Source organism: Acidovorax sp. Root267 (assembly GCF_001429215.1).
Lineage (GTDB): Bacteria > Pseudomonadota > Gammaproteobacteria > Burkholderiales > Burkholderiaceae_C > Acidovorax > Acidovorax radicis.
On record NZ_LMJC01000001.1, the window covers coordinates 579,777 to 635,765 of the forward strand.

52 protein-coding genes (1 of these 52 cut by a window edge) are annotated in these 55,989 nt (G+C 65.7%); 13 read left to right on the forward strand and 39 right to left on the reverse strand.

Features of this window, described 5'->3' with window-relative positions; all coding sequences use genetic code 11:
- The 5 genes from ASE39_RS02505 to ASE39_RS02525 all read right to left on the reverse strand — a co-directional run.
- A protein-coding gene (locus ASE39_RS02505; RefSeq protein WP_057270068.1) for a hypothetical protein crosses the window boundary here: on the reverse strand, positions 1-295 show its 5' end (the start). The gene continues 404 nt to the left of window position 1, outside the view; only the first 295 of its 699 coding nucleotides appear in the window; the start codon lies at positions 293-295; its stop codon lies off the left edge, out of view.
- A 106-nt stretch (positions 296-401) separates the two neighbouring features.
- Entirely contained in the window at positions 402-734 is a 333-nt protein-coding gene (locus ASE39_RS02510) for an addiction module antidote protein (protein WP_057270069.1), read from the reverse strand.
- Positions 731-1,060, reverse strand: a complete 330-nt coding sequence (locus ASE39_RS02515) for a type II toxin-antitoxin system RelE/ParE family toxin (protein WP_057270070.1) — start codon at positions 1,058-1,060, stop codon at positions 731-733. Before ASE39_RS02515 ends, ASE39_RS02510 begins: the two co-directional genes overlap by 4 nt.
- Before the next feature lie 19 nt (positions 1,061-1,079).
- Positions 1,080-2,417, reverse strand: a complete 1,338-nt coding sequence (locus tag ASE39_RS02520) for an integrase family protein (RefSeq protein WP_057270071.1) — start codon at positions 2,415-2,417, stop codon at positions 1,080-1,082.
- Between the two features lie 363 nt (positions 2,418-2,780).
- Positions 2,781-3,986: an alpha-hydroxy acid oxidase gene (locus tag ASE39_RS02525; RefSeq protein WP_057270308.1), complete on the reverse strand. Its 1,206-nt coding sequence runs from the start codon at positions 3,984-3,986 to the stop codon at positions 2,781-2,783.
- 112 nt (positions 3,987-4,098) lie between these two features.
- Here ASE39_RS02525 and ASE39_RS02530 point away from each other — a divergent pair, with 112 nt between their 5' ends.
- Positions 4,099-5,001, forward strand: a complete 903-nt coding sequence (locus ASE39_RS02530; RefSeq protein ID WP_057270072.1) for a LysR family transcriptional regulator — start codon at positions 4,099-4,101, stop codon at positions 4,999-5,001.
- 240 nt (positions 5,002-5,241) lie between these two features.
- Here ASE39_RS02530 and serS read toward each other — a convergent pair whose 3' ends face one another.
- Positions 5,242-6,558: a serine--tRNA ligase gene (gene serS / locus ASE39_RS02535; protein ID WP_057270073.1), complete on the reverse strand. Its 1,317-nt coding sequence runs from the start codon at positions 6,556-6,558 to the stop codon at positions 5,242-5,244.
- Between the two features lie 33 nt (positions 6,559-6,591).
- Positions 6,592-7,536, reverse strand: coding sequence for a threonine/serine dehydratase (locus ASE39_RS02540; protein ID WP_057270074.1), 945 nt, complete (start codon positions 7,534-7,536; stop codon positions 6,592-6,594).
- Positions 7,537-7,706: 170 nt separating this feature from the next.
- On the opposite strand from ASE39_RS02540, the gene ASE39_RS02545 reads away from it, so the two are divergent.
- Positions 7,707-8,423 carry a CBS domain-containing protein gene (locus ASE39_RS02545; protein ID WP_057270309.1) on the forward strand — a complete coding sequence of 239 codons (717 nt, stop codon included), beginning with the start codon at positions 7,707-7,709 and terminating at the stop codon, positions 8,421-8,423.
- Between the two features lie 111 nt (positions 8,424-8,534).
- Here the strand turns inward: ASE39_RS02545 and ispH are convergent, their stop codons facing one another.
- Positions 8,535-9,530, reverse strand: coding sequence for a 4-hydroxy-3-methylbut-2-enyl diphosphate reductase (gene ispH, locus ASE39_RS02550; RefSeq protein ID WP_057270075.1), 996 nt, complete (start codon positions 9,528-9,530; stop codon positions 8,535-8,537).
- A complete protein-coding gene (locus ASE39_RS02555; RefSeq protein WP_057270310.1) occupies positions 9,530-9,994 on the reverse strand; it encodes an FKBP-type peptidyl-prolyl cis-trans isomerase in 465 nt (154 codons plus the stop codon). The genes ispH and ASE39_RS02555 overlap by 1 nt, the downstream gene beginning before the upstream one ends.
- A gap of 354 nt (positions 9,995-10,348) precedes the next feature.
- Here ASE39_RS02555 and radC point away from each other — a divergent pair, with 354 nt between their 5' ends.
- Together radC and ASE39_RS02565 are read left to right on the forward strand one after the other, a co-directional pair.
- Positions 10,349-11,062: a DNA repair protein RadC gene (gene radC, locus ASE39_RS02560; protein WP_010463323.1), complete on the forward strand. Its 714-nt coding sequence runs from the start codon at positions 10,349-10,351 to the stop codon at positions 11,060-11,062.
- A gap of 194 nt (positions 11,063-11,256) precedes the next feature.
- Entirely contained in the window at positions 11,257-12,003 is a 747-nt protein-coding gene (locus ASE39_RS02565) for a Smr/MutS family protein (RefSeq protein ID WP_081474660.1), read from the forward strand.
- Positions 12,004-12,132: 129 nt separating this feature from the next.
- Here the strand turns inward: ASE39_RS02565 and ASE39_RS02570 are convergent, their stop codons facing one another.
- From ASE39_RS02570 to ASE39_RS02605, 8 genes are all read right to left on the reverse strand, one after another.
- Positions 12,133-14,208, reverse strand: a complete 2,076-nt coding sequence (locus tag ASE39_RS02570; protein WP_057270076.1) for a bifunctional 2',3'-cyclic-nucleotide 2'-phosphodiesterase/3'-nucleotidase — start codon at positions 14,206-14,208, stop codon at positions 12,133-12,135.
- Positions 14,209-14,302: 94 nt separating this feature from the next.
- Positions 14,303-14,521, reverse strand: coding sequence for a hypothetical protein (locus ASE39_RS02575; RefSeq protein ID WP_010463317.1), 219 nt, complete (start codon positions 14,519-14,521; stop codon positions 14,303-14,305).
- A gap of 14 nt (positions 14,522-14,535) precedes the next feature.
- Entirely contained in the window at positions 14,536-14,928 is a 393-nt protein-coding gene (locus ASE39_RS02580) for a GNAT family N-acetyltransferase (RefSeq protein ID WP_057270077.1), read from the reverse strand.
- A 5-nt stretch (positions 14,929-14,933) separates the two neighbouring features.
- Complete coding sequence (locus ASE39_RS02585; protein ID WP_082615300.1) at positions 14,934-15,347, reverse strand: GFA family protein; 414 nt, start codon at positions 15,345-15,347, stop codon at positions 14,934-14,936.
- Between the two features lie 41 nt (positions 15,348-15,388).
- Positions 15,389-15,871, reverse strand: a complete 483-nt coding sequence (locus ASE39_RS02590; protein ID WP_057270079.1) for a RidA family protein — start codon at positions 15,869-15,871, stop codon at positions 15,389-15,391.
- 154 nt (positions 15,872-16,025) lie between these two features.
- Positions 16,026-17,114: a M48 family metalloprotease gene (locus tag ASE39_RS02595; protein WP_057270080.1), complete on the reverse strand. Its 1,089-nt coding sequence runs from the start codon at positions 17,112-17,114 to the stop codon at positions 16,026-16,028.
- A 292-nt stretch (positions 17,115-17,406) separates the two neighbouring features.
- Complete coding sequence (locus ASE39_RS02600; RefSeq protein ID WP_057270081.1) at positions 17,407-18,018, reverse strand: LemA family protein; 612 nt, start codon at positions 18,016-18,018, stop codon at positions 17,407-17,409.
- Positions 18,019-18,241: 223 nt separating this feature from the next.
- The gene (locus ASE39_RS02605; protein WP_057270082.1) at positions 18,242-18,655 is read right to left on the reverse strand and encodes a group II truncated hemoglobin; all 414 of its coding nucleotides are present in this window, start codon (positions 18,653-18,655) and stop codon (positions 18,242-18,244) included.
- A gap of 166 nt (positions 18,656-18,821) precedes the next feature.
- Between ASE39_RS02605 and ASE39_RS02610 the strand changes: the two genes are divergently transcribed.
- The 4 genes from ASE39_RS02610 (at position 18,822) to ASE39_RS02625 (ending at position 21,970) form a co-directional block, all read left to right on the forward strand.
- The gene (locus ASE39_RS02610) at positions 18,822-19,649 is read left to right on the forward strand and encodes an ABC transporter substrate-binding protein (protein ID WP_057226502.1); all 828 of its coding nucleotides are present in this window, start codon (positions 18,822-18,824) and stop codon (positions 19,647-19,649) included.
- A 162-nt stretch (positions 19,650-19,811) separates the two neighbouring features.
- Positions 19,812-20,510, forward strand: a complete 699-nt coding sequence (locus ASE39_RS02615) for an amino acid ABC transporter permease (RefSeq protein WP_057270311.1) — start codon at positions 19,812-19,814, stop codon at positions 20,508-20,510.
- A complete protein-coding gene (locus tag ASE39_RS02620; RefSeq protein WP_057270083.1) occupies positions 20,511-21,230 on the forward strand; it encodes an amino acid ABC transporter permease in 720 nt (239 codons plus the stop codon).
- Positions 21,227-21,970 (forward strand): amino acid ABC transporter ATP-binding protein, encoded by a 744-nt coding sequence (locus ASE39_RS02625; RefSeq protein WP_057270084.1) that lies wholly within the window; start codon positions 21,227-21,229, stop codon positions 21,968-21,970. The genes ASE39_RS02620 and ASE39_RS02625 overlap by 4 nt, the downstream gene beginning before the upstream one ends.
- A gap of 103 nt (positions 21,971-22,073) precedes the next feature.
- On the opposite strand, the gene ASE39_RS02630 is transcribed toward ASE39_RS02625, so the two are convergent.
- The 17 genes from ASE39_RS02630 to ASE39_RS02710 form a co-directional block, all read right to left on the reverse strand.
- A complete protein-coding gene (locus ASE39_RS02630) occupies positions 22,074-24,593 on the reverse strand; it encodes an FtsX-like permease family protein (protein WP_057270085.1) in 2,520 nt (839 codons plus the stop codon).
- Between the two features lie 53 nt (positions 24,594-24,646).
- Positions 24,647-26,284, reverse strand: a complete 1,638-nt coding sequence (locus tag ASE39_RS02635; RefSeq protein ID WP_057270086.1) for a C13 family peptidase — start codon at positions 26,282-26,284, stop codon at positions 24,647-24,649.
- A gap of 99 nt (positions 26,285-26,383) precedes the next feature.
- Positions 26,384-26,698, reverse strand: a complete 315-nt coding sequence (locus ASE39_RS02640) for a hypothetical protein (RefSeq protein ID WP_140426661.1) — start codon at positions 26,696-26,698, stop codon at positions 26,384-26,386.
- Between the two features lie 331 nt (positions 26,699-27,029).
- On the reverse strand, positions 27,030-28,013 hold the full coding sequence (locus ASE39_RS02645) for a formate dehydrogenase accessory sulfurtransferase FdhD (protein WP_057270088.1): 984 nt from the start codon (positions 28,011-28,013) through the stop codon (positions 27,030-27,032).
- A gap of 229 nt (positions 28,014-28,242) precedes the next feature.
- Complete coding sequence (locus ASE39_RS02650) at positions 28,243-28,629, reverse strand: hypothetical protein (RefSeq protein WP_057270089.1); 387 nt, start codon at positions 28,627-28,629, stop codon at positions 28,243-28,245.
- A gap of 11 nt (positions 28,630-28,640) precedes the next feature.
- Positions 28,641-29,864: a formate dehydrogenase subunit gamma gene (locus ASE39_RS02655; RefSeq protein ID WP_057270090.1), complete on the reverse strand. Its 1,224-nt coding sequence runs from the start codon at positions 29,862-29,864 to the stop codon at positions 28,641-28,643.
- A gap of 8 nt (positions 29,865-29,872) precedes the next feature.
- Positions 29,873-30,115 (reverse strand): hypothetical protein, encoded by a 243-nt coding sequence (locus tag ASE39_RS02660; RefSeq protein ID WP_010463289.1) that lies wholly within the window; start codon positions 30,113-30,115, stop codon positions 29,873-29,875.
- Entirely contained in the window at positions 30,112-30,729 is a 618-nt protein-coding gene (fdh3B, locus tag ASE39_RS02665) for a formate dehydrogenase FDH3 subunit beta (protein ID WP_010463288.1), read from the reverse strand. Before fdh3B ends, ASE39_RS02660 begins: the two co-directional genes overlap by 4 nt.
- 25 nt (positions 30,730-30,754) lie before the next feature.
- Positions 30,755-33,724 (reverse strand): formate dehydrogenase subunit alpha, encoded by a 2,970-nt coding sequence (locus tag ASE39_RS02670; protein ID WP_057270091.1) that lies wholly within the window; start codon positions 33,722-33,724, stop codon positions 30,755-30,757.
- Between the two features lie 14 nt (positions 33,725-33,738).
- Positions 33,739-33,948: a formate dehydrogenase gene (locus tag ASE39_RS02675; protein WP_010463284.1), complete on the reverse strand. Its 210-nt coding sequence runs from the start codon at positions 33,946-33,948 to the stop codon at positions 33,739-33,741.
- A gap of 147 nt (positions 33,949-34,095) precedes the next feature.
- On the reverse strand, positions 34,096-34,731 hold the full coding sequence (locus ASE39_RS02680; protein ID WP_010463282.1) for a molecular chaperone TorD family protein: 636 nt from the start codon (positions 34,729-34,731) through the stop codon (positions 34,096-34,098).
- Positions 34,728-36,797, reverse strand: coding sequence for a 4Fe-4S binding protein (locus ASE39_RS02685; RefSeq protein ID WP_057270092.1), 2,070 nt, complete (start codon positions 36,795-36,797; stop codon positions 34,728-34,730). Before ASE39_RS02685 ends, ASE39_RS02680 begins: the two co-directional genes overlap by 4 nt.
- Complete coding sequence (locus ASE39_RS02690; RefSeq protein WP_057270093.1) at positions 36,757-37,530, reverse strand: DUF3306 domain-containing protein; 774 nt, start codon at positions 37,528-37,530, stop codon at positions 36,757-36,759. The genes ASE39_RS02685 and ASE39_RS02690 overlap by 41 nt, the downstream gene beginning before the upstream one ends.
- Positions 37,523-38,101 carry a DUF3305 domain-containing protein gene (locus ASE39_RS02695; protein ID WP_055402839.1) on the reverse strand — a complete coding sequence of 193 codons (579 nt, stop codon included), beginning with the start codon at positions 38,099-38,101 and terminating at the stop codon, positions 37,523-37,525. Before ASE39_RS02695 ends, ASE39_RS02690 begins: the two co-directional genes overlap by 8 nt.
- 82 nt (positions 38,102-38,183) lie before the next feature.
- Complete coding sequence (fdhF, locus tag ASE39_RS02700) at positions 38,184-41,090, reverse strand: formate dehydrogenase subunit alpha (RefSeq protein WP_057270094.1); 2,907 nt, start codon at positions 41,088-41,090, stop codon at positions 38,184-38,186.
- The gene (locus tag ASE39_RS02705; RefSeq protein WP_057270095.1) at positions 41,087-42,994 is read right to left on the reverse strand and encodes an NAD(P)H-dependent oxidoreductase subunit E; all 1,908 of its coding nucleotides are present in this window, start codon (positions 42,992-42,994) and stop codon (positions 41,087-41,089) included. The genes fdhF and ASE39_RS02705 overlap by 4 nt, the downstream gene beginning before the upstream one ends.
- A 181-nt stretch (positions 42,995-43,175) precedes the next feature.
- Positions 43,176-43,784 carry a TetR/AcrR family transcriptional regulator gene (locus ASE39_RS02710; RefSeq protein WP_035197911.1) on the reverse strand — a complete coding sequence of 203 codons (609 nt, stop codon included), beginning with the start codon at positions 43,782-43,784 and terminating at the stop codon, positions 43,176-43,178.
- 68 nt (positions 43,785-43,852) lie between these two features.
- Between ASE39_RS02710 and ASE39_RS02715 the strand changes: the two genes are divergently transcribed.
- Complete coding sequence (locus ASE39_RS02715; protein WP_057270097.1) at positions 43,853-44,251, forward strand: DUF4345 domain-containing protein; 399 nt, start codon at positions 43,853-43,855, stop codon at positions 44,249-44,251.
- 17 nt (positions 44,252-44,268) lie between these two features.
- Positions 44,269-44,667, forward strand: a complete 399-nt coding sequence (locus ASE39_RS02720) for a hypothetical protein (RefSeq protein WP_010463265.1) — start codon at positions 44,269-44,271, stop codon at positions 44,665-44,667.
- A gap of 66 nt (positions 44,668-44,733) precedes the next feature.
- On the opposite strand, the gene ASE39_RS02725 is transcribed toward ASE39_RS02720, so the two are convergent.
- Both ASE39_RS02725 and apbC read right to left on the reverse strand, forming a co-directional pair.
- Complete coding sequence (locus tag ASE39_RS02725; RefSeq protein ID WP_057270098.1) at positions 44,734-45,687, reverse strand: LysR substrate-binding domain-containing protein; 954 nt, start codon at positions 45,685-45,687, stop codon at positions 44,734-44,736.
- A gap of 25 nt (positions 45,688-45,712) precedes the next feature.
- Positions 45,713-46,804 (reverse strand): iron-sulfur cluster carrier protein ApbC, encoded by a 1,092-nt coding sequence (gene apbC / locus ASE39_RS02730; RefSeq protein ID WP_010463262.1) that lies wholly within the window; start codon positions 46,802-46,804, stop codon positions 45,713-45,715.
- A gap of 142 nt (positions 46,805-46,946) precedes the next feature.
- On the opposite strand from apbC, the gene ASE39_RS02735 reads away from it, so the two are divergent.
- Positions 46,947-47,516 (forward strand): restriction endonuclease, encoded by a 570-nt coding sequence (locus tag ASE39_RS02735; protein ID WP_057270099.1) that lies wholly within the window; start codon positions 46,947-46,949, stop codon positions 47,514-47,516.
- A gap of 86 nt (positions 47,517-47,602) precedes the next feature.
- Here the strand turns inward: ASE39_RS02735 and pyrF are convergent, their stop codons facing one another.
- The gene (gene pyrF / locus ASE39_RS02740) at positions 47,603-48,322 is read right to left on the reverse strand and encodes an orotidine-5'-phosphate decarboxylase (protein WP_057270100.1); all 720 of its coding nucleotides are present in this window, start codon (positions 48,320-48,322) and stop codon (positions 47,603-47,605) included.
- Between the two features lie 209 nt (positions 48,323-48,531).
- On the opposite strand from pyrF, the gene ASE39_RS02745 reads away from it, so the two are divergent.
- On the forward strand, positions 48,532-49,788 hold the full coding sequence (locus ASE39_RS02745; protein ID WP_010463256.1) for a patatin-like phospholipase family protein: 1,257 nt from the start codon (positions 48,532-48,534) through the stop codon (positions 49,786-49,788).
- 69 nt (positions 49,789-49,857) lie between these two features.
- Here the strand turns inward: ASE39_RS02745 and ASE39_RS02750 are convergent, their stop codons facing one another.
- Positions 49,858-51,024 (reverse strand): SMP-30/gluconolactonase/LRE family protein, encoded by a 1,167-nt coding sequence (locus ASE39_RS02750; protein WP_057226462.1) that lies wholly within the window; start codon positions 51,022-51,024, stop codon positions 49,858-49,860.
- A 175-nt stretch (positions 51,025-51,199) separates the two neighbouring features.
- Between ASE39_RS02750 and metG the strand changes: the two genes are divergently transcribed.
- Entirely contained in the window at positions 51,200-53,323 is a 2,124-nt protein-coding gene (gene metG / locus ASE39_RS02755; protein ID WP_057270101.1) for a methionine--tRNA ligase, read from the forward strand.
- 122 nt (positions 53,324-53,445) lie between these two features.
- Here the strand turns inward: metG and ASE39_RS02760 are convergent, their stop codons facing one another.
- Positions 53,446-55,776 carry a hypothetical protein gene (locus ASE39_RS02760; protein ID WP_082615301.1) on the reverse strand — a complete coding sequence of 777 codons (2,331 nt, stop codon included), beginning with the start codon at positions 55,774-55,776 and terminating at the stop codon, positions 53,446-53,448.
- Between the last annotated feature and the right edge of the window lie 213 nt (positions 55,777-55,989).

The window sequence follows — 55,989 nt, forward strand, 5'->3', positions numbered from 1 at the left end:
CATGCATGATGGATTGGCCTGGGCCGTCAATCATGGCGGCTGCAAGCTGCGCTGCATTGAACGGGACGGGCAGGAATGGTGCTGTATCTGGATTGGGGCTGCCTGGCCATCCCATTTCGTCGGCAAACGTCCAGTTAAATAGAGTTCCAGGCTGGCACACGTCCCGGAATGCCTCGGTTGCGTACACCCCGTTTTCTTTGATTACGTAGGGCTTGAGGTCGTACTCCCCGTACTCTGGGTAAGCGAACTTCATCAAGGCTTCGGCGGTGGCCGAGTCATACAGGCGTTGGCTCACTGCATCCTCCCGAATGCTGCTCCCTCGATAAGAGCCCCAGCAGGCCAGCGGGAGGCACCGGCTTTTCGGCTCGGTTTCGAAGCGGGCCTAGCTGGGGCAAAACCGATTAGGCGTGCGCGCTGTCCTGTCGCGTCACAGCCAAATGCAATCCGGCCGCATTCAGCACGGCCAGCAGAGTTTTAACGGTGGGGTTTCCCTTGGGCCCCAGCGCTCGGTAAAGGCTTTCACGCGGTATGCCCGCACGCTCTGCCACTGCGGCCATACCTTGTGCTTCGGCCACTTGGCGCAGGGCGGCCAGCAACGCAGCTTGTCCGCCGGGTTGGTCGGCTTCTTCCAAGGCGACGGCCAGATACTCATTGGCAAAGTCGGGGTCTGCCTTCAGCAGTTCCACCACGGCGGCATCGTGCGGGCGACTTGCTGGCTGTTTCTTCGCTGTCATGGTGTTTTCCTTCGCTGTTGCCAATCGCGCCAGTGCGTCAGGGCTGCGGCAATGTCAGACTGCTGGGCGCGCTTGTCGCCACCGGCCAGCAGCAACACAAGGCGCTTTCCGGCTTGGGCGTAATACACGCGGTAGCCCGGCCCCCAATCAATGCGTAGTTCCCAAACCCCTTCAGCAATGGGTTTGCAGTCCCCAAAGTTGCCAGCGGCCATGCGGCCCACTCGCACCAGCACGCGGGCCCTTGCTTGTCTGTCCGCCAGCGCGGCAAGCCATTGCGCGTAGGGGTCTTGTCCGCTTGGGCTCAGGTAAGTCTGAACTTCAAACATGGGTTCTGTGAATTATACGTTACACAACCGCACGCAGTGTACTGGGCGCGGCCTTGGCATCAAATACAACCCCCGCCTGCTCCAGCACCCACGCCTCGATGCGCTCATGGTGAACGCGCAGGAGGTCCAGCGGGCGCACGGTGTAATGCTTTTCAGCGGTTGCGCTGGGCTTGTGGCCCATGATTTGAGCCACCACACCGGTGGGTATTTCCAGCCACTCTGTGAGGCTCTTGAAACTGCGGCGCAGGCCATGCACGGTCAAGGCGTCGATACCGGCCACTGCGCAGGCGTCATGGTGCGGATTGCGCGGAATGACGATGCAGCCACCAGCGGCGGTCGTGCTGGAAAAAACAAAGTCAGTGCGGCGGGGCAGGGCTGCCAGCAGGTGCCACACATACGGCGTCAAAGGGATAACTCGGGTGCCCTCCACTTTGTCCCGAATGGTCAGTCCACGCCACTTGGTGTTTATGTCCTCCCAGCGCAAGCCCAGCACCTCGCCAGCCCTCGCGCCAGTCAGCAGCAGGGTTTGCAGGTAGGCGGCAATCACGGGGTTTTGCAGGGTGCGCACGGCGTCAAACCATGCGGGCAATTGTTCCTTCAATAGTGCATCCTGCTTCACCCCTGCCTTGCCCAAACTCTCGCGCGCCTTGTTTGTCTTGGCAGGGTTCACGCTGGGAACCACAAGCGCATATTCCGGCTGTTCTGCGCACCAGCCTAAAAAGGCTTTCAGACAGCGCCACGCAAGGCGGGCAGCAGCGGGGCGGGCTTGTGTCTCGCGTTCGGCCCACGCCTCGATAGTGGGTGCGGTCAGGTCACGCAGCGCAAGCAAAGTAAGGGGATGCAGGATGCCCGGTGCAGTCACGCCACCGGCGGCGCGTTTGGACGCAACGCCGCCGGGCTTCACCAGCAATAGATGCTCGCTGTAATGACGCGCTCCCCAGCGTGGGCGGCGGGCCTCCAGATACGCGGTCCAGGCCTCGCCCACGGTCACGGCCTTGGCAGCGGCGGCGGCTTTCTCTGCGGCTTTGTCCGCCTGGTGCTGGCGCTCTATCTCTCGGGGGTCTTGCCCGTTGTCCAGCACCACGGCGAGGCGGCGGGCTTCGGTGCGGGCCTGCTCAATGCTCCACAGCTTCACGTCCCCAATGGTGCGGCGGATGGTCTGGCGGTTCAGCTTCGCCTCATACACAAAAGATTTGGCACCAGCAGCAGTGACACGCACGCGCAGGCCGGGGGCTTCGGTATCGCGCATAAATGCCTGTTGCTTGCCAGCGGGGCAGGTCAGGCGCTCGATTGCGCCAGCGGTCAGGTTGATGCGCTGGGCAATGTCTGGCGCGTCTGTCTTTTTGGGGCGGGCCATGCTGATTGCTCCGGTCTGTTTTGGCTACATGAGAAATCATGTAGCCACCATGTAGCCACCATGTAGCCAGAATGCCCCAATTTTGGGGAATTTCAATCAACACCCAGGCTGTTTGCCCATCCAGTGCAATGCATGTAACGTGTTGATTTGTATTGATTCTATCAGCGTCAATCAACACCTTGAAATGCTATGCTCGCCTGACTCGAAATCAGGCGTAGTGGCAACACTACCGTGGGTTCGAATCCCACCCTCTCCGCCACTGACAAAGCCCTGATGCTATCTAATCAATAGCGCAGGGCTTTTTCTTTGGACGCCTTGGACGGATAAGGGTGCACTTCCGTGCCGTCCATTGAAATCTGCCTCTCAACCCCGCTGGCGCACGATGTGCTGGGGCCCCAGTTCGCTGCAACCCGTGGCACCGAGCATGGCAAGGTTGCGATCGACCTCGTCGCGCAGCAACGTGATTGCGTGGTGCACCCCCGCCTCCCCGGCGACGGCGGCTGCATAGTTGAACGGACGTCCCACCAGAACCAAACGCGCGCCCAGCGCAACGGCCTTGAGCACGTCGGAGCCGCGCCGAAAGCCTCCATCCACAAGCACCGGGTAGCCAGCGCCTACAGCGGCAACCACCTCTTCCAACACGCGCATCGGCGATACGGCCCCGTCGAGCTGGCGCCCTCCGTGGTTGGACAACACCACGCCATCCGCCCCGGCACGCTGTGCCTGCAACACGTCCTCCACGCTGAGCAGACCCTTCACGACCAAGGGCCCCTTCCAGCGGCGGCGAATGGCCTCGATGTGGCGCCAGTTCAGATGGTCACGCGCCGAAAAGTCGCGCAGCACGGTGGAAGAGACAATGGGGGCGCCGCGCGCAGCAAAAGAGTTCTCGAAATGCGGCATGCCGTGGCGCAGCAATGCGCGCACAAAGGTGCTCGCCACCCAGCGTGGCCGCACCAGGCCGTCCCATGCCAGGCGCAGGCTGGGGCGCAAGGGTGTGGAAAAGCCCGTGCGGATGTTGTTCTCCCGGTTCGCCGAGATCGGGATGTCCACCGTGACAACGAGGGTGCGGAAACCTGCACGCCCCACACGGTCAATGAGTGCGTCGATGCGCGCCTGGTCGCCAGGCAGGTAGGCCTGGAACCAGGTGCCCGGGCTGTCACGTGCCACGTCTTCCATCGGTATCAGCGAGGTGCCACTCATCACCGAAACAATGCCCGCGCGACGGGCCGCACGCGCCAGCACAAGATCGCCCCGGTAGGTGGACAGCGCGTTGATGCCCATGGGGGCGATGCCGAAGGGACTGCTGTAGTGCTCGCCAAACAGCTCCACGGTTTGGGAACGCTGCGATACGTCGCGCAGCACCCGCGTTACGAAGGCGAAGTCCTCAAACACGGCCCGGTTGTCACGCAGCGAGGCGCTGTCCTCGGCCGCACCAGCGATGTAGCCGAAGATCGGCCGGGGCAGGCGCTGCCGTGCGGCCTCTTCGAAGTCGTGCAGCGACAACATGCGTCGCAAGACGGCAGGCGGGCGCGGTGTGGCGGCGGGTGCGGAAACAGGGTGGATGGCCATGGTGCGGGTTTCATTGCGTTCAGGAAGCAGCGCCACTGTAGATTTTCAGTTCGGTGAATGAAAGCGGAATATTTAGAATGATTTCATTCGCTTTTCACCACTAATTTCGCCCATGCCCCATCCATCATTCAAACAGCTTGAAGCCTTCTGGTGGGCGGCCAACTGCGCCAATTTCGTGACGGCGGCCGAGCGCGTGCACCTGTCGGTGTCGTCCCTGTCCAAACGCATCACCGAGCTGGAATCCACCCTGGGCCAGCCGCTGTTTGACCGCAGCGGGCACCGCGCCGTGCTCACCGAGGCGGGTGAACGCCTGCTGCCGGCCGCACTGGGGGTGCTCAACGCCATGGCGGCGCTAGGCCACGCACTGGAGGCTGGCAGGGAACTCACGGGCCGCTGCCGTTTTGGCACGGGAGACCTTTCCGCACTCACCTGGCTTCCTGCCTTTGTGGCCATGGCGCGGCGCACCCACCCGGGTCTGGCGCTGGAGCCCTGTGTGGATGTGGGCGAAGTTCTGGGGCGTCGCCTGGACGACGGTGAACTGGACTTTGCCGTGATCGCAGGACGCGCGTCGCGCAGCACGCTGCTGTCGCAGCCCGTGGGTGCCGCACATTTCGCCTGGGCCGTGTCACCCAGCCTGCCGGGGGCTGGCCGCCTGGGCGCCAAAGCGCTGCTGCAGCAGCATCCACTGGTCACGCTGCCGCCAGGCGCGGGCACCACGCGGCTGCTGGACGACTGGTTGCTTGCACAAGGGGTCACCGTCCGCGAGCACATCCTGTGCAACAGCTTGGGGGCCGTGGCGGGCATGCTGCGCGCAGGGGTGGGCGTGGGGTTTCTGCCCTCGGGATGGGTGCGCCCGCTGGGCTTGCGTGCCGTGGGCGGGCGCAACCCGCTTGCGCCGCTGCAGTACACGTTCCAGTGGCGGCGTGGCGACGCACGGGCGCTGATCCCCGCCATGCAGCGCCTGGCGCAGGCACAGGTGGACTTTTCGGCACCACGCGGGCTGGCCACCCACTAGCCTGGACACACTCCAAAAGAAAACGGGCCACAAGGGCCCGTCGTGGCTGGCATCTCGCCAGCGGGGAGCGTGCAGAACTCAGAGGCTGAGAGTTTTTTAGCCAAGCCCGAAAGGCGCGCGAAAACGCCTCGGATCTAGGCGTAAAGCACAGCCATAGCCCGGGCTATGGCGAGCATTTGCAACGACGAGCCGGGGCTTTTTGGCGTGCAAGGCGGGCGTGGATAAAAGACTCTCAGCCTCTCAGGGCTGGAGCACTGCCACACCGCCCATGTAGGGGCGCAGCACCTCAGGCACCTCTACAGAGCCGTCGGCGCGCTGGTAGTTTTCCAGCACCGCCACCAGCGTGCGGCCCACGGCCAGGCCCGAGCCGTTGAGGGTGTGCACCAACTCGTTCTTGCCTTGCGCGTTCTTGAAGCGGGCCTGCAGGCGGCGGGCCTGGAAGGCCTCGCAGTTGCTCACCGAGCTGATCTCGCGGTAGGTGTTCTGCGCGGGCAGCCACACTTCCAGGTCATAGGTCTTAGCCGCGCCAAAACCCATGTCGCCCGTGCACAGGCTCATCACGCGGTAGGGCAAGCCCAGCTTTTGCAGCACCGCCTCGGCGTGGCGGGTCATTTCTTCCAGCGCTTCGTAGCTCTTTTCGGGGTGCACGATCTGCACCATCTCGACCTTGTCGAACTGGTGCTGGCGGATCATGCCGCGCGTGTCGCGGCCATAGCTGCCGGCCTCAGACCGGAAACACGGCGTGTGGGCCGTGAGCTTGATGGGCAATTCAGCCTCGGCCACCACCACATCGCGCACAAAGTTGGTCAACGGCACTTCGCTGGTGGGGATGAGGTACAGCGCCGCGTTGTCGGGCACGGGCTCGCCGTCCTGGCCGCCCTTCTTGGCCGCGAACAAATCGCCTTCGAACTTGGGCAGCTGGCCCGTGCCCTTGAGCGAGTCGGCGTTCACGGCGTAGGGCACGTAGCACTCGGTGTAACCATGCTCCTGGGTCTGCACGTCCAGCATGAACTGGGCGAGCGCACGGTGCAGGCGGGCGATGGTGCCCTTCATCACGGTGAAGCGCGAGCCTGAAAGCTTGACGCCCATGTCGAAGTCCAGGCCGAGCGGTGTGCCCACGTCCACATGGTCTTTCACTTCGAAATCGAAGGTGCCGGGCGTGCCCCAGCGGCGTACTTCCACGTTGCCGGCTTCGTCGCTGCCCACCGGCACGGATTCGTGCGGCAGGTTGGGCACCGCGACCAGCATGGCCAGCAGTTCGGCCTGCACTTGTTCCAGGCGGGCGGCGGATTGCTCCAGCTCCACCTTGCCTGCGGCCACCTGGGCCTTGACGGCTTCGGCACCATCCTTGTCGCCGCGGCTCATCAGCATGCCGACTTGCTTGGACAGCTGGGTGCGCTGGGCCTGCAGCTCTTCAGTGCGGGTCTGGAGTGTCTTGCGCTCGGACTCCAGGGACTGGAACGCCGAGACGTCCAGGAAGGCCTGGGGCTTTTTGCGGGTTTCCAGCCGCGCGATGGCGGTGTCGAGGTCTTTGCGGAGGAGAAGGATGTCAAGCATAGTGTCGATTTTAAAGGGGCGGTCGGTCTCGGCTCAGGCGAGGCTGACAGGGTCAAAGTTGGCGCCGCAAAGAATGAGCGCCACCGTTTCCTGCGGTTGGGGCTTGTATGCGCCGGTTTGCAATGCGGCCAGGCCCAGGGCGGCAGCGGGCTCCACGGCCAGTTTCAGCTCCTTCCACAGCCACAACTGGGCGGCACGGATGGCGTCGTCGGGCAGCAGCAGCGCATCGTGCACGTGGCGCTGGCTCACCTCCCAGCCGATGGCGCCGATGCGACGGGCGCCCAGGGAATCGGCGGCCACGCCACCCACTTCCACATCCACTGGCTGACCCGCAGCGCGCGCCGCATGCAAGGTAGGCGCGCGTTCGGGTTCCAGCGCGACCACATGGGCGCGGCTCTCCACCCACGCGGCCACGCCACCAATGAGGCCGCCGCCGCCCACGCTGACCAGCACCGTGTCGGGCAGGTGGCCGCCCTGCTCTTCCATCTCCAGCGCCAGGGTGCCCGCGCCCGCCACCACTTCGGGCTGGTCGTAGGCGTGGGCCTGCAGCGCGCCTGTGGCCTTCTGGCGGGCAACGCAGGCTACAAAGGCTTCGGAATAGGCTGCGCCTGTGACGACCACCTCTGCCCCCAGGGCACGCAAGCGCGCCCGTTTGGCTTCGGGCGAGACTTCAGGCACAAACACCTCGCAGCGCACACCCAGGGCCTTGGCAGCGGCGGCCACGGCAATGCCGGCGTTGCCGCCGGAGGCGATGATCACGCCGCTCTCGGGCACCGGGTTGGCCAGCAGGCGGTACAACATGCCGCGCGCCTTGAAGCTGCCGCCCACCTGCAGGTGCTCCAGCTTGAGCCAGACCTCGCCGCAGTCCACGCCCAGGGATCGGCCCGGCACGCGCATCAGCGGCGTGGTGCGCAGAAAGTCGGGCTGGGCGGCGGAAATGTGGCGGCGGGCGGCGGCAATAGCGGCGCGGTCGATCATGCAAGGGGCTCCGATGGGGCAAAGGGAGGCAGTGTAGGGGTTGCCCGCAACATGCGGACACAACCTCCATTGCATGCGCGCCGCACAACTGCCGATAACATGGGTAGGGCAGTACCGCACGCGAACACCCTTCGCGGGCCTGCAAGGCGTACCCGTTGGAGGAGGAAAACATGTTCTTTGTGTTCGGACCATCGGGGCAGATGTACCGGGGAGGCCCGGAAAACCTGTCGCAGATCTCGCCGGTGCGGCGCGTGCAGCGGCCCCAGGCGCTGCACACCCGGGCGCTGGATGTGCCCGGTGAACCCGTGCCAGCCTTCCCCACACCGCCTCACCCTGCAACGTCGGACGCCGCCACAGCCCCCGCGGTCGTCAACCTGCGCATGCAGGACGCCGTGAGCGCCTACGCCCAGACCGGACAAGGCCCCCAGGTGGCCCGCCAGCCGCTCACCAAGGTCAGCGACGTGATGACCACCGGTGCCCTCAGTGTGCAGCCGGAGGCCCGCGTGAACGACGCCTGGCAGACCCTGGCCGAGCACAAGGTGGCGCAGGCCCCCGTGGTGGATACGCTGGGCCGCGTGATCGGGCTGCTGCTGCGGGCCGACATGGCGCCGCTGGACCTGCTGCCCCAGCCAGGCGCCGTCAAGCAGGCCATCGACCTGGCGCGCCGTCCCGTGTCCGAAGTGATGGTGAGCCCCGTGCCCACCGTGGCGCCCGACACCGAACTGCGCCGCGTGGCCGCTGTGTTGCTGGACACCGGCCTGCCCGGCCTGCCGGTGACCGACGAAGCGGGGGTGCTGTCGGGCTTTATCTCGCGCACCGACATCCTGCGTGCGGTGGCCGCCGACCCGCCGCTGGATCTGTGGAGCGGGCCGGCGGTGTCGCTGTAGCGATCGGCCGGTGTCCGTGCGGTGAGAATTCGATAAAAATTGAGCACCAGCGCTTATCCATCAAGCGCCAATAGCTATCAATTTAGAAGCACCCTCCCTGCACCACGCTGCTCAATGCCCCGCAGGCCCCGTCTCCGGCGTGCGTTCGGTGATGCTCAGGCCCGTGGCTGCGTCGATCTTGAGCCCCTTGGGCAGTGGGAACTTGATGGTTTCCTCGATGCCGGCCATGGTGCGCACCGATACCGCGCCCAGCGCCTTGATGCGATCGATGACCTGCTGCACCAAGATTTCCGGGGCCGAGGCACCGGCGGTGAGGCCCACGCGGGCCGTGCCGTCAAACCACTCGCCGCGCAGCTCGTCAGCACTGTCCACCATGTAGGCGGTGGTACCCAGCTTGGCGGCCAGCTCGCGCAGGCGGTTGCTGTTGGAACTGGTGGGGCTGCCCACCACGATCACCACGTCCACCTGCGGGCTCAGCACCTTCACGGCGTCCTGCCGGTTCTGGGTGGCGTAGCAGATGTCCTGCTGCTTGGGCTCGCGCACGCTGGGGAATCGTGCACGCACGGCGGCAGAAATCTCGGCGGCGTCGTCCACACTCAATGTGGTCTGCGTGACCACCGCGAGTTTTACCGTCTGCGCGGGCTGCACACGGGCCACATCGGCCACGTCTTCCACCAAGTGGATGCCATGGTCCAGCTGGCCCATGGTGCCTTCCACCTCGGGGTGGCCCTTGTGCCCGATCATGATGAATTCGTAGCCCTCCTTGGCGAGCTTGGCCACTTCGACGTGCACCTTGGTCACCAGCGGGCAGGTGGCGTCAAAAATGCTGAAGCCGCGCGCCACGGCCTCTTGCTGTACGGCCTTGCTCACGCCATGGGCGCTGAAGACCAGAGTGGCTCCAGGTGGCACGTCCGACAGCTCTTCGATAAAAATCGCGCCCTTGGCCTTGAGGTCGTTCACCACGTAGGTGTTGTGCACGATCTCGTGGCGCACATAGATGGGGGCGCCAAACTTCTGGATGGCACGCTCCACGATCTCGATGGCGCGGTCCACACCCGCGCAAAACCCGCGCGGCTCGGCCAGCAGGATTTCTTGTGGGGCCTGCATCACAGGATCCCGATCAGTTCGACTTCGAACGTCACCGGCTGGCCCGCCAGTGGGTGGTTGAAGTCAAACAGCACCGCGCCGTCGTCGCGCACCTGCATCACGGCACCGGCATAGCTGCCCTGGCCATCGGGCGTAGGGAACTGCACCACATCGCCCACGTTGTACTTTTCGTCGGGGTCGCCCAGCTCGTTCATCAGCTTGCGCGCCACCCACTGCTGCATGTCGGCATTGCGCTCGCCAAAAGCCTCGCCCGCAGGCAGCTCGAACGTGGTGCGTGTGCCTTCGGCCATACCCAACAGGCGCTGCTCCATGGCGGGCGACAGCTCGCCCGTGCCCAGCGACAGGGTGGCGGGTTTGTCGGTAAAAGTGTTGATCACATCCCCCGCCGGGCCAGCCAGGCGGTAGTGCAGCGTGAGGAAGGAGCCGGGTCGCACCGTGGGAAGGGAAGCGTCGATAGAGGTCATGAAAGTCCAAAAGAGCGTGTTTTGCACTTTTACGTGCCCACGAAAGCCGGGAAAAGGCCCGGCCACTAGGCGCAAAACGCGCCGCGGTATCCATACCGCAAGCGGTTTGCAACAACGTGGCCGGGCCTTTTCCCGGCTTTCCCAGAGGGTTGGGCCCAAAGGCCAGCACTCGCGGCGTTGCAGCCCTTGCCAAGGCCCCGGCCTTGGCGGCAGTCCGCGCCTTGCGATCACTGACCTTTGGACCCAACGTGGGTACGTAAAAGTGCAAAACACGCTCTAAACTGCCCCAATTGTAGAAAACCGGGCAAAGCCCTACGCCCGTCGGCCCCTGACGGGTGTCAAAGACCCTGCGCCATGCCCCTCAAAGACCTGCCCGCCGACGCCCAGCCCCGCGAAAAACTGCTGGCACGCGGCCCCGCCGCCCTGGCCGATGCCGAGCTGCTGGCCATCCTGCTGCGCACCGGCATTGTGGGCAAGGGCGTGCTGCAGATGGCGCAGGAGCTGCTGGACCCGCCCGGCATCGACGCCACCACCGGCTGCATCACAGGTGGCTTTGGCGGCATTGCCGGCCTGCTGCACACCAGCGCCGCCGACCTGGAACGCATCAAGGGCCTGGGCCCCGCCAAACGCGCCGAGCTGGTGGCCGTGCTCGAACTCGCGCGCCGCGCCCTGGCCCAGCAGCTGCGCGAACGCGAGGTGTTCGACTCGCCCGATGCCGTCAAGCACTACCTGCAGCTGCACCTGGCCGCCAAGGGGCACGAGGTGTTTGCGGTGCTGTTCCTCGATGCGCAAAACCGCCTGCTGGCCATGGAGGAGCTGTTTCGCGGCACGCTCACGCAGACCAGCGTGTACCCGCGCGAGGTGGTGCTGCGCGCCCTGCACCACCAGGCGGCCGCCGTGGTGCTGGCCCACAACCACCCCAGCGGCAGCGTGGAACCGAGCCGTGCCGATGAAGCCCTGACGCAAACCCTGAAGACCACGCTGGCCCTGGTGGACGTGCGCGTGCTCGACCATGTGATCGTGGCGCCGGGCCAGGCGCTGTCGATGGCCGAAAAGGGACTGGTGTGACTGCCCCTGCGCCTGCGCCAGCCCACTCGCCCACGGCATTGCACGCCGCGCTGGCACGCGCTACCCGCACGGCTGGGGTAAACAGCACGGCGGCAACAGAGCCAACACCCGCTCCCGCTGCGCCCTCCCCCGCAATCTCCCGGACAGCCCGGCGCGCTGGTTTGGCCGAGAAAAAAGCCGCAGCCAAAGCTGCCATGCGCCCCCTGCGCCACGCCCCCCCAGCACCCGCCGCCGGTGAAATCGCGACACCACCCCGGCGCCGCGCACCACCCACCCCGCGCCGGGCGGGTGAACGCATCACCCAGCTGCAGGACCTGGCCACCGTGGCCCGCCGCCTGCGCGAGGACCAGGAACGCCGCCAGGCCGAGGAAAAAGCCCGACGCGAGGCCGCCGCCCGGGCCGAGGCCGAGCGCCACCTCTTCAGCCGCAGCGTGGGCACTGTCACCCCGCTGCGCAACCCCAACGTGGCGCGGCTGCGCAAGCACCTGCCGCCGCCGCTGCCCGTGCAGCACTGGCTGGACGAAGAGCGGGTGCTGCTCGAATCGATCAGTGACGACTTCGACGTGAGCACCCTGCTCGACACCGACGACCAGCTCAGCTTTCGCCGCCCCGGTATCGGCGTGGAGGTGACACGCCGCCTGCGCTCGGGCCACTGGAGCATCCAGCGCCAGCTCGACCTGCACGGCCTGCGCGTGGACGAGGCGCGCGAGGCGCTGGGCGACTTCATCCGCCAAGCCCACAAGATCGGCCTGCGCTGCGTGCGCGTGGTGCACGGCAAGGGGCTGGGCTCGCCCGGCAAGAGCCCCGTGCTCAAAGGCCGCGTGCAGCGCTGGCTGGTGCAAAAGAACGAGGTACTGGCGTTTGTGCAGGCGCGTCCCATGGACGGAGGCGCCGGGGCGCTGGTCGTGCTGCTGCAGCCCGTGCTGTACAGAAATACATAAGAAAAGAGCTTCTAGCGCTTTATGGAAATGCGCTAGAAGCTATCAAAAACATAGCAATCTATCGGGGTATGCAGCGACGGTGCCGTGAAGGCACGCGCCGCCACACTCCCCGTGGCGGGATGCTGATACCTATTTCGACAGGTCCACGCCGTACTTCGACGTGCCCTTGCCCGATCCGTCATCGGCTGCCAGCAGTGACACATTGGCCAGCCCGGCCGCCTGCGCCACGCTGAGCGCATTGCCCCCCGAACTGAACACCACCGGGCCCGCCACCGTGGCCTTGGCAAAACGCCAGCTCCTGGCCGCACCGTTGGCACTGCGGGTCACCGCCGGGTTCTTGCGGATGTAGTCGATCACCACGTCCCGGTTGGCGTCGGGTGAGGCCCAGATGGTGCCGGAGCCATCGAGCTTGTCGATGAAGCTCTTGCCGCTGGTGGCGCGGTAGTTGTTGGTGGCGATCACGAACTCCTGCGCCACGTCGATGGGCTTGCCCAGGTAGGCCAGGTTCTTGATGCGACTGCCCACGGGCTGGGTCACGTCGATCTGGTACTGCACATCGGGCGTTGTGAACATGTCGAAGTTGTAGCCCGGGAAGGTGCTGATGAGCTGCTGCTCGGTGGTCTTGGCCGGGTCGATCTGGTTGAAGCGCTTGGCAGCGGCCTCCAGCCATTTCTTGATGTCGCCACCGTTCACCTTCACCGCGTACACCGTGTTGGGGTACAGGTACAGGTCGGCCGCGTTGTTGATAGCCAGCGGGCCCACGGCCACGTCGGTGTAGTCGGCGCCGCCCTGGAAGCCGCTCTTGAACGGCGCGCTCACCGACAGCACGGGCAGCTGCGCATACTGCGGCAGGCTGGCCTTGACGTACGCCGCCACGTAGGCCTGCTGCGCCTGGTTCACGATCTGGATCGCGCCGGGGTCGCCCACGTCGGCGAACAGCGTGCTCATGCGGAAGTCGGTCTGGCCGATGGGCGTCTTCACGTACTGGATGGCGGCCTGGTGCTGCGTCTCGATCAGCGGGGCAATGGCGGGGTCGGCATCCACGGTCACCGTCGTGCCCGCAGGGTTCTTGCTCTGTGTGTTGCGCAGCTCGGACTTGCTGGCCGACTTGTTGACCGCCCACTTGGCACCGTCCCACTGCAGTGCCAGCTGCACCACGCCCAGCGACTTGCCCCAGGAGCTGGCCATGACTGCGGGCACGCCATTCACGGTGCCAGCCTTGTGGTCCACGCCCGGCAGGTTGAAGCCCGGCGTGGCCGCCGTGTCAGGGAACACGCCGTGCTGGTGCCCCATCACCATCGCGTCAATGCCCGCCACCTTCGACAGGTGCAGGCCCGGGTTCTCCATGGTGGCCGAGTAGGCCGCGCCATCGAGCCCGCCGTGCAGCAGCGCCACCACGATGTCCGCGCCCTTGGCACGCAGCTCGGGCACGTATTTGGTGGCGGCCTCTACCGTGCCTTCGGTGGTCACCTTGCCTTCCAGATAGCGCTTGTCCCAGTTCATGATGCCGGGCGTGGTGAAGCCGATCACGCCGATCTTGATGGGCAGCTTCACCTCTTTGCCGTCCGCGCCCTTCGCCGTCAGCGTGCGCTCCAGCAGCGTGTAGGGCTGCACCAGCGGCTTCTTCGTCTTGTTGCTGGTCACATTGGCCAGCACCATGGGGAACCCCGCACCCGCGCACTTCTTGCTCGCGTCCACGCCGTCGACATCCAGCCCGCCGCCCAGCACCTGGTTCAGGAACGGCAGGCCGTAGTTGAACTCGTGGTTGCCCAGCGTGCCGGCGTCAAAGCCCAGCGCGCCCATGGCCTTGTACATGGACAGCTGCTGCGTGCAAGGGATGGGGTTGATGGTGGCTTCGTAGTCGGCCAGCGCCGTGCCCTGGATGGTGTCGCCGTTGTCCACCAGCAGGGTGTTGGCAAACTCCTTGCGCGCCGCACGCACCAGCGTGGCAGTGCGCTCGAAGCCGTAGCTCTTGTCCTCGGCCAGCTTGAAGTAGTCGTAGCTGCGCACGTTGAAGTGCAGGTCGGTGGTCTCCAGCACGGCCAGCGTGGCGGTGGCGCCAGCGTTGTTGTTGACGCTGCCGCCATCACCGCCGCCGCACGCGGACAGCGAAGCGGCCAGGGCCAGCACGCTCAGCGTGGCGGTGCGGCGCCCGCCATGGAAGGACGAAAGGGAAAGAAGTCGGCTGCGAGTGCGTTCAGACATGAACAAGGCCCTTGTTGGAACAAGGGTCCGAGTGTCTGGCCGGGGTTTGACAGCGGTGTGACGTGGTGCAAAAGCCCACGCCCTGACCGCCCCGTCAGACGATGCGGTGCACGTCGCCGTTGTGCGGGGAAGCGCTTTCGTGGAACAGGTCTTCCAGAAACTGCGCCAGTTCGTGCTCTTCCACGAAGTCGGGAATCACGAAACCCGAAGGAGTCCGCTTGCCATCGGACCCCACGCGGTAGGCCTGCCACAGCGCGCCCTCACGCCGCACCTCGACGATGCGGCCGAAGACGTTGAAACGGGGGTGGTTCATGGCGTACAAGCGTGTCAGGTGGAGCGTGTGCGCTCCATGGCAATGGCCGACGGAGCAAAACCCATTCTCGCAAAGAAATCGGACGCACCTGGACGGCCAGCGCGCAACACCCAGGTAGCTGCGGGCGCTTTGGCCAACGTTTGTTGCACCAGCGCGCGTCCCAGCCCCTGGCCCCGAAACGCAGTGGCCACGACCAGCATGGACAGGTAGCCATTGCTGAGCCCGTCGGTAATGGCGCGCGCATAGCCCACCACCTCGTCCCCGTTCAGCGCCACCAGGTTGCACTGCGACGCAGCCACCAGCGCCTCGAACTGCGACAGGGTGCCTAGCCGGTGCGACCAGCCGTGCGCAACCAGCAAGGCGTGCACCTGCGGGATGTCCCGATCGAGAAGGTCTCGGACTGGCATGGCCCCTAGCCCTGCGGCTCTTGCGGGAAACCATCGCAGATCACCACCCAGGGTGCTTTGGAGTCCACGTAGATGTGTTTTTGGGGCGGCGCATCGAAGGCGGTATCCAGCGTACCCAGCGGCACGGCCACCCAATCGGCGTGGGAGCCCTCGCTGTGCCATAGCAGCGGCGACCCACACACCGCGCAGAACGTGCGCGTGACCTGGGCCGAAGACTGGTAGGTACGGACCAATGCCTGGCCCTGCACAAACCGGTGGTGTTCGCGCCGCACGCTGGCATAGCTGCCAAAGGCCGCGCCATGCGCCTTGCGGCACATCGAGCAATGGCAGTGCGAGGCCGCCTGCAAAGGTGCTGTGGTCTCGTAGCGGACGCCACCGCACAGGCAACTTCCCTGGTGAACGGGTTCCGTCATGGTCATTGGGACTCTCCTGCGGTTTCTGCGGCGACCCCGCGCGGCAATCAGGCGGCCTTGGATGCCACGGTGGCAATCAGATCCACCTCGACCGTCGCGTTCTTGGGCAATTGCAGCACGCCCACCGAGGTGCGCGTGTGCGCGCCAGCTTCTCCCAGCACGGCGAACAAAAGGTCCGAGGCACCGTCGGCCACTTCGCTTTGCTGCGTGAACGTGGGCGCCGACTGCACGTACACGGTGATGCGCAGGATGGCCTGCACTGCATCGAGTGATCCGAGTGCACGCTGCAGCAGTGCCAGCGATCGCATCACGCACACCTTGGCAGCCTTCTGCGCATCGGCCAGCGACGCACCGGCACCGGCCGCGCCCGTGACCACCACGGTGTCGCCCACGCGCGGGATCTGACCGCTCAGGTAGATATGGTGACCGTCGCGCACCAGTGGCACGTAGTTGCCACCGATCTTGATCTCGCCATCGAAGCTGTAGCCCAGGGCCTGGGCTTGTTCCTGAAAACGCGTGTCACGGGACATAAAAGATCTCGGCATTGAAAGGCCCACCACTATGCCACCGAGAACGCAGACACTCACCGGCGCGGCCCACTATCAGTGCACCCGTGGACTGGCTCGGCCAAGCCGCCGGGTGCGTTCCCCTGGGGGGAAGGCGCCGAAGGCGACACAGGGGGGATCAAAGATACCGTGCGAACGGATCCACCAGCGACGCCAACGTCGCGCCGGCGGGCTGCCCTGCACTCTCTGGGCGCCAGGCAGGCTCGGGGGCTGCGGCCACCGGTGTGACCTTGATCGGCTGCATTTTGCGGCCATAGAGGCGCTGCACGCGCTCATCGAGCGTGGGGTGCGAGTCAAGCCAGCGCTCCATGCGGCCGCCGCCCAGGTCCACCAGCAGCATGTGCTGCACCGAGGGGTGGTTCAGTCCCTTATGGCTGTGTTCTTCGTAGCCGCGCGGCAGGTCGCGGCGCTGGGCCATGACCTTGCGCAGCACGCCGCCCAGGCCGTCGCGGCTGCGCGTCCACTGCACGGCGCGGGCGTCGGCCAGGTACTCGCGCTGGCGCGACACCGCGGCCTTGAGCATGCGGCCGGTCAACCAGCCCGCAAAGCCGGCCAGCATGATGGCCGAGCCGAACCACCATGACAGGCCACGGCGCTCGCGCAGCGTGTCGCCGAAGTTGTAGACCAGCTCCAGCCCGAACACCATGCCCGCCAGCTGCATCTTCAGGCGCGTGTCGCCTTCGTGCAGGTGCGAGAGCTCGTGGGCGACCATGCCCTGCATTTCCTCGCGGTTCAGGTAGTCGAGCGCGCCCTGCGTCACGGCGATCACCGCATCGCTCTCGTCCCAGCCGGCGGCAAACGCGTTGATCGCGTCGGTGCGTGGCATCACCATGATCTCCGGGCGGGGCATGTGGGCGGCAATACACAGCTCGTCGACGATGTTGGACAGGCGCTGTTCGGCGTGCGAGAGCGAGGGCCGCAGCTCGCGCGCGCCGACGCGCTTGGCCAGCTTGACGCCGCCCGCGCGCAGGTTGGAGGTTTCCACCCACCAGCCGCCCAGCACGAGCATCAGCGACACGCTGACGTTGGCGGCGAGAAAGCCTTGGGGAAACGGCAGCCGCCCCGGGAGCACGGCCGCCATCAGCAGCCAGGCCAGCGCGAGCGCTGCATGCACGGCCACGATGAGCACCGCCACCGCGAGGGCGAAACCCAGCAGCAGCCGGCGCGTCTCGCTGCGGGCGTTGTTTTGGTGATCCCAGAATTTCATGTTGATTCCGTTGAGTAGCGCGCTCTATCTACCGCGTAGCCGCCAACTCCAAATCCAAAACGCAAACCACCAAAACATTCCGCTGAACAGCATGTGCCCAGCAATCGCACCAAAAAAACCGAAAGGGTCGCCACTGAGGCGGTAAACGCGCCCGCCGCCGTATTTTGAGAGCTGTTGCACCGTGCCTTCGCTGACGGCGTACACGACGCCCAGAGATGCGATTGAGGCAAAGCCCACGAGTATGGCGATGCAAATCCAATACCCAACCTTTTCGCCCGCCGTTGGCGGCGAACTAGGTGGCATCGTTGGTTCCGAACCGCACCTGCGGCGCGGCGCGCTCTTCATCGCTGCGCGTGGACTCGAGCATGGGCACGGTGGGAAAGCCCAGCAGGCGCGCCACCACCACGTCCGGAAACTGCGCCGCCGCGTCGTTGAATTCCAGCGCCTGGTCGTTGTACGCCTGGCGCGCGAAGCCCAGGCGGTTTTCGGTGCTGGTCAGCTCTTCGGACAACGACTGCATGGTGGCGTCGGCCTTGAGTTCGGGATACGCCTCGGCCACCACCATCAGGCGGCCCAGGCTGCTGCCCAGCACGCCCTCGGCCGCTGCGAGCGCGCCCATGGCGTTGGCGCTGCCCGGCTCTGCCCGCACGGCGGCGGCAGCGCCCTGGGCCTGGCCGCGGGCCTTGATGACGGCTTCGAGCGTGGCGGCCTCGTGGCTGAGGTAGCCCTTGGCGACTTCGACCAGGTTGGGCACCAGGTCATGGCGGCGTTTGAGCTGAACGTCGATCTGGCCGAACGCATTGGCGATGCGGTTGCGCAGCTGCACCAGCCGGTTGTACACAGTGACGGCCCAAACCGCCAGCACGGCGACCAGGCCCAGAACGATCCAAGCAGTAGCTGACATGTCCCACCCTCCTTGTTGTGAATTGAATGAATGGATGCTGGGCGCATCTTAGTAGCGCGCCTTTCCCAAAGGGGCCATACATTTCAGCGGGTAGGGATTTAAGCGTTAAAACAGCCTGCAGTGCTTACCTATCAAGCGCTAGCAGCTATTAAAAACAGAGCAATCGATGCTATGGACGCACACTGGGCCCATCCACAGGCTGCAAGGGAAGCGGCGCAGCCGCTCAGGGGGTGCCCTTATTCCTCATCCAGTCCGCCGTGCCCATGAAGCTTTCCTTCAAGCGCGCGCGCAAAGCATCGGGCACGCCCGTCTCGCCCATGGCCTGGTCCATGCACGCCACCCACTGGTCGCGCTCCTTGACGCCGATGGAAAAAGGCATGTGCCGCATGCGCAGGCGCGGGTGGCCGAAGCGGCTTTGGTAGTGGTCGGGCCCGCCCAGCCAGCCGCACAAGAACCAGAAGAGTTTTTGCCGCGCCTGCACCAGGTCGCTGCCGTGGGCTGCACGCAGTTCGGCGTAACCGGGCTCCAGATCCATCAGGTCGTAGAAGCGTTCGGTGAGGGCGTGCACGCGGTCTTCACCACCGATCCATTCAAAGGGTGTGGTGGCCGGGGCCGCAGTGTGGGGGGTGTCATCCATGGGTTCGAAGGGCGTCGCGAATGCAAGCTCGTTTGTTGAGTTTGATTATAAAAAAACCGATGTTCATATCTGACCGTTGGATCGGTAGCCTTCGAAGCTTGAGGGCTCAGGGCTCTGTCCGCATGGCAGCCCTGGCCCATCCTCATCACTGTCTGGAGAAAAATCGATGCGCATCCGTTTCATTGCTTCCCTGGTCGCAGCAGCATTCGCCGTTGCAGGAGCCGCCCACGCCGACCAACTGGCCGACATCAAGAAGAAGGGAGAACTGGTCGTCGGCGTGCTGGGCACCGATGAGCCCAACAGCTTCATCGACCCCAAGACGCGCGAACTGATCGGCTACGACGTGGACCTGGGCAAGGCCATCGCCAAGAAGATCGGCGTCAAGCCCGTGTTCAAGCAACTGGCGGTGGCCGCGCGCATCCCCGAGCTGCAGCAGGGCCACGTGGACATCCTGGCCGCTTCGCTCACCCACAACAAGGAGCGCGAGGCGCAGATCGACTTCTCGCTGACCACCTTTGTCACGGGCCAGAAGGTGCTGGTGAAGAAGGCCAGCGGCATCAAGGACGTGGCGGACCTGGCCGGCAAGCGCGTGGTCACGGTGAAGGGCGGCACGCAGGAACCCAATGTGCGCAAGGCGGTGCCCACGGTGGACGTGGTGACGTTCGAGACGACCCAGCAGGCCTTTTTGGCGCTGCAGCAGGGCAAGGGCGTGGGCTACGTGAACGACGAGTCTTCGCTGATCGATGACTTCGCCAAACTGGGCGAGCGCAACAAGGACTACGCCATCTTGCCCACCAACCTGAGCGTGGAGCCCCTGGCCCTGGGTATCAAGAAGGGCGAGACCGCCGTGAAGTCGGTGGTGGACGAGACGCTGCGCGAACTGGAAAAGTCGGGCGAAGCCGAAAAGATCTTCTTCAAGTGGTACGGCCCACAGACCAAGATCAAGTTCACCAACCGCCCCTTCAAGTTCGATTCGGACAAGATCGACGGTTGATGGATGAACCCACGGCGGCGCGACTGCAAGGGAGTGGGATGAAGACGTCGCACATGCCGTTGGCGCATGCCACACGCCTTTTCCCAGACATTCTCCCGGTCCCGGTGTGGCATGCCGCCGCGCACGCACCCTGCGTGCCGTTTTTCTGAATGGCTGGCATGCATGCCTTTGTTTGACTATTCCCTGCTGCTGAGCGGCAAGTACCACCTGATGCTGATGGGTGGCCTGATGCTGTCGCTGCAGTTGCTGGCCGCCTCGCTGGTGCTGGCCCTGCCCCTCGCCCTGGTGGTCGCCCTGCTGCGTCTGGCGCCCGTGGCTCCCTTGCGCTGGGCGGGCTTTGTGTTTGTCGAAGGCATTCGCAATGTTCCGCTGCTGGCGCACATGCTGTTCTGGTACTTCGGCGCGCCCGAGCTGCTGCCCGAAGCGGCCAGGCAGTGGCTCTACGACAGCGGCCATGCCGAGGCCGCGGCCGCCGTTGTTGCGCTCTCGCTCTACACCGCCGCCTTCATGGCCGAGGACATCCGCAGCGGCATCCGGTCCATCCCCACAGTGCAGATGGAGGCGGGCCGCGCCCTGGGCTTCGGCTTTCTGGCCACCATGCGCCGCGTGGTGCTGCCGCAGGCGCTGCGCATCACGGTGCCGCCACTGATCTCGCAGGCCCTCAACCTCTGGAAGAACACCTCGATCGCCACCGTGATCGGCGTGGCCGAGCTGATGTACCAGGCCGCCAAGGTGGAGAGCGCGACGTTCCGCAGCATCGAGGCCTTTGCCTTCGCCAGCGCCGCCTACCTTACGGTGTCGCTGCTCATCACGGCCTTGGCCAGCTGGTACCACCACCGCTATCCCGTGCGGACGATCTAGATGCTTGAACTCATCGACACCTACTGGCTTTACTTCCTGGTCGGCCAGTACCCCAATGGCCCGCTGGGTGGCCTGGCACTCACTCTGGTGCTGGCCGCTGGCGCCCTGCTGCTCGCACTGCCGCTGGGCGTGCTGTTGGGCCTGGCGCGCGTGAGCCCGTGGCGTGCTGTGCGCTGGCCGGTGACAGCCGTCGTGTATGTGGTGCGCGGCACACCGCTCCTGATGGTGATCTTCTGGGCCTACTTCTTTTTGCCCAGCGTGACGGGCGTGAAGACCGGCCAGTTCACCACCATGCTGCTTGCGCTCGTGATCTTCAACGCCGCCTACCTGGCCGAGATCGTTCGCGCGGGCATCCTGGGCGTGCCGCGCGGGCAGCTGGAGTGCGCGCGCGCGCTGGGCCTGAGCTACCCGCGCGCCATGCGCCGGGTGGTGCTGCCGCAGGCGCTGCGCAGCATGCTGCCCTCGCTGGTCAATCAGTTCGTCTCCACCATCAAGGAGACCTCGCTGGGCTACATCATCGGCCTGACCGAAGTGTCCTTCATCGCCACCCAGATCAACACCCAGGTCTTCACCCGGCCGGCGGAAGTGTTCGGCATCCTGGGCTTCACCTACTTCGTGCTGTGCTTCGGCCTCTCGCGCCTGGCCTATGGGCTGGAACGCCGGCTGGCGCGGCGCTCCGCATCGGCCCCCTCTTCCACTCCCAAGCCCCTTACAACATGATCGAACTGCACGAAGTCAACAAGTGGTACGGCAGCTACCACGCCCTGGTGGATGTGACCGAGACCATCGCGCAGGGCGAGGTGGTCGTGGTCTGCGGGCCGTCGGGCTCGGGCAAGTCCACGCTGATCCGCACGCTCAACCGGCTCGAGCCCATCCAGGGCGGGCGCATCCTGATCGACGGGCACAACATCTATGGGCCTGGGGTGGACGTGAACACGCTGCGCTCGCGCATCGGCTTTGTGTTCCAGCAGTTCAACCTGTTTCCGCACCTGTCGGTGCTGGACAACTGCACGCTTGCGCCCATTCAGCTGCGCGGCCTGTCGCAAGCGCAGGCCGAACAGCGGGCGCTGGCGCTGCTCGACCGCGTGGGCCTGGCGCACAAGGCCAATGCCTGGGCCAATGAGCTGTCGGGCGGCCAGCAACAGCGCGTGGCCATTGCGCGCGCCCTGGCCATGGAGCCGCCGCTGATGCTGTTCGACGAACCCACCAGTGCGCTGGACCCCGAGATGGTGGGCGAGGTGCTGGTGGTCATGCGCGACCTGGCGCGGGACGGCATGACCATGGTCTGCGTCACGCACGAAATGGGCTTTGCCCGTGAGGTGGCCGACCGCGTGCTTTTCATGGACGAAGGCCGTGTGCTGGAGCGCGCGGTACCCGCCGACTTTTTTACCCGGCCCCAGCACCCGCGCGCGCAGCAGTTTCTGTCGGACATCCGCACGCCATTTGCCAAGCCAGCGTGAGGCTACCCGGGATGGAACGGCCCGTGCGGGTCGAAAAAAATGAATCAAACAAGGCTCTGGCGCTTGATATACAAGCGTCAATAGCTATAAAAATAGCAGCAAACTACTCTGCAGCACGACGCAGCGTGTCCACCACCGGGCGCAGCAGCACCTCGCGCAGGCCCCACCAGCCGGCGGCCAGCGCCAGCACCGCCCCAGCCACGGCGCCCGCCAGGGGCACCCACGGGGCGGCCGTCCAGGTGAAGTCAAAAACGAAGCGCGCCAGCGCCCAGCCCACACCCACCGCCACGGCGCTGGCCAGGAAACCCGCCAGCAGGCCCACGCCCATCAGCTCGGCGCGCTGCACCTGCCGCAGCAGGCTGGCGCGGGCGCCCACGGCGCGCATGATGGCGTATTCGCGGGCGCGCTCTTCGCGCGTGGCCGTCACAGCGGCAAACAGCACCACCAAACCAGCGGCCAGGGTAAAGGCAAACAGGAACTCCACCGCGCGGATCACCTGCTCCAGCACGCGCTGCACCTGGGCAATGGTGGCGCCCATGTCCACGTTGGTGATGTTGGGAAACTGGCGCACCAGCCCGTTGTCAAAGCCATTGGTCTCGGGCGCGCGGTAGGCGGCCAGGTAGGTCACGGGCACGTCCTTGACGGTGGCCACGGGGTACATCACGAAGAAGTTGGCCCGCATGGAGCCCCAGTCCACCTTGCGCAGGCTGGTGATGCGCGCCTCGTTCTGGACGCCGCCCATGTCGAACAGCAGGCGGTCGCTCATTTTCAGGCCCAGGGTTTCTGCAATGCCCTCTTCGACGCTGATGGCGCCTTCTTCGCCCGGCGTCCATGCACCGGCAACCACCTGGTTGTGGGGCGGCGCCTCCACGGCATTGGAGAGGTTGAATTCGCGGTCCACCAGGCGCTTGGCGCGGTCGTCGGTGTAGTTGTCGGGGCCCACGGGCTTGCCGTTCACGGCCAGCAGGCGGCCACGGATCATGGGGTACCAGTCGTACTTCGCGACACCGCCGACCTGCAGGGCCTGCTGGAAGGCGTCTGCCTGATCGGGCATTACGTTGATCACAAAGCGGTTGGGCGCATCGGGCGGGGTCGCCTTGCGCCAGCTGTCCACCAGGTCGGTGCGCAGCAGCACCAGCAGCACCAGTGCCAGCAAGCCCACAGCCAGGCTGCTCACCTGCACCACGGCATAGGCCGGGCGCGCAGAAATCTGCCGCGTGGCCAGCACCAGCCAGCGCGGGGCGGTGGCCTCGTTCACGCTCTTGCGCAGCAGCTTCACCGCCACCCACGACAGCCCCGCAAACAGGGCCACCGCGCCGGCAAAACCGCCCACGGCGATCAGCCCCAGCGTGATGTCGCTGCTCACCGTGAGCAGCAGGGCCGCAAACCCGGCAATGCCGATGCCCAGCACCGCCAGCGATGCGGGCTTGAGCCCGCCCACGTCGCGCCGGATGACGCGCAGCGGCGGCACCTGGGCCAGCTGCAGCACGGGCGGCAGGCCAAAGGCGAACAGCAGCGTGAGCCCCATGCCCAGCCCAAACGCCACGGGCCACAGGCTGGGCGGCGGCAGGGCCGACTCGACCAGGCCCGCCAGCAGCAGCACAAAGGCGTAGTGCACCAGATAGCCCAGCGCCACCCCCAGGGAACTGGCGAACAGGCCCACCATCGCAAATTCGGCGGTGTAGGCGCCCGCGATGGTGCGCTGGCTTTGGCCCAGCACCCGCAGCATGGCCGAGGCATCCAGGTGCTCGGCCGCAAAGCCGCGCGCGGCCAGGGCCACGGCCACCGCCGACAGCAGCGCGGCCAGCAGGGCCACCAGGCTCAGGAATTTCTGCGCGCGGTCCAGCGTCTGGCGCATTTCGGGGCGGCCACTTTCGAGTGACTCCACGCGCACGCCGTGCACCTCCGGTTTCTTGGATTCGGCAACGGCCCATTCGCTGAACGCCTTGACGGCGGGGACCGATCCGATGACGGCAAAGCGGTAGGTCAGGCGGCTGGCGGGCTGGACCAGGCCCGTGGCGGGCAGGTCGGCATCGTTGACCATCACACGCGGGGCAAAGCTCATGAAACCGGCGCCCCGGTCGGGCTCGATGACGATGATGCGTGCAATGCGCAGCTGCGAATCGCCCAGCAGCAGCATGTCGCCCATGGCCAGGTTCAACGATTCAAGCAGGGGGGCATCCACCCACACTTCGCCCCGCGCCGGGATGTCACGGGTGGGCTGGTCGAGCGCACCGGGTGCGTCTGCCACCTTCAGGCTGCCGCGCAACGGGTAGCCCGGCGGCACGCTTTTGAGCGCCACCAGCTTGCTGGCGCCGCCCTGGGCGTCACTCGCACGGCCCATCGTCGGGAAGCCCACGGTGGTCACTGTCTGCAGGCCCAAGGCCTTGGCACGCTCGACAAACACGGGGGGCGTGGGGTTGTCGCTGGCCACCACGGCGTCACCACCCAGCAGCTGCAATGCATCGCGCTGCAGGCCACCCTGCAAGCGGTCGGCAAAAAAGCCGACCGAGGTGAGTGCAGCCACTGCCAGCGTCACGGCCACGATCAGCAGCCGCAACTCGCCCGCGCGCAGGTCACGGGCCAGCGTGCGCCAGCCCAAGCGTAGAAAAGACAGATTCATGGCATGGACCTTAGCGCAAAGTCAACGGGCTGGCTGCCTGTGGGGTGTTTGGCTCAGGGTTGCTTGGCACCCCGCGCGCCCGAAGCTTCCCCGTCCACCGTGGTGGCTGCCAGCCGCTGCTCCAGCGCCCGCAGCACCGGCACAATCTGTGCGCCCACATGGATCTGCGGGTTGGAGAAGCCGTCCTCCTTGCCGGCCTCTACCTCGCGCTGCGCAATCACGGGAACGGCCTTGGCGAAGGCATCGGTGAACGAATGCGTCTGGCGCAGCTGCTCGTGGAACACTGCCCGGCCAAAAAAGGTGAGTTCGGAGCGCGTGCCGCAACCGTACGAGGTGTGCGTGGCATCGGCGGCGGTCATGATGAGGCTGCTGTCGGTGGCCAGGGGCTCGATCCAGCCGCCCGAAAAACAGGCCGACACGGCAATCACACGGTGGCGGATGCCCGCCTCGTCCAGCATGGTGCGCAGCATTTCGGGCGTGACCGGAGGCACTTCCAGCGGCCAGTGCGAGGCCGCCAGCTCATGGTTGCGCGCGCCGTGGGAGGTCATGTAGATCACCAGCACATCGCTATCGCGGTCCATGCGCTGGGCCAGCGCGGCGATGGCGCGCTGCAGGTTCTGCGGCGTGGCCCAGGCGTGGGTGTCTGCGGTTTCGGCATGATTGAGCAGGTGGATCACGCGGCCCTGGGCGTCAAAACGCTCTTGCAGCAGCGTACTGACCATGGTGCTTTCGCGTCGAAACACATTTTCGCTGGCGTAAGGCGCGAACACGAGCCCATAGACATCCACCACGCCATCGCGGCCGGCGGGCAGGGCCTTCACCTGGCGCTCCCACAGCGCCTGCTGGTTTTCAAAGACCGCCTGGGACAGCACAAGGTGTGCGGGTTCCTGTGGTGCCTGCGCCCCTTCGCCCGCCTGGGCGGACGCACCGGCCAGGGCCTGGGCATCGAGCTCCCAGGGCTGGTCCTGGAACTGCCACATGCCGACCCCGATCACGGCCGCCATCGCCACCGAAAAGATGGCCGTGCGCAACCCCGAGCGAATGAAGCGTGCACTCACCACCACCAGCACAGCCAGCACCCACAGCGTGAGCAAGCCATAGGCCACCCAGAAAATATTGCCAGCCACCGCCCCATCCCACAGGGCAGGCTTGTGCGCCACGGCCCCCATCAAGGCATACAACAGCAACAGGGGCGCCAGCGGCGCCCACGCCGACAGCACATACCAAGCCGCCAACCCGCCCGAAGGCCCCGGGGTACTTGCCGAGGGCGCCTCCGTTGCCGCAGCTGCGCGCTGTGCCGGGGCCATGGCCCACCAGGCCAGCCACATCAGCACCAGGCTGCTCCACATCGGTGCCAGCCAGCCCCGCAGATTGAACTGTGCAGGCCCCGCCACCTGAAACCGCGCAGCCCCCACCAGCAATGCGCCACCCAGCAGCGACAGCACCAGCACCTGCCAAGGCGAAGGCGTGGCAGCGCCCGTGCGCAGCGGCAGAAACAATCCAGCCCGCACGCCCTCTTGCATCCAGCCCCACAGGGATAGCCGGGTAGGAGCCGGGGCCATGGGGGAAGCCGTGTCCGACGAAGGCGCTGGTGGCTGTTCGCCCAGCGGGATTTCAATCTTGGCGGGCTCGGTCCCCCACTGGCTTGGCAGGGTGTCGGCCCAGGCGCTCTTGGCGTTCAGGTCTTTCATGGGGGGATCATGCCATTGAGGGAGAGGCTTCTGTGGGCCAGGAGCTACAGGCGACGACACGAAAAAGTGGTCCCTCCATACTGGAATTAGCCCACACACTCACGAACGGTTCGTCTCCAAGTACTGCGCCAGCAACTCGTCGCAGCGGCGCTGCCGGTCATCCGGCGGCAACGAGTCCAACACTTGGGCGTTCATTGACGCAAAGCGCTGAACGTCCGGCCCACCTGCCACTGCTCGCTCCATCACGTCCTTGCCACGAGCGAGAGAAGCGGCGTTCGCCGCTCTCCAGGTGGCAAAGCGACGTGCGAACTCCGTCTCAAAGCCGGGAATGTGTGCGGAGCAAACCACTGCCTGGGCCTCAGATACGACCGCCTCGACATAGGTGTTTTGCGCTTGCGTGTCTTGGATGTCCATGTGCGGCTCAACGTTCGACGTAAGGGGTGGGACGCTTGCGGCACGTCCCATTGAAGAAGGAAAGAGGAACTAGGCCTCGGCCACGGCTTGCTTCCATGTGCGGCCTGGGTCTTAACAGCGAGACAAAGTGGGCCATTCAACTCCCCGAGCATAAATGCGTAGAAGAGGAGGCCACCTGCGGTGGATACAGCCGTTCCTGCAGAGCCTCTGGCTGGGATTTGCGACCTGAGTCAGCTTTTTGACTTCGGAGCGAGGTATGCAAGCGGTAGTTTGGAAGGCCTTCATTTCCCCAATCCGTACCGAGCTTCCCTGCCACTCGCTCCTCCCAGCCTCAAGAGGCAGCAGCCCCCTTAGCCACAGGCACCACCGGCGGCTGCGCCAATTCCGGCTGCAGCACCAACCGATCCGTACCGCTGTAGCAGACAAACCGCCGATTGGTGGCGCGCCCGATAGCGCACAGGCCCAGTTGCTGCGCCACGGCGTGCCCCATCTGGGTCATACCGCTGCGGGACACCACGATGGGGACACCCATCTGCGCAGATTTGATGACCATTTCGCTGGTGAGCCGGCCCGTGGTGTAGAACACCTTGTCTGCACCGGACATCGGCGCGTGCAGGTTCTCCAAAGAGGCATTTTCTGCAGGCGTGCCACCCGGCAGCACCGAGGAAACATCTTCAGCCACGTGGAGGCCATCTGTATTCATCCACATCCACCCGGCAATGGTGTCGATGGCGTTGTGGCGCCCCACGTCTTCCACAAAGGTCAGCAGCACCTCGCCCCGGAACAAGGCGCAACCGTGCACGGAGCCTGCGGATTTGTAGGTGGTTTCCTTGAGGCGGATGGCGTTCACGATGCCGTAAAGCTCGCCCTGTGTCAGGCGTGCCTCGGGCAGGGTAATGCGATCCACCTCGTCCATGAGCCCGCCAAACACACTGCCTTGGCCGCAGCCGGTGGTCACCACCTTGCTCGCAGTGCGCTCTTCAATGCGGGCGATGCCGTGGCGCGTGCGCACGGCAGCGGCGTGCACCTCCCAATCGACGGTGATGGATTCGATGTCGAATACAGACTCTACCAGCCGCTGGTTGCGCAGGTAGCCCAGCACCAGCAGTTCGGGTTGAGCACCCAGGGTCATGAGCGTGACGAGCTCACGCTTGTCAACATAGATGGTCAGGGGCCGCTCGGCGGGGATCTGCACCTGCTCCCGCTCGCCCAACTCGTTGACGACCTCCACACTGTGGGTAAGGGGCGCATGCGCCTGCGTCAGGCGTGGCAGCACAGGTGCAACGGGGAAGACAGAAGGTGAAGGGGGGAGCATGGAGCGAATATACGCAGTACAGGCCGCCAGGGACGAGCATGGGGGATCTGAATGGATTGCGGCACGGGTGCCACAACCCACCAGCACTGACGCAAATGAGGTTGCAACAGCCACCTCGCCTTGGGGCAAGCTGTTTGCTTGAGCCCTGTCTGGCGCAAGTCACGCCCACACAAAAAAGCCGCGCTCCACTCGGTGGGCGCGGCGTTCAGCAGCCAGGCAACGGTGGCCCTCAGGACTTGGGCGCTGACGCGGCTGCGGCAGGCGTCAGCGTGCTGGGCGGGCTGCTGGCCGTGCCCGGTGGCGAATGGGCGCCCGCCGCTTCAATGGGCTTGGCCGCGGGCGGCGTGTAGGCGAAGGGGCCGGGGTCGGTGCAGGCAGCACCTGCCGCCGCTGCGGGCTTGGCCGCTGGCGTGGTTTTGCGGTAGTGGGCCGCCACGCGGTCTTGCGACAGGCACAGCTTGTAGTTGTCGACCTTGCCAGCCCAGGCGGCTTTGGCGGCGGTCTCTGCGGCCTTCGCTGCCGCTTCTGGTGACGGTGCGGGCAACTTGGCCGAGGCCAGGGTACAGACGCTGGCCGCGCACAGCCCCAGCAAGGAAGAGCGAGAAAATTGGGTCATGGTGCGAAACCTCATACCTGCGCGGGCTGGCCCGCAGATGGTGTTGCTGCAGCATCGGCTGCCGGTGGGTTGGCACTGCGCTGGCGAGGAATCTTGCCCGCCTGGACATCGTCGTACCAAAGCTCGTGGTGCTCCTTGGCCCACCCTTCACTCACATAACCCGTCCTCATGGCCTTGTAGGCACCGCGCATGCCCACCGTGCCCATGTAGATGTGGCCACAGATCAGCGCCATCATCCATATCGCCAGGGTGGCATGGATCATGTGGGCGATCTGCATGTCGCCGCGCACGTCACCAAAGCCAGGGATGAGCTTGTCGAGCACGAGGCCCGTGGCCACCACAAAGATGCCCGGGATGGTGATGCCCCACCAGAACAGGCCCTTCTCGCCCGCATTGAAGCGATGGGAGGGAACCTGGTGGTCACCACCCAGCATGCCGCCGCCCTTGGACAGCCACACAAAGTCCGCGCGGTTGGCGATGTTGTCCTTGACGAAGGTGAGGATGATCACCAGCAGGGACACGGCAAACAGCGGACCCATGAAGTTGTGCACGTTCTTGAGCGCATAGGTAAGCCAGCCAAAGAGCGTGGCCCCCATGATGGGCAGCAGGAAGAACTTGCCAAATGCCATGACGATGCCAGAGAGGGCCAGCGCAATGAACGCAAAGGCATTGGACCAATGCGCCGCACGCTCGAACGGCGTGAAACGTTCGATGCGACGGGTGCCTGCGCCATCGGGATGTTCGTGCCCCATCGGGCCTTTGATGAAGTAGAAGATGCCCAGTGCCAGCAAGACGATGGCAAACAAGGCCGCACCATAAGGAATGATCCAGTGGTTGCGCACCTGGCGCCATGCCTCGCCTGCGTTGGTGAAGCGTGAGCCGGGGTATTGCACGAAAGGCTGGATCAGGTTGCCTGCCTCGGGGGCCTGGCTCTTGGGCAGGCTGCTGTAGCCCGTGACGCCCTGCCCCACCTGGCGCCACATGGGCGCGTTGTTGCCCGGCTGCACCTTGGCGCGCTCGCCATTGGTCTGCTCGGCGTATTTGGGGTCCGCGCTGGCGTCCGGCTTGACCTCAAAGATGTTCTGGCTCTGGATGCCACCGCCACCGGCTGCCGCTGGGGCGACTGGTGCAGCAACTGCAGGCGAGGCGGCATCCGGCGCTGCCGGAGCCTGGGCACCCGCAGGCCCCCAGGCACACCCCGCCGCCAAAGCCAGGGACCACATGATGTGTTTCATGGCGGGCCTCACTTGGACTGCGTGCGGGTGTATTCGTTCTGGCCGTACTGCTGACGCGCCTTGAGCTGCGCTTCCCAACCGGCTTTGTCCCCGGCCTTCCAGCCGGGCTGCATGAAATTGCTGCCCGTGCCCGCATAGGGAGCAGCGTCACCGCGGATGCCCGCACCGGTCTGCGGCTTTTCGCCACAGGCGGTCAGCGCCACCAGAGCCACAGCGGCGGCCAGGGCCGAATGAACAAGACGCTTTGTCATGACTTGCCTCCTGCAGGCTGGCCTGCCTGCTGCGAACCATAGGCCGTCCCCCAGCCCCACACCTCGGCGCCCTTGCCACGCTGCACCACACGGTTGCGGAAGATATCTGCCACCACATCGCCATCACCGGCCAGCAGCGCCTTGGTGGAGCACATCTCTGCGCAGGCGGGCAGCTTGCCCTCGGCCAAACGGTTGCGGCCGTATTTGTCAAACTCAGCCTGGCTGCCATGGGCTTCAGGGCCACCCGCGCAGAAGGTGCATTTGTCCATCTTGCCGCGTACACCGAAGGTGCCTTGCGATGGAAACTGCGGAGCGCCGAACGGGCAGGCGTAGCTGCAGTAACCGCAACCAATACACACATCCTTGTCGTGCAGCACCACGCCCTCTTCGGTGCGGTAGAAGCAGTTGACGGGGCACACGGCCATGCAGGGCGCATCGCTGCAGTGCATGCAGGCCACCGAGATGGATTTTTCGCCGGGCACACCGTCGTTGAGCGTGACCACGCGGCGGCGGTTCACGCCCCACGGCACCTCGTGCTCGTTCTTGCAGGCGGTCACGCAGCCGTTGCATTCGATGCAGCGCTCTGCGTCGCAGATGAATTTCATTCGTGCCATGGGGATGTCTCCTTGCGCCGCGCGATCAAGCACGTTCCACGTTGCAGATCGTGGTCTTGGTTTCTTGCATCATGGTCACGCTGTCGTAGCCATACGTCGTTGCGGTGTTCACCGCCTCGCCACGCACCACAGGCGCTGCGCCCTTGGGGTAGTAAGCCAGCATGTCCGCGCCCTGCCAACGGCCCGAGAAGTGGAACGGCATCCACACCGTATCGGGTGCCACGCGCTCGGTCACCAGCGCCTGCACATTGATGCGGGCACCGGTGGGCGAACTCAGCCACACGCGTTCGCCGTTGCGAATGCCCCGATCGGCAGCCGTCTTGGGATTGATCTCGACAAACGATTCCTGCTGCAGTTCGGCCAGCCAGGGGTTGGAGCGGGTTTCCTCGCCACCGCCTTCGTACTCGACCAGACGGCCCGAGCTGAGGATCAGCGGGAATTTTTCGTACGCCTTGTCGGCCACGTTCTTGTCCTGCACGCTCTTGTAGAGCGTGGGCAGACGCCAGAAGGCCTTCTTGTCGTCGTGTGTGGGGTACTTGGCGACCAGGTCGGGCCGGGTGCCATACAGCGGCTCGCGATGCTGGGGAATGGCATCGGGGAAGTTCCACACCACGGCCCGCGCCTTGGCATTGCCAAAGGGGTGACAGCCATGCTTCATGGCCACGCGGATGATCGCGCCCGTGGGGTCGGTCTTCCAGTTCTTGCCTTCGGCCTTGGCCTTCTCCGCATCGCTGAGGTCATCCCACCAGCCGAGCTTCTTGAGCAACACATGGTCGAACTCGGGGTAACCGGTGGTGATTTCAGCGCCGAGCGAGTGCGATCCGTCTTCTGCCAGCAGATTCTGGCCATCCTTCTCCACGCCGAAGTTGGCGCGGAAGTTGCCACCGCCGTCCATCACGTGCTTGGAGGTGTCATACAGGTTGGCCGAGCCGGGGTGCTTGAGCTCAGGCGTGCCGTAGCAGGGCCAGGGCAGGCCGAAATAGTCGCCGGTGAAGTCGTAGCCCGTGTCCTTGTCCTTACCGCCCTTGGCCTTCAAGGTCTTCACGTCGAACAGGTGCATGTTCTTCATGTGGGCCTTCAGGCGCTCAGGGCTCTGGCCGGTGTAGCCGATGGTCCACACGCTCTTGTTGATCTCGCGCAGGATGTCCTCGGGCACGGGCTCGTCCATGCCCTTGACCTTCTGCATCTTGTAGTTCTTGGAGAGCTCGGCGGCAAAGCCCAGCTTTTCGGCGAACTGGTGCATGATCATGTGATCGGAGCGGCTCTCCCACAGCGGCTCGATCACCTTCTCGCGCCACTGCAGCGACCGGTTGGATGCCGTGCACGAACCACTGGTTTCAAACTGTGTGGCGGCTGGCAGCAGGTACACCGCACGGTTGGGATTCAGGTCTTCGGCCTTGCCGGGCATGGCCGCCATGGCGGCGGTGGCCGAAGGATATGGGTCCACCACCACCAGCAGATCAAGCTTGTCCATGGCCCGCTTCATCTCCAGGCCGCGCGTCTGCGAATTGGGCGCGTGCCCCCAGAAGAACACGCCACGCAGGTTGGAGTCCTGGTCGATGAGTTCGTTGTTCTCCATCACGCCGTCGATCCAGCGCGACACGGTGATGCCGCTCTTGGTCATCATCGCGGGCGATGCGTATTGTTTTTTGATCCACTCGAAGTCCACACCCCACACCGCCGCGAAGTGCTTCCATGAGCCCTCGGCCAGGCCGTAGTAGCCGGGCAGCGAGTCTGGATTGGGGCCCACGTCGGTGGCGCCCTGCACGTTGTCGTGCCCACGGAAGATGTTGGTGCCGCCCCCCGTCTTGCCCACATTGCCCAGGGCCAGCTGCAAGATACACGAGGCACGCACCATGGCATTGCCAATGGTGTGCTGCGTCTGGCCCATGCACCACACGATGGTGCCGGGGTTGTTGTCGTGCAGCATCTTGGCGACCTTGAACATCTGGTCTTCCTTGACGCCACAGGCTTCTTCCACCTTGTCGGGCGACCACTTGGCCAGCACATCCTCGCGCACCTTGTCCATGCCATAGACGCGGTCGTTGATGTACTTCTTGTCTTCCCAGCCGTTCTTGAAGATGTGATACAGCAGGCCGAACAGGAAAGGAATGTCGGTGCCCGAACGAATGCGCACATACTCGTCGGCCTTGGCGGCCGTACGGGTGAAGCGCGGGTCCACCACGATCATCTTGCAGCCGGTTTCCTTGGCATGCAGCATGTGCAACATGCTCACGGGGTGGGCCTCGGCCGCGTTGGATCCAATGTACAAAGCGACCTTGCTGTTCTGCATGTCGTTGTACGAATTGGTCATGGCGCCGTAGCCCCATGTGTTGGCCACACCCGCCACCGTGGTCGAGTGGCAGATGCGCGCCTGGTGGTCGCAGTTGTTGGTGCCCCAGAAGCTCACAAACTTGCGCAGCAGATAAGCCTGCTCGTTGTTGTGCTTGGACGAGCCCACAAAGTACACGCTGTCCGGACCACTGGCCTTGCGCAGTTCCTGCATCTTGGCGGTGATCTCGTTCAGCGCCGTGTCCCAGCTGATGCGCTCGTACTTTCCGTTGACGAGCTTCATGGGATAGCGCAGGCGATACTCGCCGTGGCCGTGTTCACGCAGCGCCGCGCCCTTGGCGCAGTGTGCACCCAGGTTGATGGGCGAATCGAACACAGGCTCTTGCCGCACCCACACGCCGTTCTCGACCACTGCGTCCACCGCGCAGCCCACCGAGCAGTGGGTGCAGATGGTGCGGCGCACTTCGATCTTGCTGTCGCCGATGCCAACCTTGGCGCCTTCGGCAGCATTGGATTTCTTGACCAGTGTCAGCTGCGATGCGGCAATACCCACGCCCACACCCAGACCGGAACGGCGCAGGAACGAGCGCCGGTCCATGGTGGGCAAGGCCTGCGAAAGGCCACGGCGCAGGCTATGAACAAAGGGAGAGGCAGACGACGACGCGACCTGCGCAGCGTGTGAGGACTTCTTGGTGAGCAACATGGAGCGCCCCGCTGTCAGAGTTGGGTGGTTTTGTAGTACTGCTTCACGTGGGCAGACAGGTGATAACCACCGCCCTTTTCAGGTGCCACACGAGCAGGCTCTGACACCGTGGCATCGGAGGGAATCACCTGGGGAAGCGCCACAACGGCTGCTGCTGCAGCCCCTACAGTGGCGGCGCCGGAAAAGAAACTCCGGCGTGAGGAATTGGGCTGGCGGTTCTGCATGCTTGTCTCCAGAATGGCTGGCAGCTATGAAACGGAATTCATACAGTCTATGTCAGTGTGTAAAACCCTGCAATCGAGCTTTACACCTCCCACTAACGCACTCATCTTTTATAGCAACGCAGGCAGGTTTTTCCGGCCTCCCGGAGGCTAGTCGAGCATGTCAAAGCCCTGGGTTTCTACCGATACAAAGGCCCGCGTGAACTGGGCCAGCGCGGCATAAAACTGCGCCTGCGGATGGGCCGCGAGGGCATCACACAGCAGCAGCACCCAGGGCTGCAGATGCGTTGCAAAAAAGTCGCGCTGCGCCGTCAGGTTGCAGACAGCGACGTCATCCCCGGCGATCAGGTAACGCATCACTTCGCACAAGTAGGCGATGTGGTCCTCGGTTTCGGACATCGACTCGTCGCGTGCCAATCCCAGCCGATCCAGGTCGGTGCGAAGGCGGGCCAATGGCTTCTCATTGAGGAAGCCGCTCAGGTAATGCGAGCCGTACAAAAACACCTCGGGCTTGCCCACCCCGCCAAAGAGGCGGTCGAACTCTTGCGCCATCGCGCTGTCGCTCAGTTCGCGGGCCGCACCCACCAGCACTTGCCAGGGCTCCTGCAAAAAGGCGCCATCGGCGGGCGCCTCGGTCACGGCCACACGCAGAGCCGACAACAGCTCGGTGCTGGGCGCGGCGTAATACAGCTGCGACAGCAGGCCATACAGTTCGGCCCGAGCGGTTTCCTCGTCCAGCGCGGAGCTGCCGCCAGCGGATGTCAAAGAAGCAGGTTGGGCGCTCACAGGTCCGTCACTTTCGTTTCGCTTTGGGAGGAATACAGGTCGATCACGCGGCAGTCGCTGCACATCTTGAGCCGTTCCAGCGCCTCGCCCTGGAACATGGCATGGCCCGACAGCTTGCCCAGCATGGCCTCGATGGCTTTGACGGTGCCAAAGGGCTTGCTGCAGCGCACGCAGGCCCAGGGCTTGGCCTCGTTGAGCACACGCAATTGAGTGCGCTCCGGCGCCAACAGCAAACGGGGTTGCAGGGTGATCGCGTCTTCCGGACAGGTGACGGCACACAGGCCACACTGCACGCAATTCTTCTCGATGAAGCGCAGCTGCGGCAGTTGCGGGTTGTCCTGCAGCGCGCTGGCGGGGCAAGCGCTCACGCAGCTCAGGCACAGGGTGCAGCGGTCCTTGTTGACCTCAATGGTGCCCAGTGGCGATCCCACAGCTGGCAAGGCAATGGCCTCGGGCCGCTCGGCCACGGGCATCGGGGCCTGTTCGATCAGGTGGTCGAGCGCCATCTCCAGCGTGCTGCGCTTTTCTTGCGCCACCGCAAAACGTGCGGCCACGGCGGGAGTCTTCTGGCGCGTCTGGCCCAGGGCCTGCAATCCAGCATCCAGCTCGGTGGGATGGGTGGCGCGCAGCAGTTGCACATGCGTGCCGGTGTAGCCCAGGCCGCGCAAGAGGCTCTGGGCCACATCCATCTGCGCCTGCAGGCCATCGAGGTACTGCGGTGCTTCTTCCTGTGTCGTCAGCACCACCACCTGCGAGGCACCGTAAGCGATGGCGCTGAGCCACAGGTCCACCCCGGTGCTGGCCGTGTGCCACAGCGCCACCGGGATCACGTGGGCTGGCACGCCGTGCGCCAGCTTCAGTTGCGCAGCCCGGCCCAGTTCTTCCACCAGTGCCTGGCCGCGCTCCTGGCTGTGCAACAGCAGCACGGCGTCCTTGCCGCCTGCGGCCGCGTAAGTGGACAACAAGGTCTTGAGCTTGGTGCCCTGCTCTGTCGCACTGGGGTAGGCATAGGTCAGCGCGCCCGTGGGGCACACGGTGGTGCAGGCGCCGCAGCCCACGCACAGGTTGGGGTTCACCTTGATTTGCTGGCGGCTCTTGTCGCTGGCAATGGCCTCGGCCGAACAGATGTCCACGCAGGCGTTGCAGCCCACGGTTTCGTTGCGGCTGTGGGCGCAGAGTTTTTGTTTGTAGACAAAAAACTTGGGTTTCTCGAACTCGCCCACCAGCTCGCGCAACTTGAGCAGCGTGCCCAGGTCCCGCCCGTCCCAGCGCAGGTAGCCCTGCGGCAGCGCGTGTTGCAAGAAAGTAGGCGTAGCAGTCGGGGAGCGCAGGTCCAGCACCAGGTCGAAGCGCTCGGTCTGTGCGATGGCGTCGCGGGTGAAGTCGATGGCACCGGCCACCTGGCAGACCTTCACGCAGGCGCGGTGCGACTGACAGGCAGCCATGTCGATCTGGTAATCAAGGCCAATGGCGTTCTCAGGGCAGACGGCCACGCAGGCGTTGCAGCGCGTGCACAGGTCCAGATCAATCGGGTTGTCGGCCTTCCACTGCAGCTCGAACGCGCCCAGCCAGCCCGTGAGGCCCGTGATGCGCCCGCCCAGCACCGGGAACCGCCGCGCCTGCGCGCCACCGGCATTGCCAGGGCCTTGGGTGAACAGGGTCACATCCAGCACGTCCGACACCAGGGCGGCAGCCTGCTCGGCCTGGTCGAGCGGTCCGATGATGAGCAAGCGGCCTGTGCTCTTGTAGGTGACCGTGGGTACGGGCGGAGGGTCGGGCAGCCGGGCGGCCGCCAGCAACGCGGCGATCTTGGGGCTGGCCTGGGCGGCATCGCGGCTCCAGCCGCCGGTTTCGCGGATGTTCACAAACCGGATGGGAGATACCGCGCCTTCGGTCTGCTGGCCCAGGTCGCCAAACAGGCGTTGCTCTTGTGTGCAGGCCACCACCACATCGTCACCGGACTGGATGGCCTTCTGGAAGGCGCCCGCCTCGCGCCGGCACAGGGTGGAGTGGAGGGTCAGGTCTTCATGCAGCGCCGCGCCCAACGCCTTGGCGTTGAGGGGCATCGTCTGGTTGCAGTCGCAGATGAGCGTCGTGGTCATGTTCAGAGTGGCTGGCTGGGATGGCCACCGCAACCTCATCGGGCGGGATGGCCACCTCACGCTCGCTGGAGGGGTCGCTAGGAATAGCGTTGCATACCCCGGACTGTGCCACGTCTGCGGGGGCTTGCCCCTCCGCATCATCCCGAGGCTGAGCACGGGCAGGGGCTATTGCGTCGGACCCTACGTCGGCACCTGTTTCCACAGCAGTGCCATCGACCGGCACATCGGGCAATGCTTCGGCCTCGGCCTTCTTTGCATGGTCAAAGAAGCCCATTGCGTGGGCGCTGGCCATCTTGCGCAGCATGCCCTCGGGCAGCGGGTCAGACTGGGTGTAGTCGCCGATGTAGATATCCAGCCCATCCATCACATTGAAGTGTGGATCGGCAAACAGCTTTTTCATGGCCAGGTTGCGCACCTCGGGCGACACATCGCGGGCCACAAAGGCCTTGAAATCAGATGCGGGCGTGAGCGCCTGGGCATCGGCCAGCGTGGGGGATGGCGGGGCCTCGGCGACGGGCGCGGCGCCTTCTGCCGCCGTGTCGGATGCACCGGACACCACGGCGGATGCAGGGGCCAGTGACGACGAAGCAACAGGTGGGGGCAACGGCGGCGCCGGTGGTGGCGGCTCTTCCACCGGCTTGCCTTCACGCACCTCCTGCTTGCGGCGCGACCAGCGGCCCAGGAACCCGTCAGCCATGGCTCCCTCCTCCGGCATTGCCACCGCCGCTCCCCCCACCACCACGCTGCTTTTCGGTGGAGACGGATGCGGGGTTGCCAAACCGGTCCTGCAGCGTGCGGAAACTGTCAGGGCGTTTGCGGCGCTTGGGCTCGGGCTGGTAGTGCTCGGCCACAAAGGCGCGCAAGGTCTCCACCACCTCAGGCGCCGCAGGCACCTGTTCCACGGTTTCCTGCGCGTCCAGCCAGCGGCCCGCGTCGTGGTAGCTCAGGCTCACGGCCACAGGGCGTGCCAGCGGGATCTCGCCCGTGCCGGGGTCTTCGTCGCGGCGCCACAGCACAAACCAGCAGGGGGCGGGCGAGGTGAGATTGAGGTGGTAGCCCTCGGCGTCATCACGGTACAGCTCTGCCCGGAACCCCGGGAACAGCCAGCGCTGCTCGCGCTCGTCCTGGATGATCTGGCGCGGCTCGGTGCCAAAGGCGGGCTCGTTGATCACCACCTCGGCCAGCGACCACCGCCAGGGCTGCCAGCGGTTGTCGATGTGCTCGCAGCGCATGATCACGGCAACGTCGGTGTAGGGGCGCTCAGTCATGGGCGCAGACTGTACCCCTGTGCGGCCCCCGCAGACAGCAATGCCCGCAAAGCCCCGCAGCCAGCGTGCAGATCACGCAGCGTCAGGCGACTTCGCCGACCGTGCCCTGCAACACCTCCACAGCCACCGCGCAGTACTTGAACTCGGGGATCTTGCCGAACGGGTCCAGCGCCGCGTTGGTGAGGAGGTTGGCGGCTGCCTCCACGTACGCAAACGGCATGAACACGGTGCCGCGCGGCGTGCCGTCGTCGCGGCGCACGCGCACCTGCACCATGCCGCGCCGCGAGCGGATGCCCACCAGCGCACCGGGCGCCACGCCCAGCCGCGCCAGTTCGTCGCCATGCAGCGACGCGGTGGCCATGGGCTCGATGGCGTCCAGCACGGTGCTGCGCCGCGTCATGCTGCCCGTGTGCCAGTGCTCCAGCTGCCGGCCGGTGATGAGCACCAGGGGGTAGTCGGCATCGGGCTTTTCGGCCGCCGGGATCACGCTGGCGGGCACCAGTTGCAGGCGGCCCGTGGGCGTGGGGAATTTCTCGGTGAAGACGATGGGCTGGCCCGGGTCGTCAGGCGTGAGGCAGGGGTAGGTCACGCTGGAGTCGCGCGCAAGGCGCTCCCAGGTGATGCCCTCGATGCTGGCGTGCATGGCCTGGCGCATTTCGTCGTACACAGCGGCCACGCCGGACTCTTCGCCTTCGTAGTTCCAGCCAAGCCCCATGCGCGCGGCGATCTGCTGGATGATCCACAGGTCCGGCTGCGCGTCGCCCGGCGGGTTCAGGGCGCGGCGGCCCATCTGCACCATGCGGTCGGTGTTGCTGGCGGTGCCGGTCTTTTCGGGCCAGGCGCTGGCGGGCAGCACCACGTCGGCCAGCCAGGCGGTCTCGGTCAGGAAGATGTCCTGCACCACCAGGTGCGACAGGCTGGCCAGCGCGTGGCGCGCGTGGTTCAGGTCGGGGTCGCTCATGGCCGGGTTCTCGCCCATGATGTACATGCCGCGCACCTTGTGCGGGTCGCTGTCTTCGGCCAGGGCCTTGTGCATGATCTCGACCACGGTGTAGCCCGGTGACTCGTCGAGCCGGGTCCCCCAGAAGTCCTCGAACCAGGCATGCGCCCCCGCGTTGTCCACGCGCTGGTAGTTGGGAAACATCATGGGGATCAGCCCCGCGTCGCTCGCGCCCTGCACGTTGTTCTGGCCGCGCAGCGGGTGCAGGCCCGAGCCGGGCTTGCCGATCTGGCCGGTGACGGCACACAGCGCGATCAGGCAGCGTGCGTTGTCGGTGCCGTGCACGTGCTGGCTCACACCCATGCCCCACAAAATCATCGAGGCTTTGCTTTTTGCGAACGCCCGCGCCACCTCGCGCAGCGTCTCGGCCGGGATGGCGCACACCGGGGCCATGGCCTCGGGGCTGCAGCCCATCACGTTGGCCTTGAGGGCCTCGAAGTTGTTGGCGCGGTCGCGGATGAAGGCGTCATCCACCAGGCCTTCGTCGATCACCGTGTGGATCAGCGCGTTGAGCATGGCCACGTCGGTGTCGGCCTTGAACTGCAGCGTGCGCCAGGCGTGGCGGCCGATGTCGGTGATGCGCGGGTCGGCCAGCACGATCTTCGCGCCGCGCTGTGCGGCGTTCTTCATCCAGGTGGCGGCCACCGGGTGGTTGGCCGTGGGGTTGGAGCCGATCACGAAGATCAGCTCGGCATGCTCCACGTCGTGCACCGGGTTGCTCACCGCGCCGGAGCCCACGCCTTCGAGCAGCGCGGCCACGCTGGACGCGTGGCACAGCCGCGTGCAGTGGTCCACGTTGTTGCTGCCAAAGCCGGTGCGCACCAGCTTCTGGAACAGGTAGGCCTCTTCGTTGCTGCCCTTGGCCGAGCCGAAGCCCGCCAGCGCCTTGGGGCCATGGGTGTCGCGCAGGTCTTTCAGGGTGCCCGCGGCCAGGCCCAGTGCCTCGTCCCAGGTCGCTTCGCGGAAGGTATCGCGCCAGTCGGCGCCGTAGGGCCGCACCTCCTTGAGCACGCCACTCTTGCGGATCAGCGGCACCGTCAGGCGGTCGGGGTGGTGGGCGTAGTCGAAACCGAAGCGCCCTTTCACGCACAGGCGGCCGTGGTTGGCCGGGCCGTCGCGGCCCTCGACGCTGATGATTTTTTCATCGCGCACGTTGTAGGTGATGAGGCAGCCCACGCCGCAGAACGGGCAGACCGAATCGACCTTGCGGTCCACCGCCTGCGGGCCGATGTGCGTCTTGGGGCTGAGCGCGCCTGTGGGGCAGGCCTGCACGCATTCGCCGCAGGCCACGCAGGTGCTCTCGGCCATGGGGTCGTCGAGGTCGAACACGATCTTGGAATCTGCCCCGCGCAGCGCGTAGCCGATCACATCGTTGACCTGTTCTTCGCGGCAGGCGCGCACGCAGCGGTTGCACTGGATGCAGGCGTCCAGGTTCACCGCCATGGCCGGGTGGCTCAGGTCGGGCGCGGGCTGCTCGCGGCGCAGGGCGTGGAGGGCCGGGCGCACCGACACGCCCAGGCGGTCGGCCCAGGCGCTCAGCTCGCCATGCTGGCCCACTGGGGCATCATTTTTTGCATCAAAATGGCTGCTACCGCTGAATGGACGTGCGCTAGCAGCTATCAAATCAGGAGTGCACGTCTTTTCGTCGTTCCACCGGTATCCGACATCGGGCATGTCGGACAGCAGCATCTCCACCACCATCTGCTGGCTCTTGCGGGCGCGCGGGCTGGTGGCCTGCACCTTCATGCCGGGCGTGGGTGCGCGGCAGCAGCTGGGGGCCAGCGTGCGCTCGCCCGCGATCTCGACCACGCAGGCGCGGCAGTTGCCGTCGGGGCGCAGGCCGTCGGTGTAGCACAGGTGCGGGATCTCCACGCCATGGCGCTGCGCGGCTTGGAGGATGGTCTCGCCAGCGTGGGCGGTGACGGGCTGGCCATCCAGCTCGAAGGCCACGCCGGGCTGCACCGCAGTGGATGTCGACACGGCGCTCATGGCTGCAGCCCTCCGGGCAGTTGTTCGGCGAGCGGGCTGCTGCGCGGCCGGGGCAAGTCGCCCGGCCAGGGCGCCTCGCCCACCTCGTGCGCAAAATATTTGTGGATGCAGCGGATGGGGTTGGGCGCGGCCTGGCCCAGCCCGCAGATGGACGCATCGCCCATCACCTGGGCCAGGTCGTCCAGCAGTTCTTCGTCCCACTGTGGGGCGTGCATCAACGCCGCGGCCTTGGCCGTGCCCACCCGGCAGGGCGTGCACTGGCCGCAGCTTTCGTGTTCGAAGAACCGCATCACGTTCAACGCCGCATCGCGCGCCCGGTCGTGCTGGCTGAGCACGATGACCGCGGCCGAGCCGACGAAGCAGCCGTAGGGCTGCAGCGTGTCGAAGTCGAGCGGAATGTGGTTCAGGCTGGCAGGCAGGATGCCGCCCGACGCGCCGCCGGGCAGGTAGGCGTAGAGCTGGTGGCCGTCGGCCATGCCGCCGCAGTATTCGGCGATGAGCTCCTGCACCGTGATGCCCGCAGGCGCGAGCTTGACGCCCGGGTGCCGGACCCGCCCGCTGACGCTGAAACTGCGCAGCCCCTTGCGCCCGTGCCGGCCGAAGCTGGCAAACCACTCGGGCCCGCGCTCGACGATGTCGCGCACCCAGTACAGCGTCTCGAAGTTGTGCTCCAGCGTGGGCCGGCCGAACAGGCCCACCTGCGCGATGTAGGGCGGGCGCATGCGGGGCTCGCCGCGTTTGCCTTCGATGCTCTCGATCATGGCGGACTCTTCGCCGCAGATGTACGCGCCCGCACCGCGCCGCAGCTCGATGTGGGGCAGCGGGCACGGCGGCTGGGCGTGCAGGTCATCGAGCGCCGCTTGCAGCAGCGCGCGGCAGCCGTGGTACTCGTCGCGCAGGTAGATGTAGACCGCCTCGGTGCCCACCACCTGGGCGGCGATGAGCACGCCTTCCAGAAAGCGGTGCGGGTCGCGTTCGAGGTAGGTGCGGTCCTTGAAGGTGCCGGGCTCGCCCTCGTCGATGTTCACCGCCATCAGGCGCGGGGCGGGTTGATCCCGAACAATCCTCCATTTGCGCCCGGCCGGAAATCCTGCGCCGCCCAGGCCGCGCAGGCCCGAGTTTTCCATGGCTACGAGCACAGCTTCAGCATCCATCTCGCCATTGACCAGCGCGGCCGCCGTCTGATAACCACCATGGGCGCGATAGACGGCGAGGTCGGTGTGGGCGGGGCTGGCCCCGTCCGGCTGCGCAGGCACACTGTTCTCGGCCAGCGCTGCAATATCAAAATTAATAGCTACTTGCGCTTGTGGATGAAGCGCCAGAGCCCGATTTGGCTTTGAATTGAGCGTTTCCAGCACGGCGTCCACCGTGGCGTGTGGCACCGGGCACTGGTGCACCACGGCCACGGGCGCCTGCTCGCAACGGCCCACGCAGGGTACGGCCACCACCTGCACATCGGCCTGCCCTGCAGCGCGCAGGCGTTCGGTCAGCGCGGCCAACAGTTCGCTGGCACCGGCCAAGCTACAGCTCAGGCTCTCGCACACGCGCAGCACCAGGCGCGGGGCTTGGGCTTCGTCGCCGCGCACGATCTCAAAGTGGTGGTAGAAGCTGGCCACCTCGTACACCTCGGCCATGGGGAGATTCATCTGCTTGGCCAGCGCCACCAAGTGCCGGTCGTGCAGCACGCCAAAGTGGTCGTTCAGGCGGTGCAGAAATTCAATCAGCAGGTCGCGCCGAAAGCCTTCGGCCGGGCGCAGACCCAGCAGTTGCGCCACTTCGGCCATCGCAGCGTCTTCGGGCTGGCGGCCCTTGAGGCGGCTTTTTCGGCGGATGCGATCGCGCATGTCGTTGACGGACACGGCGGCCACGACGGCTGCGGTGGGGGCTTCGGGGGCAAGGTGCATGGAGCGAAATCGTGGAATGTCTTGTTGTGGTTATGAAGCCGCCTGCATAAGGCCGCCTGGCGAGCGCAGTGTCGGCGAGCCCCCTTGGCGCGTCAAATTGCCGATGCACATGGGTCGATCACAAAAACAAATGGGCTGCACACCGTGGTTTTGCGCGGCATCAGCGGCAAGGGTCAGCCTGTCAGCGACCCACCCTGCCCGTCGGCAGACTCACTAGCAACCGGCTCGCCAGCATGGCCGCCAGGTCTTGCGTCGAGGGCATGGACACGGGCGCAGCCGACAAGGCGCCGTCAATCGCAAGGCTGGCCAGGCCGTGGGCAAGGCTCCATCCCGCCAGCGCCAGTTCGTCCGCCCCCTCGGCCACATGGGCATGGGCGGCCTGCCGCAGTACCTGAAAAGACCCGTCCGCCGCCGCCTGAAACGCCGGGTGGTCGGCCTTGCGCTGCAGCAGCGGGCTGAACATGAGCCGGAACGCGGCGGGGCGCGCGAGCGCAAAGGCCACGTACGCGGTGCAATGCCCCACCAGCGTGGCGGCAGTGTCTGTGCCATGGTGCGCTGCCTCCATGTCGGCCGCCAGGTCTTGAAAACCCCGCGTGGCCACTGCGGCGAGCAAGGCATCCAGATTGGCGAAGTGGTGGTAAGGCGCCGCATGCGATACGCCCGCTGCCTTGGCCACCGAGCGCAGGCTGAGCGTGGCCCCGGACGCGAGCAAGCCCTCGGCGGCCGCCACCAGGGCGCTGCGCAGATCGCCGTGGTGGTAGGTGGCGCGGGGGAGTTCAGGATCGGTCATGCCGGCAATCTTGACACAGTCAAGATACATCTCGACAATGCGTCAATCCTGACACTGTAAAGATCACCATGACCCGACGCCTGCTCCAAGCCACCACCGCTGTGATGGCGTTGATCCCGGTCGCCACCGGCGTGCTGACGATGATGGGCATCGACGACCCGATTTACCACACGAGCGGCCTGCCGCGTGATGCCCTGCTCGACGGCAACCTGCGCTTTTTTGGCGGCGTGTGGCTGGCCCTGGGCCTGGCGATGTGGTCGCTGCTGCCCCGCATCGAGCGCGAGGGGCGGTTGTTTGCCGTGCTGTGGGGCGCGGTGTTTCTGGGCGGCGTGGGGCGGGCGCTGTCGATGGCCTTCGTCGGACTTCCGCCCGCGCCTTTCATCGGCTTCACGGTGCTGGAACTGATTGGCGCCCCCGCCTTCATCGCCTGGCAGCGCCACGTGGCTGCGCAATCGGCCGTTCAATGACACCCAAAGGAAATCCTGTGCGAAAGCTCAACTACTGGTATTTGGCTGCAGCAACGCTGTGTTTGTTCATGATGGGGATGCAAATTTTCGTGGGCAGCCCGCAACTGAATGCGCCGGTTCAAGAAAGCTCGTTGCCGCCGGGCATTCGGGCGGTTGCAGAGGTGGCCTGGCATTCGGTGACCACCGCCTATGGGCTCATGGTGGTGGCGCTCATTTACCTGTTCATCCAGCCGAACAATGGCGCGCTCGCCAAATACATCGTTGCGCAACTGGTGGCCTTGTCCGCGCTGTTTCTGATTTACAGCGTCACCCGCTTTGGCAACGTCACCAGCCTGTACCTATGGCCTTTTTTCCTGGTCATCGCGGCGACGGTGGGCATGGGTGTGCGCAGCGTGCCTTCATTCAACGAGCCCTGACTGTGGCGGTCCGCTGAACCGGCGGCTGAAACTACTTTGGCCTGCGGGGGCGCTTTGCCTATCGCCCTATCGCTGGGAAGCCGTCAGCAACCCGCTGTGTGCTGTGGCGTGCTGCAGCCATTCCGTGTCCTGCGCCAGGGCCAGCGCCGCATCCAGCGCCCGCGTGGGCTGCACCTGGCGGTGCGACATGAAACCGATGGGCGTGGTAAGCACTGGCCCGACAAGCGGCAAGGCCTCCAGCCCATCGTGGCCGCGCACGGCATCCACCAACGCGCCGGGCAGCACGCTGCACAGGTTGCCCGCCACCACGGAGAGGGCCAGGGTCAGCACCGAATCGGTCTCCATGGCCGGCAGCACCGTGGCGCCCGCACTGCGAAAAGCGCCGTCGACCAGGCTGCGGTTGTGCATCTCGGGCGTGAGCAGGCACAGCGGCTGGGCGGCCGCCTCGGCCCAGCCGATGGGCTGGCCGATCTGCAGGCCGCGGCCTTTGAGGCTGTCGGCCCGGCGCAGCAGAAAGTAGTGCTCCACGTACTGCGGCCAAGCCCGCAGCTGGCCGCCGCGTGCCGGCATGCGCTCGGTGTAGCCTAGCGCAAGGTCGAGCGAAATGCTCTCCAGCCCCGCTTCGATGGCCTGCGAACTCATCGACAGCGCCACCGGCACGATGCCCGGGTGCCGCGCCTGCAACTGCGCCGCAAACCGCGCCAGGATGGGCATGGCCGTGGGCACAGCGCCCAGGCGCAGCGTGCCGCGTGGGTGGGCGGCGTCGCTGGAGAGGTCCTGCTGCAGCACCTGGTGCTCATGCAGCATGCGCTGGGCCGAGGCCAGCACCCGCTCGCCCTCGGGCGTGAAGCCCTCAAAGCTGCGGCCCCGGCGCACCACCACCACGCCAAACTCTTTTTCCAGCGCGCGCAGCGCGTTGGAGAGCGCAGGCTGCGTGATGTGGCAGGCCTGCGCCGCCCGGCCAAAGTGCCGGTGCTCGTGCAGCGCCACCAGGTAGCGTAGGGACGCGAGCAGATTCATGGCGCAGTGCGGCAGAACAGGAGGATCAGGTGTTCTTGCTGATCGAGATGGTGGGGAACTTGTTGGAGAAGTCCTTGGCCTGCTGGGCGATCTTCACCGCCACGTCGCGCGCCACCTTCTTGTAGATCTTGGCCACGTCCCCATCCGGGTCGGCCACCACGGTGGGCTTGCCGCTGTCGGCCTGCAGGCGGATGCTCATGTCCAGCGGCAGCGCGCCCAAGTAGTCCATGTTGTATTCGGCTGCCATCTTCTTGCCGCCATCGGCGCCAAAGATATGTTCCACGTGGCCGCAGTTGCTGCACACATGGGCTGCCATGTTCTCGACGATGCCCAGGATGGGCACGCCCACCTTCTCGAACATCTTGATGCCCTTCTTGGCATCCAGCAGGGCGATGTCCTGCGGGGTGGTGACGATCACCGCACCGGTCATGGGCACGCGCTGGGACAGCGTGAGCTGGATGTCGCCGGTGCCCGGCGGCATGTCGATGATGAGGTAGTCCAGGTCCTTCCAGTTGGTCTGGCGCAGCAGTTGCTCCAGCGCCTGGGTGGCCATGGGGCCGCGCCAGATCATGGCTTCGTCCTGGTCCACCAGGAAGCCGATGGACATGACCTGCACGCCGTAGTTCTCCAGCGGCTCCATGGTCTTGCCGTCGTCGCTTTCGGGGCGGCGGTTGATGCCCAGCATCATGGGCTGGCTGGGGCCGTAGATGTCGGCGTCCAGCACACCCACACTGGCGCCCTCGGCGGCCAGGGCCAGGGCCAGGTTGGCGGCGGTGGTGCTTTTGCCCACGCCGCCCTTGCCCGAGGCCACGGCGATGATGTTCTTGACCTGGGGCAAGAGCTGCACGCCGCGCTGCACGGCATGGGCGATGACCTTGGTCGTGATGTTGACCGAGACGTTCTCCACCCCGGCCACCCCCTTGGCAGCAGCCACCAGGCTGCGGCGCAGCTCGGGCACCAGGCTCTTGGCGGGGTAGCCCAGTTCCACGTCAAAGGCCACATCGCCACCGGTGATCTGCAGGTTGCGCAGGGCGCGGGTGCTGACGAAATCCTTGGCCGTGTGGGGGTCCAGCACGCTGGAAAGTGCGGCCAAAAGGCCCTGTTCGGTGACTGACATGCAAATAGCTCCTGTGGGGCGGGTAGTCTATTCCGAAGGCGCAGGCCCCTTCAGCTGAAGGACAATGCGCTCGCTCTGTCCCTGGCTCTACAGCGGCGGCAACCCGTGAAACCGAACGAAAAGGACCCCCGTGAAATTCAAGATGGCCGAGAAATCCCTGTTTGCCATGCTGCTGCGCTCGCCATGGTGGGTCAGCTTTGTGGTGGTCGGCCTCATCGTCCTGGCCGCAGGCGCGCTGCTGCCCAAGGAATACTTCGCGGTGGGTGCGCTGGCGGGTTTCCCCATCTTTGTGGTCGGCTGCATTGCTGCCTGGAAACAACTGCGCGCCCCCAACCCTGCCAGGGTTGCCGAGATGCTGGAGGCCGTGGGCAGCATGCCCTGGCGCAGCTTTGCCGACACCCTGGCATCCGCCTGGACCCGGGCGGGCTACACCGTGGAGCGGATCAACGGCAACAACGCCGGGGCCGACATGCGCCTGACCCTGGGCGGCAAGACCACGCTGGTGAGCGCCAAGCGCTGGAAGGCTGCCACCCACGGCGTGGAGCCCTTGCGCGAACTGCACGCGGCCATGGTGGCCAGCGATGCCCAGGCGGGCGTCTATGTGGCAGCCCTGGGGCAGGTCAGCGACAACGCCCGGGCGTTTGCTGGCGAACACGCCATCGTGGTGCTGCAGGGCGATGCTGTGGCGCAGCTTCTGCTGCGCCAAGGCTAGGTAGCTATGTTTCAAGGCCCGCAGCCCCGCTGAATCACCGCAGTGAAGTCCAAAGGCGACGAGCCGGCCCTTCCTGGGCCACGGTTTCAACCGTCCAGTTCTGCGCACAGGGCGGCAAAAGAAATGGCAGGGTTCAAAGCGCGTGATATCGGCCGGCCAACCACCACACGCGTTGCACCAGCCTCGATGGCCTTCGCTGCGGTGGTGAAGCGGGCGTGGTCGCCTTTGGCAAACTCCAACGGCTGTATGCCGGGCGTGACGATCAGCATCTCCTGCGGCAATGTGTTGCGCAGGAGCCTGGCTTCCAGTGGCGATGCGACTACGCCATGGCAGACTGCTGCTTGGGCAAGGAGCGCAAGGCGCAGCACCTGTTCTGGCACTGTCGATACCACGCCCACTTCGCGCAGCGCCTCGTCGTCCATACTGGTGATGACGGTCAGTGCGAGCACTTTGAGCCCGGGGAAGTGCGCCGCAGACGCCACGGCAGCTTCCAGCACCGCAGATCCTGCCGAAGCATGAACCGTCACCAGGGAAACGCCCAACTCCCCGGCAGCAGCAACGGCGGCAGCCACCGAGCTTGGGATTTCAAACAGCTTGAGGTCCAAAAAAACCCGCTTCCCGGCGTCCACCAGCTCGCGGACAAAGGAAGGGCCTGCCGCCGTGAGCAACTGCAAGCCCACCTTGTAGAAAGACGCGGCGGGGCCCAGCTTCCGGACTAGGTCGGCTGCGGACGCAGGGGCAGGGAAATCAAGCGAAACGATGATGCGCTGGTTCAATCCGCCCCCTACAAAAATCTTCGCGAGCATGCCACAGGCACCCCGCAGGCAACCCGTGCCCCACCCGCGCTGCAATGGAGGAAGCCCGACACAGGCTCGTCCCCAACCCTTCGGTGGGGGTTTGCAAGATTGGAGCCCCTCGGCAACGGCGAGATCTCCGGCCTCCTCCATGCGGGTTTTCCCACATAAAACGCTCGCGGCCGCCCCCCGACACTTGGGGCACCACCCAGCAAACACCCATGCCGCCCTCAGCCCCTTCCGATACCCCTGCCTCCCACCGCCCCCCTACCGGCCTGCTGCTCACCGGCGGCGGCGCCCGTGCCGCCTACCAGGTGGGCGTGCTGGAGGCCATTGCCGACATCCGCCACGCCTGCGGAGAAGGCGGCGGGCCCAACCCGTTCCCCATCATCACGGGCACTTCCGCCGGCGCCATCAACGCGGCGGCACTGGCCTGCGGGGCCGACAATTTCGACCGCGCGGTGCGCCGCATTGCCCGCGTGTGGCGCCAGTTCCACGCCAGCCAGGTCTATGGCGCCGACTCGCTCTCGGTGATGCGCAGCGGCGCGCGCTGGCTCACGCTGGTGTCGATGGGCTGGGCGCTGGCGCGCTGGCGGCGCATGCGACCGCGCTCGCTGCTGGACAACTCGCCGCTGGAGAAACTGCTCGTCAAGATGGTGCCGCTGGTGCGCCTGCCGGGGCTCATCCGCAAGGGCCACCTCACGGCGCTGGCCGTGACGGCGTCGAGCTACAGCTCGGGCGAACATGTCACTTTTTTTGAAGCCGCCACGCCCGTCAAGCCCTGGGTGCGCTCGCAACGCAAGGCCGCCAGCGACCGCATCACGCACGAGCACCTGCTAGCGTCCTCGGCCATTCCGTTCATTTTTCCGGCCAAGGCCATCGAGGTGGATGACCACATCGAGTATTTTGGTGACGGTTCCATGCGCCAGTCGGCGCCCATTGCCCCTGCGATCCATCTGGGGGCAGAGCGAATTCTGGTGATCGGCGCGGGCCGCATGCACGAGCCCAAGGGCGATGCCGCCGCCAATCCCACGGCCACCTACCCCACGCTGGCGCAGATTGCGGGGCACGCGCTGTCCAACATCTTTCTGGACGCGCTGGCGGTGGACGTGGAGCGCGTGCAGCGCATCAACCAGACCCTGTCGCTCATCCCCGAGGAAAAACGCCTGCACAGCGCGCTGCGTCCCATCGAGCTGCTGGTGATTGCCCCCTCGCAACGGCTCGATGCCGTGGCAGCACGCCATGTGGGCGACCTGCCTGGGCCCGTGCGCGCCATGCTGGGCGCGTTGGGCGTGACCTCCAACATGGCCGACGTGCGCGGCGCCGCACTGGCCAGCTACCTGCTGTTCGAGTCGGGCTACACGAAGGAGCTGATGGCCCTGGGCCGGGCCGACACCCTGGCCATGCGGGCCGAGGTGTGCCGGTTCTTCGGCTGGACGGATACCGGCGCCGAGGTGCAGATGAGGGAGCATTCGTGACACCCCCCTGGGTCGCCTCGCGCCTTGCAGGCAGCGCGCCATACCGTGGCAGCGGCGACCAAGAGACCGCTACTGCCCCTTGAGTACATCCTTGGGCAACCAGCCCAGGCCATGCGCGTGCAGGCTCTGCACATACAGCCGGTCCGCCGTTTCGGTGATCGCCGTGGTCTCGGGGTAAGCGCCGCTCGGGTCCTGCAGGTCGGCCACCACCTTGCCGTCGTCGGTGAACGCGATCACATGGCCGTAGGGCTTGGGGATGGGCCACAGCGCGCGCGGCAGGCGCAGCGTCAGGCTGCGCAGCCAGGGCTTGCCGGCCATGTTGTCGATGGCGGCGCCGCGCGGCTTGGCAAAGCCCAGCCAGATGCGGCCGTCCATGCCGCGCATCAGGTTGTCGGGGTAGCCGGGCAGGTTGTCCAGCAGCACGCGGGCCTGGGGTGCGGGCTGGCTGCCGGCGGGCGCCTTGACCTTGGCATCGGCCTCGCTGATGTCGAGGTCGTTCGCGTCCACCGCGATCTTCCACACGCGGTATTTGCCGGTTTCGTTGACGAACAGGCTTTTCTCGTCCTGGCTCAGCGCCACGCCATTGGCAAAGCTGATGCCCCGGGCCACCACGCGTGTGGTGCGGGTGGCGGGGTCGTATTCGATCACCCGGCCCGTGCTGGCCTGCTCCAGGATGTCGAGCACGCTGGCTTCAAAGGTACCGCCCCAGTCCTTGGGGGCAAAGCGTGTGGAGGCGTCGCTCAGGTACATCTTGCCGCTTTGGGCCACCACCACCGCATCGGCATAGCGGATAGGGTCGTTGCCCACCTTGTCGGCCAGCACGGTGACCTTGCCATCGGGCGCAATGGACAACAGGCCCTTGACCGCATCGGCGGCAATCAGGTTGCCTGCTGCATCAAAGTCAAAGCCCAGCACCCGCCCGCCGGTGTTGGCAAACACCTCCTGGCCCGAGCCATCGGCATTCATGCGCAGGATATTGCCGCTAAGCACCGTGGTGTAGAGCTTGCCGTCCTTGCCAAAAGCGATGTGCTCGGGCCCCACCTCGCCCTTGAGGGCGATCATCTGCAGCTTGGCCAGGCGCTGGTTGGGTGCGTGCACACCCTGGTAGCCCGGCGCGGCAGGCGCGCTCCAGGCCACCGGCTGGATGGGCACCGGCCACGCCGCCAGGTAGGCGGCCAGCGCCAACACAGCGCCGCCGACGCCCCACCCCACCCGTTTCGCCCATGTTCTGGCCATTTGTGATCTCCTCGTTGCATGTTGGAATGCGAGGCATTGTGGCGCCATCGGTGGCCTGCGCGCACGCCCTGATTGGCACCTGGGCGACCCAACCGGGCCCACGCAGCGCCCGCAGCGGTCAAGGACACTGCCGACCGCCTAAAATCACGGGTTCCGCCTGAGAAAGCCGCTTTTCATGACGTCATCCGCCCGCAAACTCTTCGTTACCACCGCCCTGCCGTATGCCAACGGCAACTTCCACATCGGCCACATCATGGAATACATCCAGGCCGACATCTGGGTGCGGTACCAGCGAATGCAGGGCCACGCGGTGAACTTCGTGGGCGCGGACGACACCCACGGCGCGCCGATCATGATTGCCGCCGAAAAAGCAGGCAAGACGCCACAGCAGTTCGTGGCCGACATCGCCGCCGGCCGCAAGCAGTACCTTGATGGTTTTCACATCAGCTTTGACAACTGGCACAGCACCGATGCGCCCGAAAACCACGACCTGGCCCGCCAGATCTACCGTGACCTGCGCGACCGCGCGGATGGCTCGCTGATCGAGGTGCGCACCATCGAGCAGTTCTTCGACCCCGAGAAGAACATGTTCCTGCCCGACCGCTACATCAAGGGCGAGTGCCCCAAGTGCCACGCCAAGGACCAGTACGGCGACAACTGCGAGGTGTGTGGCTCGGTCTATGCCCCCACCGACCTGATCAACCCGTTCTCGGCCCTGTCGGGCGCCAAGCCCGAGCTGAAGAATTCGGAGCATTTCTTCTTCAAGCTGTCGGACCCGCGCTGCGTGGAGTTTCTGGAGAAGTGGACGCAGGACGGCAAGCTCCAGCCCGAGGTGGCCAACAAGATCAAGGAATGGTTCACCGTCCGCACCAACCCCGACGGCACACAAAGCGAAGGCCTGGGCGACTGGGACATCAGCCGCGACGCACCCTACTTCGGCATCGAGATCCCCGATGCACCGGGCAAATACTTCTACGTGTGGCTCGACGCGCCCGTGGGCTATCTGGCCTCGCTCAAGAATTGGTTCGACAAGGGCGGCCCCAAGGCCAAACATGGCGAGACGCGCACCTTCGACGAGTACATGGCCGCTGCCGACACCGAGCAGTACCACTTCATCGGCAAGGACATCGTCACCTTCCACACGCTGTTCTGGCCCGCCATGTTGCACTTCAGCGGCCGCAAGACGCCCAACAACGTGTTCGTGCACGGCTTCTTGACCGTGAACAACGGCGAGAAGATGAGCAAGAGCCGGGGGACGGGCCTGGACCCGCTCAAATACCTGAGCCTGAACATGAACGCCGAATGGCTGCGCTACTACCTGGCGGCCAAGCTGTCGGCGCGCAACGAAGACATCGACTTCAATGCCGAAGACTTCATGCTGCGCGTGAACAGCGATTTGATCGGCAAGTACGTGAACATCGCGAGCCGCGCGGCGGGCTTCCTGACCAAGCGTTTTGACGGCAAGCTGACCAGCGACTTCGGCGCCCCCGGTACGGCCCTGCTGGCCGAAGTGCGCGGTGCCAGCGGCGCCATCGCGCAGATGTACGAAACCCGCGAGTACAGCAAGGCGACGCGCGAGATCATGCAACTGGCCGACAAGGTCAACGCCTACGTGGACCAGAACAAGCCCTGGGACCTGGCCAAGGATGCCGCCAACAACGAGGCGCTGCACCAGGTGTGCTCGGTGCTCATCAACACCTTTGCGTCGCTCACGCGCTACCTGGCTCCTGTGCTGCCGGGCCTGGCCCAGGCCGTGCAAGGCTTCGTGGGTGTGGACATGCAGCAATGGGACGTGGCGGGCGACGTGCAGGCGATCACGCCCTACCAGCACCTCATGCAGCGCGTCACCCCCGAGCAGCTTGAAGCATTGTTTGAGGCCCCAGCGCAGGCAGAACAAGCGCCAGCAGCTACAGAAACCGTAGCAGCCAGTGCCCACCCCGGCGGCGAAGAGCTTGCCCCCACCATCACCATCGACGACTTCACCAAGATCGACCTGCGCATTGCGCTGATCGTGAACTGCGAAGCCGTGGAGGGATCGACCAAGCTGCTGCGCCTGACGCTGGACGTGGGCGAGGGCCGCACCCGTAACGTCTTCAGCGGCATCGCCAGCGCCTACAAGCCCGAAGACCTGATCGGCAAACACACGGTGATGGTGGCCAACCTGGCCCCGCGCAAGATGAAGTTTGGAGTGAGTGAAGGCATGGTCCTGGCCGCCAGCCATGGCGACGAAAAAGCCAACCCCGGCATCTACGTGCTCAACCCCTGGCCCGGCGCCACGCCCGGCATGCGCGTGCGGTAAAGCGCGCAGACCCAGCAGATCGGGCGGCGCCCAAGGGCACTCAGGGGCGCTGGGGGCCGCAGCAGCACCACCAGGCAATGAAGGAAGGGGCAGCACATCCACCAGCCCCGCTCCTCAAAGCATCAGTACAGGTACACCGCGCCCGCGTTGGTTCTGCTTTCGTCGATCTGGTTGCCACCAACTCCGTTCGACCCGCCGTCTTCCGTCGATGCACCCACGGCCAGCGTGGTGCCGTCACCGGATATCGCGACGCGGCCGCCGAACCGGTCCCCGGCGCCGGTGTTGGAGGCCTTCAGGTAGGTTTGCTGCGCCCACGAGCCGGCGCTGCGGCGAAACACCAGCACAGCGCCTGCATCGACTGCCGCGGTGTCGGCCTGGTCTCCATTGAATCCGCGCGCACTGCTGTTGTCCCGGTACGACGGCACCACCAGCATGTTGCCGTCGCTGGACATGGCCAGGTTGTTCCCGAAACGGTGGGGCGCGCGGGTATTGGAGGCCTTCAAATAGGCCTGTGCCTGCCAGGCGCCGCCTGCACGGATGAACACGAACACCGCTCCCGAGTTGGTGGCCAGCGTGTTGCTCGCGGGGGGCACCACGAAAACGCCAGTGTGGTTGTTGCTGTCTCCGTCCATTCCCACGGCCAGCGTATTGCCGTCGCCCGACAGCTGGACCGCCACGCCGAAGCGGTCCTGCGCCACGGGTTGCGGAGCCTTCAGGTAGGCCTGCTGCGACCACGTTCCCGCGTTGCGCTCGAACACGTAGGCCGCTCCGGCATTGGCCAGTGTGTCGTCCGCCGGATTGCTTGCGAAGGCGCTGCGCTCAAAGAAGGCCCCCACCGCCAAGGTGTCGCCCGACCCGGACACACTGAGGTAGATCCCGAAGAAATCTCCCGCCCCCGCGTTGGAGGCCTTGAGGTAGCCTTGCTGTGCCCAGCTGGTGCCTGTGCGGGTAAAGACATAGGCAGCCCCAGACGCGGAATAGGCTGCGTTGCCGTGCACTCCGGACAAGTCGCCATCCTCGTTGTAGGCGCCAACCGCCAAGGTGTTGCCGTCGTTCGAGAGGGCGACGAATGAACCGAAAAGATCGTCGGCATCCGCGTTGTTCGCCTTGATGAAGGCCTGCTGCGACCAGGATGCACCCGTGCGGGCATACACATAGACGGCACCTGAATTGCTGGCCAGGTTGTTGGTGGCCGGCATCGTCGAAAACGTGCCCTTCTGATCGCCGCTTTCGCCGTCCGCGCCGATGGCCAGCGTATTGCCGTCGGCAGACAGTGCCACGGCATTGCCAAAATAATCGTTGGCCTCGCCATTGGGGGCCGCAATGCGCGCCTGCTGCGACCACGTGGCGCCGCTCTTCGTGAAAACGTACACCGCGCCGGTGTTGCCGCCCTCGCCATAGGCCCCCACGGCCAGCGTGGTGCCGTTGCCGGACAAGGCCACACGGTTTCCGAACCGACCTTCGACCGTAGTGGTGGAAGCCTTGAAGTAGCCAACGGCACGCACCATGTCAGCAGCCACGGAGGCCGATGGGGCGCTGCACCCACCCGCGTTGCAGGCGCGCACCATGTACGTGGCATTCAGCCGCTCGTGCAACAGCCCCCGTATGGCGTAGGTCAGCCCGGTGGTAGCCGTCGAGCCGATCTGCGCGGATGCCAGCGGGCCCGGGCCGTCCGGGTCTTCGTACACCGTGTAGCTGGTGGCGCCGGGCGCCGAGGTCCAGGAAAAGACCAGTGCCTTCGTCCCATAGGCAATGCCCAGGCCACCCGGCGTGGGGGGCGCCGGCACAGGTGGGGGCGGAGGTGGCGGAGGGGGAGGCGAAGATACCGTGCGGCAAAGCACCCGCACCTGGGTCACTGGCGCCACCACAACCCCGGTGGCAGCATCCACCGTGCAAACCTGGTCCGCTGGCTGTTCGCGCACCGTCACGGCATAGGGGCTGCCGTGGGACAGCGGAGATGCAAAACTGAAAACGCCATTGGCTGCCGCCAACAGGTCCGCGGCGCCGTTGAGCCGCAAGGTCACGACGCCAAGCAGCCCCGTGATCGATCCGCTGACGGTGTAGGTATGGGTGGTGCAGGCCACCAGGATATTGGTGACCGGGCCTGCCACCACGCCCGAGCCGTTTTCCACAACGCAGGTCTGCCCGGCGGGCTGGGTCCGCACAACGATGTGATAAGCCTCGCCCTGCGAAATGCTGGTGGCATAGCTGCCGCTGGCCGTGATGGTCAGGTCCGCTCCCGTGCCATTGGCCAGGATGAGCGTGCCGACCAGCCCCGTCACGGTGCCGCCCACGGAATGTTGCGCCACGGGTGGCGGTGGTGGGGGCGCAACGGGGTCTTCGCCACCGCCACACGCCATCAGGACTCCACTCACCACCGGAAGGAACAGCCTTGCCGCCCCGGCAAGCCTTGCCCACAGCGCCTCGGCTCTGGCAGAAAAAGTTCGATACATCAGGGGTTCTCCGGGCACGTGAACGGGGTGGGCGCTTCACCCCCTCAGAAAGCGCGGGCGAATCCGGCTCCCGTGGTGCAGGTTCAGGCGGGGTGACAGGGACTCTAGTGCGGGTGGACGTGCCAACGCACCCCCACTGAAGCAGGGTTGACAGATGGAATTGAATCGCACCGGGGGTTTCGCGGGGGCTCAAAACCCCGGGGACCCGTTCAC

Bases quoted from the DNA above. Each gene is read 5' to 3' on its own strand.
- ASE39_RS02510 (WP_057270069.1), bottom strand. From the start codon at position 734: ATGACAGCGAAGAAACAGCCAGCAAGTCGCCCGCACGATGCCGCCGTG.
- ASE39_RS02515 (WP_057270070.1), bottom strand. From the start codon at position 1,060: ATGTTTGAAGTTCAGACTTACCTGAGCCCAAGCGGACAAGACCCCTAC.
- ASE39_RS02520 (WP_057270071.1), bottom strand. From the start codon at position 2,417: ATGGCCCGCCCCAAAAAGACAGACGCGCCAGACATTGCCCAGCGCATC.
- ASE39_RS02525 (WP_057270308.1), bottom strand. From the start codon at position 3,986: ATGGCCATCCACCCTGTTTCCGCACCCGCCGCCACACCGCGCCCGCCT.
- ASE39_RS02530 (WP_057270072.1), top strand. From the start codon at position 4,099: ATGCCCCATCCATCATTCAAACAGCTTGAAGCCTTCTGGTGGGCGGCC.
- serS (WP_057270073.1), bottom strand. From the start codon at position 6,558: ATGCTTGACATCCTTCTCCTCCGCAAAGACCTCGACACCGCCATCGCG.
- ASE39_RS02540 (WP_057270074.1), bottom strand. From the start codon at position 7,536: ATGATCGACCGCGCCGCTATTGCCGCCGCCCGCCGCCACATTTCCGCC.
- ASE39_RS02545 (WP_057270309.1), top strand. From the start codon at position 7,707: ATGTTCTTTGTGTTCGGACCATCGGGGCAGATGTACCGGGGAGGCCCG.
- ispH (WP_057270075.1), bottom strand. From the start codon at position 9,530: ATGCAGGCCCCACAAGAAATCCTGCTGGCCGAGCCGCGCGGGTTTTGC.
- ASE39_RS02555 (WP_057270310.1), bottom strand. From the start codon at position 9,994: ATGACCTCTATCGACGCTTCCCTTCCCACGGTGCGACCCGGCTCCTTC.
- radC (WP_010463323.1), top strand. From the start codon at position 10,349: ATGCCCCTCAAAGACCTGCCCGCCGACGCCCAGCCCCGCGAAAAACTG.
- ASE39_RS02565 (WP_081474660.1), top strand. From the start codon at position 11,257: ATGCGCCCCCTGCGCCACGCCCCCCCAGCACCCGCCGCCGGTGAAATC.
- ASE39_RS02570 (WP_057270076.1), bottom strand. From the start codon at position 14,208: ATGTCTGAACGCACTCGCAGCCGACTTCTTTCCCTTTCGTCCTTCCAT.
- ASE39_RS02575 (WP_010463317.1), bottom strand. From the start codon at position 14,521: ATGAACCACCCCCGTTTCAACGTCTTCGGCCGCATCGTCGAGGTGCGG.
- ASE39_RS02580 (WP_057270077.1), bottom strand. From the start codon at position 14,928: ATGCCAGTCCGAGACCTTCTCGATCGGGACATCCCGCAGGTGCACGCC.
- ASE39_RS02585 (WP_082615300.1), bottom strand. From the start codon at position 15,347: ATGACCATGACGGAACCCGTTCACCAGGGAAGTTGCCTGTGCGGTGGC.
- ASE39_RS02590 (WP_057270079.1), bottom strand. From the start codon at position 15,871: ATGTCCCGTGACACGCGTTTTCAGGAACAAGCCCAGGCCCTGGGCTAC.
- ASE39_RS02595 (WP_057270080.1), bottom strand. From the start codon at position 17,114: ATGAAATTCTGGGATCACCAAAACAACGCCCGCAGCGAGACGCGCCGG.
- ASE39_RS02600 (WP_057270081.1), bottom strand. From the start codon at position 18,018: ATGTCAGCTACTGCTTGGATCGTTCTGGGCCTGGTCGCCGTGCTGGCG.
- ASE39_RS02605 (WP_057270082.1), bottom strand. From the start codon at position 18,655: ATGGATGACACCCCCCACACTGCGGCCCCGGCCACCACACCCTTTGAA.
- ASE39_RS02610 (WP_057226502.1), top strand. From the start codon at position 18,822: ATGCGCATCCGTTTCATTGCTTCCCTGGTCGCAGCAGCATTCGCCGTT.
- ASE39_RS02615 (WP_057270311.1), top strand. From the start codon at position 19,812: ATGCCTTTGTTTGACTATTCCCTGCTGCTGAGCGGCAAGTACCACCTG.
- ASE39_RS02620 (WP_057270083.1), top strand. From the start codon at position 20,511: ATGCTTGAACTCATCGACACCTACTGGCTTTACTTCCTGGTCGGCCAG.
- ASE39_RS02625 (WP_057270084.1), top strand. From the start codon at position 21,227: ATGATCGAACTGCACGAAGTCAACAAGTGGTACGGCAGCTACCACGCC.
- ASE39_RS02630 (WP_057270085.1), bottom strand. From the start codon at position 24,593: ATGAATCTGTCTTTTCTACGCTTGGGCTGGCGCACGCTGGCCCGTGAC.
- ASE39_RS02635 (WP_057270086.1), bottom strand. From the start codon at position 26,284: ATGAAAGACCTGAACGCCAAGAGCGCCTGGGCCGACACCCTGCCAAGC.
- ASE39_RS02640 (WP_140426661.1), bottom strand. From the start codon at position 26,698: ATGGACATCCAAGACACGCAAGCGCAAAACACCTATGTCGAGGCGGTC.
- ASE39_RS02645 (WP_057270088.1), bottom strand. From the start codon at position 28,013: ATGCTCCCCCCTTCACCTTCTGTCTTCCCCGTTGCACCTGTGCTGCCA.
- ASE39_RS02650 (WP_057270089.1), bottom strand. From the start codon at position 28,629: ATGACCCAATTTTCTCGCTCTTCCTTGCTGGGGCTGTGCGCGGCCAGC.
- ASE39_RS02655 (WP_057270090.1), bottom strand. From the start codon at position 29,864: ATGAAACACATCATGTGGTCCCTGGCTTTGGCGGCGGGGTGTGCCTGG.
- ASE39_RS02660 (WP_010463289.1), bottom strand. From the start codon at position 30,115: ATGACAAAGCGTCTTGTTCATTCGGCCCTGGCCGCCGCTGTGGCTCTG.
- fdh3B (WP_010463288.1), bottom strand. From the start codon at position 30,729: ATGGCACGAATGAAATTCATCTGCGACGCAGAGCGCTGCATCGAATGC.
- ASE39_RS02670 (WP_057270091.1), bottom strand. From the start codon at position 33,724: ATGTTGCTCACCAAGAAGTCCTCACACGCTGCGCAGGTCGCGTCGTCG.
- ASE39_RS02675 (WP_010463284.1), bottom strand. From the start codon at position 33,948: ATGCAGAACCGCCAGCCCAATTCCTCACGCCGGAGTTTCTTTTCCGGC.
- ASE39_RS02685 (WP_057270092.1), bottom strand. From the start codon at position 36,797: ATGCCCCTCAACGCCAAGGCGTTGGGCGCGGCGCTGCATGAAGACCTG.
- ASE39_RS02690 (WP_057270093.1), bottom strand. From the start codon at position 37,530: ATGGCTGACGGGTTCCTGGGCCGCTGGTCGCGCCGCAAGCAGGAGGTG.
- ASE39_RS02695 (WP_055402839.1), bottom strand. From the start codon at position 38,101: ATGACTGAGCGCCCCTACACCGACGTTGCCGTGATCATGCGCTGCGAG.
- fdhF (WP_057270094.1), bottom strand. From the start codon at position 41,090: ATGAGCGCCGTGTCGACATCCACTGCGGTGCAGCCCGGCGTGGCCTTC.
- ASE39_RS02705 (WP_057270095.1), bottom strand. From the start codon at position 42,994: ATGCACCTTGCCCCCGAAGCCCCCACCGCAGCCGTCGTGGCCGCCGTG.
- ASE39_RS02710 (WP_035197911.1), bottom strand. From the start codon at position 43,784: ATGACCGATCCTGAACTCCCCCGCGCCACCTACCACCACGGCGATCTG.
- ASE39_RS02715 (WP_057270097.1), top strand. From the start codon at position 43,853: ATGACCCGACGCCTGCTCCAAGCCACCACCGCTGTGATGGCGTTGATC.
- ASE39_RS02725 (WP_057270098.1), bottom strand. From the start codon at position 45,687: ATGAATCTGCTCGCGTCCCTACGCTACCTGGTGGCGCTGCACGAGCAC.
- apbC (WP_010463262.1), bottom strand. From the start codon at position 46,804: ATGTCAGTCACCGAACAGGGCCTTTTGGCCGCACTTTCCAGCGTGCTG.
- ASE39_RS02735 (WP_057270099.1), top strand. From the start codon at position 46,947: ATGGCCGAGAAATCCCTGTTTGCCATGCTGCTGCGCTCGCCATGGTGG.
- pyrF (WP_057270100.1), bottom strand. From the start codon at position 48,322: ATGCTCGCGAAGATTTTTGTAGGGGGCGGATTGAACCAGCGCATCATC.
- ASE39_RS02745 (WP_010463256.1), top strand. From the start codon at position 48,532: ATGCCGCCCTCAGCCCCTTCCGATACCCCTGCCTCCCACCGCCCCCCT.
- ASE39_RS02750 (WP_057226462.1), bottom strand. From the start codon at position 51,024: ATGGCCAGAACATGGGCGAAACGGGTGGGGTGGGGCGTCGGCGGCGCT.
- metG (WP_057270101.1), top strand. From the start codon at position 51,200: ATGACGTCATCCGCCCGCAAACTCTTCGTTACCACCGCCCTGCCGTAT.
- ASE39_RS02760 (WP_082615301.1), bottom strand. From the start codon at position 55,776: ATGTATCGAACTTTTTCTGCCAGAGCCGAGGCGCTGTGGGCAAGGCTT.